General features: G+C 72.3%; 51 protein-coding genes, 1 tRNA gene and 3 pseudogenes (2 of these 55 cut by a window edge). 25 read left to right on the forward strand and 30 right to left on the reverse strand.

Going from position 1 to position 56,013, the window contains the following annotated elements:
• Positions 1 to 453: the 3' portion of an LLM class flavin-dependent oxidoreductase gene (locus tag AC4IHM_RS21175; protein ID WP_490868577.1), read on the forward strand. Its footprint begins 648 nt before the window's first position; the window shows 453 of its 1,101 coding nt (coding positions 649-1,101); its start codon lies beyond the left edge, outside the window; it ends in the stop codon at positions 451 to 453.
• Here the strand turns inward: AC4IHM_RS21175 and AC4IHM_RS21180 are convergent.
• Positions 429 to 2,339: a putative bifunctional diguanylate cyclase/phosphodiesterase gene (locus tag AC4IHM_RS21180; RefSeq protein ID WP_490870891.1), complete on the reverse strand. Its 1,911-nt coding sequence runs from the start codon at positions 2,337 to 2,339 to the stop codon at positions 429 to 431. The two genes, AC4IHM_RS21175 and AC4IHM_RS21180, sit on opposite strands and share 25 nt — an antisense overlap.
• Positions 2,340 to 2,623: 284 nt before the next feature.
• On the opposite strand from AC4IHM_RS21180, the gene AC4IHM_RS21185 reads away from it, so the two are divergent.
• Positions 2,624 to 4,000, forward strand: coding sequence for a M6 family metalloprotease domain-containing protein (locus AC4IHM_RS21185; RefSeq protein ID WP_490868578.1), 1,377 nt, complete (start codon positions 2,624 to 2,626; stop codon positions 3,998 to 4,000).
• A gap of 127 nt (positions 4,001 to 4,127) precedes the next feature.
• Here AC4IHM_RS21185 and AC4IHM_RS21190 read toward each other — a convergent pair whose 3' ends face one another.
• The 9 genes from AC4IHM_RS21190 to AC4IHM_RS21230 form a co-directional block, all read right to left on the reverse strand.
• Positions 4,128 to 4,613 (reverse strand): hypothetical protein, encoded by a 486-nt coding sequence (locus tag AC4IHM_RS21190; protein ID WP_490868579.1) that lies wholly within the window; start codon positions 4,611 to 4,613, stop codon positions 4,128 to 4,130.
• Positions 4,614 to 4,706: 93 nt separating this feature from the next.
• Complete coding sequence (locus AC4IHM_RS21195; RefSeq protein ID WP_490868580.1) at positions 4,707 to 4,925, reverse strand: DUF397 domain-containing protein; 219 nt, start codon at positions 4,923 to 4,925, stop codon at positions 4,707 to 4,709.
• A 421-nt stretch (positions 4,926 to 5,346) separates the two neighbouring features.
• Positions 5,347 to 6,204: a helix-turn-helix domain-containing protein gene (locus AC4IHM_RS21200; RefSeq protein WP_490868581.1), complete on the reverse strand. Its 858-nt coding sequence runs from the start codon at positions 6,202 to 6,204 to the stop codon at positions 5,347 to 5,349.
• Positions 6,188 to 6,700 carry a DUF6879 family protein gene (locus AC4IHM_RS21205; protein ID WP_490868582.1) on the reverse strand — a complete coding sequence of 171 codons (513 nt, stop codon included), beginning with the start codon at positions 6,698 to 6,700 and terminating at the stop codon, positions 6,188 to 6,190. Before AC4IHM_RS21205 ends, AC4IHM_RS21200 begins: the two co-directional genes overlap by 17 nt.
• Before the next feature lie 4 nt (positions 6,701 to 6,704).
• The gene (locus AC4IHM_RS21210) at positions 6,705 to 6,920 is read right to left on the reverse strand and encodes a hypothetical protein (RefSeq protein WP_490868583.1); all 216 of its coding nucleotides are present in this window, start codon (positions 6,918 to 6,920) and stop codon (positions 6,705 to 6,707) included.
• Between the two features lie 192 nt (positions 6,921 to 7,112).
• Positions 7,113 to 8,480 carry a DEAD/DEAH box helicase family protein gene (locus tag AC4IHM_RS21215; protein ID WP_490868584.1) on the reverse strand — a complete coding sequence of 456 codons (1,368 nt, stop codon included), beginning with the start codon at positions 8,478 to 8,480 and terminating at the stop codon, positions 7,113 to 7,115.
• 31 nt (positions 8,481 to 8,511) lie between these two features.
• Positions 8,512 to 10,119 carry a hypothetical protein gene (locus AC4IHM_RS21220; protein WP_490868585.1) on the reverse strand — a complete coding sequence of 536 codons (1,608 nt, stop codon included), beginning with the start codon at positions 10,117 to 10,119 and terminating at the stop codon, positions 8,512 to 8,514.
• Positions 10,110 to 11,465, reverse strand: coding sequence for a hypothetical protein (locus tag AC4IHM_RS21225; RefSeq protein ID WP_490868586.1), 1,356 nt, complete (start codon positions 11,463 to 11,465; stop codon positions 10,110 to 10,112). Before AC4IHM_RS21225 ends, AC4IHM_RS21220 begins: the two co-directional genes overlap by 10 nt.
• The gene (locus AC4IHM_RS21230; protein ID WP_490868587.1) at positions 11,362 to 12,315 is read right to left on the reverse strand and encodes a phosphatase PAP2 family protein; all 954 of its coding nucleotides are present in this window, start codon (positions 12,313 to 12,315) and stop codon (positions 11,362 to 11,364) included. Before AC4IHM_RS21230 ends, AC4IHM_RS21225 begins: the two co-directional genes overlap by 104 nt.
• 194 nt (positions 12,316 to 12,509) lie before the next feature.
• Here AC4IHM_RS21230 and AC4IHM_RS21235 point away from each other — a divergent pair, with 194 nt between their 5' ends.
• From AC4IHM_RS21235 to AC4IHM_RS21245, 3 genes are all read left to right on the forward strand, one after another.
• Positions 12,510 to 13,115, forward strand: coding sequence for a histidine phosphatase family protein (locus AC4IHM_RS21235; RefSeq protein WP_490868588.1), 606 nt, complete (start codon positions 12,510 to 12,512; stop codon positions 13,113 to 13,115).
• Positions 13,116 to 13,413: 298 nt separating this feature from the next.
• Positions 13,414 to 13,797 carry a hypothetical protein gene (locus AC4IHM_RS21240; protein ID WP_490868589.1) on the forward strand — a complete coding sequence of 128 codons (384 nt, stop codon included), beginning with the start codon at positions 13,414 to 13,416 and terminating at the stop codon, positions 13,795 to 13,797.
• 65 nt (positions 13,798 to 13,862) lie between these two features.
• Positions 13,863 to 14,732 (forward strand): spermidine synthase, encoded by an 870-nt coding sequence (locus AC4IHM_RS21245; RefSeq protein ID WP_490868590.1) that lies wholly within the window; start codon positions 13,863 to 13,865, stop codon positions 14,730 to 14,732.
• 25 nt (positions 14,733 to 14,757) lie between these two features.
• On the opposite strand, the gene AC4IHM_RS21250 is transcribed toward AC4IHM_RS21245, so the two are convergent.
• The gene (locus AC4IHM_RS21250) at positions 14,758 to 15,315 is read right to left on the reverse strand and encodes a hypothetical protein (RefSeq protein ID WP_490868591.1); all 558 of its coding nucleotides are present in this window, start codon (positions 15,313 to 15,315) and stop codon (positions 14,758 to 14,760) included.
• A gap of 130 nt (positions 15,316 to 15,445) precedes the next feature.
• On the opposite strand from AC4IHM_RS21250, the gene AC4IHM_RS21255 reads away from it, so the two are divergent.
• The 3 genes from AC4IHM_RS21255 (at position 15,446) to AC4IHM_RS21265 (ending at position 19,163) form a co-directional block, all read left to right on the forward strand.
• Positions 15,446 to 16,174, forward strand: coding sequence for a response regulator transcription factor (locus AC4IHM_RS21255; RefSeq protein ID WP_490868592.1), 729 nt, complete (start codon positions 15,446 to 15,448; stop codon positions 16,172 to 16,174).
• On the forward strand, positions 16,171 to 17,583 hold the full coding sequence (locus AC4IHM_RS21260) for a sensor histidine kinase (RefSeq protein WP_490868593.1): 1,413 nt from the start codon (positions 16,171 to 16,173) through the stop codon (positions 17,581 to 17,583). Before AC4IHM_RS21255 ends, AC4IHM_RS21260 begins: the two co-directional genes overlap by 4 nt.
• Positions 17,584 to 17,714: 131 nt before the next feature.
• Positions 17,715 to 19,163, forward strand: a complete 1,449-nt coding sequence (locus tag AC4IHM_RS21265) for a glycoside hydrolase family 18 protein (RefSeq protein ID WP_490868594.1) — start codon at positions 17,715 to 17,717, stop codon at positions 19,161 to 19,163.
• A gap of 100 nt (positions 19,164 to 19,263) precedes the next feature.
• Here AC4IHM_RS21265 and AC4IHM_RS21270 read toward each other — a convergent pair whose 3' ends face one another.
• The 4 genes from AC4IHM_RS21270 to AC4IHM_RS21285 form a co-directional block, all read right to left on the reverse strand.
• Positions 19,264 to 20,706, reverse strand: coding sequence for a GH1 family beta-glucosidase (locus AC4IHM_RS21270; protein WP_490868595.1), 1,443 nt, complete (start codon positions 20,704 to 20,706; stop codon positions 19,264 to 19,266).
• 170 nt (positions 20,707 to 20,876) lie between these two features.
• A complete protein-coding gene (locus tag AC4IHM_RS21275; RefSeq protein ID WP_490868596.1) occupies positions 20,877 to 21,788 on the reverse strand; it encodes a carbohydrate ABC transporter permease in 912 nt (303 codons plus the stop codon).
• Between the two features lie 12 nt (positions 21,789 to 21,800).
• Complete coding sequence (locus AC4IHM_RS21280) at positions 21,801 to 22,814, reverse strand: carbohydrate ABC transporter permease (protein ID WP_490870892.1); 1,014 nt, start codon at positions 22,812 to 22,814, stop codon at positions 21,801 to 21,803.
• A 5-nt stretch (positions 22,815 to 22,819) separates the two neighbouring features.
• Positions 22,820 to 24,145: an ABC transporter substrate-binding protein gene (locus AC4IHM_RS21285; protein WP_490868597.1), complete on the reverse strand. Its 1,326-nt coding sequence runs from the start codon at positions 24,143 to 24,145 to the stop codon at positions 22,820 to 22,822.
• Between the two features lie 363 nt (positions 24,146 to 24,508).
• Here AC4IHM_RS21285 and AC4IHM_RS21290 point away from each other — a divergent pair, with 363 nt between their 5' ends.
• A complete protein-coding gene (locus tag AC4IHM_RS21290) occupies positions 24,509 to 25,564 on the forward strand; it encodes a LacI family DNA-binding transcriptional regulator (protein WP_490868598.1) in 1,056 nt (351 codons plus the stop codon).
• A 293-nt stretch (positions 25,565 to 25,857) separates the two neighbouring features.
• On the opposite strand, the pseudogene AC4IHM_RS21295 reads toward AC4IHM_RS21290, so the two are convergent.
• Positions 25,858 to 26,559: pseudogene (locus AC4IHM_RS21295) on the reverse strand (siderophore-interacting protein); the annotation flags it as partial.
• Between AC4IHM_RS21295 and AC4IHM_RS21300 the strand changes: the two are divergent.
• From AC4IHM_RS21300 to AC4IHM_RS21310, 3 genes and pseudogenes are all read left to right on the forward strand, one after another.
• Positions 26,542 to 26,700 (forward strand): annotated as a pseudogene (locus AC4IHM_RS21300) (AraC family transcriptional regulator); the annotation flags it as partial. The pseudogenes AC4IHM_RS21295 and AC4IHM_RS21300 overlap by 18 nt on opposite strands.
• A 108-nt stretch (positions 26,701 to 26,808) precedes the next feature.
• Entirely contained in the window at positions 26,809 to 27,858 is a 1,050-nt protein-coding gene (locus AC4IHM_RS21305) for a FecCD family ABC transporter permease (protein WP_490868599.1), read from the forward strand.
• Positions 27,855 to 28,880: pseudogene (locus AC4IHM_RS21310) on the forward strand (FecCD family ABC transporter permease); the annotation flags it as partial. The gene AC4IHM_RS21305 and the pseudogene AC4IHM_RS21310, both read left to right, overlap by 4 nt.
• 203 nt (positions 28,881 to 29,083) lie before the next feature.
• Here AC4IHM_RS21310 and AC4IHM_RS21315 read toward each other — a convergent pair.
• A complete protein-coding gene (locus AC4IHM_RS21315) occupies positions 29,084 to 30,301 on the reverse strand; it encodes a helix-turn-helix domain-containing protein (RefSeq protein WP_490868600.1) in 1,218 nt (405 codons plus the stop codon).
• A gap of 286 nt (positions 30,302 to 30,587) precedes the next feature.
• On the opposite strand from AC4IHM_RS21315, the gene AC4IHM_RS21320 reads away from it, so the two are divergent.
• From AC4IHM_RS21320 to AC4IHM_RS21355, 8 genes are all read left to right on the forward strand, one after another.
• Positions 30,588 to 31,145, forward strand: coding sequence for a hypothetical protein (locus AC4IHM_RS21320; protein WP_490868601.1), 558 nt, complete (start codon positions 30,588 to 30,590; stop codon positions 31,143 to 31,145).
• Entirely contained in the window at positions 31,142 to 31,666 is a 525-nt protein-coding gene (locus tag AC4IHM_RS21325; protein WP_490868602.1) for a dCTP deaminase, read from the forward strand. The genes AC4IHM_RS21320 and AC4IHM_RS21325 overlap by 4 nt, the downstream gene beginning before the upstream one ends.
• 40 nt (positions 31,667 to 31,706) lie before the next feature.
• Entirely contained in the window at positions 31,707 to 32,240 is a 534-nt protein-coding gene (locus tag AC4IHM_RS21330; protein ID WP_490868603.1) for a dCTP deaminase, read from the forward strand.
• On the forward strand, positions 32,237 to 32,707 hold the full coding sequence (locus tag AC4IHM_RS21335; RefSeq protein WP_490868604.1) for a cytidine/deoxycytidylate deaminase family protein: 471 nt from the start codon (positions 32,237 to 32,239) through the stop codon (positions 32,705 to 32,707). Before AC4IHM_RS21330 ends, AC4IHM_RS21335 begins: the two co-directional genes overlap by 4 nt.
• Positions 32,708 to 32,724: 17 nt before the next feature.
• Entirely contained in the window at positions 32,725 to 33,633 is a 909-nt protein-coding gene (locus AC4IHM_RS21340; protein ID WP_490868605.1) for a class I SAM-dependent methyltransferase, read from the forward strand.
• A 114-nt stretch (positions 33,634 to 33,747) separates the two neighbouring features.
• Positions 33,748 to 34,680 carry a UTP--glucose-1-phosphate uridylyltransferase gene (locus AC4IHM_RS21345; RefSeq protein WP_490868606.1) on the forward strand — a complete coding sequence of 311 codons (933 nt, stop codon included), beginning with the start codon at positions 33,748 to 33,750 and terminating at the stop codon, positions 34,678 to 34,680.
• Positions 34,681 to 34,738: 58 nt separating this feature from the next.
• The gene (locus tag AC4IHM_RS21350; protein ID WP_490868607.1) at positions 34,739 to 35,881 is read left to right on the forward strand and encodes a radical SAM family protein; all 1,143 of its coding nucleotides are present in this window, start codon (positions 34,739 to 34,741) and stop codon (positions 35,879 to 35,881) included.
• A gap of 37 nt (positions 35,882 to 35,918) precedes the next feature.
• Entirely contained in the window at positions 35,919 to 37,469 is a 1,551-nt protein-coding gene (locus AC4IHM_RS21355) for a glycosyltransferase family 4 protein (RefSeq protein ID WP_490868608.1), read from the forward strand.
• A 139-nt stretch (positions 37,470 to 37,608) separates the two neighbouring features.
• On the opposite strand, the gene AC4IHM_RS21360 is transcribed toward AC4IHM_RS21355, so the two are convergent.
• From AC4IHM_RS21360 to AC4IHM_RS21375, 4 genes are all read right to left on the reverse strand, one after another.
• A tRNA-His gene (locus AC4IHM_RS21360) sits at positions 37,609 to 37,681 on the reverse strand.
• 122 nt (positions 37,682 to 37,803) lie between these two features.
• Positions 37,804 to 38,406, reverse strand: a complete 603-nt coding sequence (orn, locus tag AC4IHM_RS21365; protein WP_490868609.1) for an oligoribonuclease — start codon at positions 38,404 to 38,406, stop codon at positions 37,804 to 37,806.
• Between the two features lie 142 nt (positions 38,407 to 38,548).
• Positions 38,549 to 39,757, reverse strand: a complete 1,209-nt coding sequence (locus tag AC4IHM_RS21370) for a helix-turn-helix domain-containing protein (RefSeq protein ID WP_490868610.1) — start codon at positions 39,755 to 39,757, stop codon at positions 38,549 to 38,551.
• 386 nt (positions 39,758 to 40,143) lie between these two features.
• Positions 40,144 to 40,437: a hypothetical protein gene (locus AC4IHM_RS21375; protein WP_490868611.1), complete on the reverse strand. Its 294-nt coding sequence runs from the start codon at positions 40,435 to 40,437 to the stop codon at positions 40,144 to 40,146.
• A 303-nt stretch (positions 40,438 to 40,740) separates the two neighbouring features.
• Between AC4IHM_RS21375 and AC4IHM_RS21380 the strand changes: the two genes are divergently transcribed.
• The gene (locus AC4IHM_RS21380) at positions 40,741 to 41,268 is read left to right on the forward strand and encodes a universal stress protein (RefSeq protein WP_490868612.1); all 528 of its coding nucleotides are present in this window, start codon (positions 40,741 to 40,743) and stop codon (positions 41,266 to 41,268) included.
• A 31-nt stretch (positions 41,269 to 41,299) separates the two neighbouring features.
• Here AC4IHM_RS21380 and glmS read toward each other — a convergent pair whose 3' ends face one another.
• The 3 genes from glmS to AC4IHM_RS21395 form a co-directional block, all read right to left on the reverse strand.
• The gene (glmS, locus tag AC4IHM_RS21385; protein WP_490868613.1) at positions 41,300 to 43,117 is read right to left on the reverse strand and encodes a glutamine--fructose-6-phosphate transaminase (isomerizing); all 1,818 of its coding nucleotides are present in this window, start codon (positions 43,115 to 43,117) and stop codon (positions 41,300 to 41,302) included.
• A gap of 34 nt (positions 43,118 to 43,151) precedes the next feature.
• Positions 43,152 to 43,409, reverse strand: a complete 258-nt coding sequence (locus tag AC4IHM_RS21390) for a hypothetical protein (protein ID WP_490868614.1) — start codon at positions 43,407 to 43,409, stop codon at positions 43,152 to 43,154.
• A 76-nt stretch (positions 43,410 to 43,485) separates the two neighbouring features.
• Positions 43,486 to 44,367 carry a DUF4429 domain-containing protein gene (locus AC4IHM_RS21395; RefSeq protein ID WP_490868615.1) on the reverse strand — a complete coding sequence of 294 codons (882 nt, stop codon included), beginning with the start codon at positions 44,365 to 44,367 and terminating at the stop codon, positions 43,486 to 43,488.
• Between the two features lie 89 nt (positions 44,368 to 44,456).
• Between AC4IHM_RS21395 and AC4IHM_RS21400 the strand changes: the two genes are divergently transcribed.
• Entirely contained in the window at positions 44,457 to 46,073 is a 1,617-nt protein-coding gene (locus AC4IHM_RS21400; RefSeq protein WP_490868616.1) for a beta-N-acetylhexosaminidase, read from the forward strand.
• Between the two features lie 58 nt (positions 46,074 to 46,131).
• Here the strand turns inward: AC4IHM_RS21400 and AC4IHM_RS21405 are convergent, their stop codons facing one another.
• From AC4IHM_RS21405 to AC4IHM_RS21430, 6 genes are all read right to left on the reverse strand, one after another.
• Positions 46,132 to 46,722 carry a GNAT family N-acetyltransferase gene (locus tag AC4IHM_RS21405; RefSeq protein WP_490868617.1) on the reverse strand — a complete coding sequence of 197 codons (591 nt, stop codon included), beginning with the start codon at positions 46,720 to 46,722 and terminating at the stop codon, positions 46,132 to 46,134.
• Between the two features lie 60 nt (positions 46,723 to 46,782).
• Positions 46,783 to 47,829 (reverse strand): ABC transporter substrate-binding protein, encoded by a 1,047-nt coding sequence (locus AC4IHM_RS21410; protein WP_490868618.1) that lies wholly within the window; start codon positions 47,827 to 47,829, stop codon positions 46,783 to 46,785.
• A gap of 119 nt (positions 47,830 to 47,948) precedes the next feature.
• Positions 47,949 to 49,109 carry an acyl-CoA dehydrogenase family protein gene (locus tag AC4IHM_RS21415; protein ID WP_490868619.1) on the reverse strand — a complete coding sequence of 387 codons (1,161 nt, stop codon included), beginning with the start codon at positions 49,107 to 49,109 and terminating at the stop codon, positions 47,949 to 47,951.
• A 5-nt stretch (positions 49,110 to 49,114) separates the two neighbouring features.
• Positions 49,115 to 50,062 carry a hydroxymethylglutaryl-CoA lyase gene (locus AC4IHM_RS21420; RefSeq protein ID WP_490868620.1) on the reverse strand — a complete coding sequence of 316 codons (948 nt, stop codon included), beginning with the start codon at positions 50,060 to 50,062 and terminating at the stop codon, positions 49,115 to 49,117.
• Positions 50,059 to 51,999: an acetyl/propionyl/methylcrotonyl-CoA carboxylase subunit alpha gene (locus AC4IHM_RS21425; RefSeq protein ID WP_490868621.1), complete on the reverse strand. Its 1,941-nt coding sequence runs from the start codon at positions 51,997 to 51,999 to the stop codon at positions 50,059 to 50,061. The genes AC4IHM_RS21420 and AC4IHM_RS21425 overlap by 4 nt, the downstream gene beginning before the upstream one ends.
• A 12-nt stretch (positions 52,000 to 52,011) precedes the next feature.
• Positions 52,012 to 53,628, reverse strand: coding sequence for a carboxyl transferase domain-containing protein (locus AC4IHM_RS21430; protein WP_490868622.1), 1,617 nt, complete (start codon positions 53,626 to 53,628; stop codon positions 52,012 to 52,014).
• 97 nt (positions 53,629 to 53,725) lie between these two features.
• On the opposite strand from AC4IHM_RS21430, the gene AC4IHM_RS21435 reads away from it, so the two are divergent.
• From AC4IHM_RS21435 to AC4IHM_RS21445, 3 genes are all read left to right on the forward strand, one after another.
• On the forward strand, positions 53,726 to 54,349 hold the full coding sequence (locus tag AC4IHM_RS21435) for an SACE_7040 family transcriptional regulator (protein ID WP_490868623.1): 624 nt from the start codon (positions 53,726 to 53,728) through the stop codon (positions 54,347 to 54,349).
• A 97-nt stretch (positions 54,350 to 54,446) separates the two neighbouring features.
• Positions 54,447 to 55,604, forward strand: coding sequence for an acyl-CoA dehydrogenase family protein (locus AC4IHM_RS21440; RefSeq protein WP_490868624.1), 1,158 nt, complete (start codon positions 54,447 to 54,449; stop codon positions 55,602 to 55,604).
• A gap of 10 nt (positions 55,605 to 55,614) precedes the next feature.
• Positions 55,615 to 56,013, forward strand: the start of a protein-coding gene (locus AC4IHM_RS21445; protein WP_490868625.1) for an acyl-CoA thioesterase. 483 nt of this gene lie beyond the right edge of the window; the window shows 399 of its 882 coding nt (coding positions 1-399); the start codon lies at positions 55,615 to 55,617; the stop codon falls past the right edge of the window.

Genomic DNA, 56,013 nt, shown 5'->3' on the forward strand with positions numbered 1-56,013 from the left:
TTCGCCTTCGCGCACCACTTCTCGGCACAGAACACCGTGCCGGCCCTCGATCTGTACCGGGAGTCCTTCGAGCCGTCCGCGGTCCTGGACGCGCCCTACGCCCTCATCGGAGTCTCCGCCCTCGCGGCCGACGACGAGAAGGAGGCCCGCCGGCAGGTGCTGGCCGCCGCCCTGAACATGGTGCGGCTGCGCACCGGGCGCCCCGGGCTCGTGCCGACGCCGCAGGAGGCGGAGGCCTACGACTTCAGCCCGACGGAGCTGGAGTTCGTGCGGTCCTGGAACTCCAACGTCATCCACGGGACCGCCGACGAGGTCCGCGCCGGCCTGGACGACCTGCACAAGCGCACCGGCGCCGACGAGCTGATGCTCACCGCCAACGCCCACGGCGGCGACGTACGCCTGCGCTCCTACGAGCTGATCGCCGACGCCTACGGGCTGCCCGCACCGGCCTGAACCCCGGCCGCCCCGGGCCCGGCGGCGTCCAGCAGCGCGGAGATGCGGTCCGGCGCCACCGGCCGGGAGTACAGCCAGCCCTGACCGGTGTCGCAGCCGATGCGGCGCAGGCGGGTCGCCTGGTCGGAGGTCTCCACGCACTCGGCGGTGACGGTCAGCCCGAGCCGGTGGGCAAGCTGGACCATCGCCTCGACGATGACCTCGTCGGCCGGGTTGGCGGCGGACGCGTCGGGTACGGCGCCGGGGCCGTCCGGGACGGTGTCGTACTGGAAGCCCCGCACGAACGCGCCGTCCAGCTTGAGGACCGAGACCGGCAGCCGGCTGAGGTAGGCCAGGTTCGAGTAGCCCGTGCCGAAGTCGTCGATGGCGATGTGCACGCCCATGCGGCTGAGCGCCTTGAGAACCTGGAGCGGGCGGCCCGCCGAGCCCATCACGGCCGACTCCGTCAGCTCCAGTTGCAGCAGCCGCGGCGGGAGGCCGGTCTCCTCCAGGGTCCGGGCCACGTCGGAGACCAGGTCGGAGTCCCAGACCTGGCGGACCGCCACATTGACGCTGACGAAGATCGGCGGCTCGTCCGGGTGGGCCAGCTGCCAGCGGCGGGCCTGGTGGCAGGCCGTGCGCAGGATCCAGCGGCCGAGCGGAACGATTGATCCATCCTCCTCCGCCAGTGCGATGAACCGATTCGGCGCCAGTACGCCGAACTGAGGATGATTCCAGCGGATGAGCGCCTCGACGCCCCGCACCCGGCCGTCCTCCATGCCGACCAGCGGCTGGTACTCCAGGGCGAACTCGCCGCGGTCGATGGCCGGGCGGAGCGTGGCGGCCAGCGCCTGGCGGGTCATGCGGTTCGCGTTGCGCTCGGGGTCGAAGAGGGTCCAGCGGGCCCGGCCGTCGGCCTTGGCCCAGTACAGGGTCGTGTCGGCCGCCTGCATCAGGGCGGTGGGGGTGGTGCCGACGGTGTGGCGTTCGACGACGCCGACGGACGCGGTGACCGAGAGGCGGCGGTCGGACAGCTCGAAGGGCGGCTGGAGCGCCGTCAGTACGGATTCGGCCAGGTCGGCGAGCTGGTCGGTGCCCGTGGAGTCCTCCACGAGGAGGGCGAACTCGTCGCCGCCGAGCCGGGCCACCAGCGGTGCCCGGGACCGGCCGTGGGCGGCTTCCTCCGCGCACCGCGTCAGGCGTTCGGCCACGGCGGCCAGCAGCCGGTCCCCGACGCGGTGGCCGTGGGTGTCGTTGACGGCCTTGAAGCCGTCCAGGTCCAGGTAGCACACGCCGATCCGGCCGGTGCCGCCGTGCTCGTACGTCTCCGCCTCCAGGGCGGCCGTCAGACGTTCGAAGAACAGGGCGCGGTTGGGCAGCCGGGTCACCGGGTCGTGCATCTGGAGGTGGCGCAGCCGGGCCTGGAGTTCGCGCCGGGCGCTGATGTCGACGACGGACAGCAGCAGGCCCGGGGCGTCGCCGGAGCCGGAGCCGGAGCCTGACCCGGAGTCGGCCAGGGGTTCGACCGTCACCTGCGCCCACAGGGAGTGCCCGTCGGCCCGTTTCAGCCGCCGGGTGCAGCGCAGCCGGGGCTGCACGCCCCGCAGCACCTCGCGGTACGCGTGCCAGGTGCCGGCGTCGGAGGCGAGGTCGACGAGGTCGGCCGCCGCGCAGCCGGCCAGCGCGGCCGGGTCGGTGCCGAGCAGGGTGCCCAGGGTGTCGTTGGCGCTGACGACCAGGCCCTCGGCGTCGACGACGGCCATGGCAAGGGGGGCGGCGGTGAACGCCGAGCGGTAGGTCGGGGGTCCCGTACGCGGAGTACGAGGAGCCAGGTTATTGTCACTCTCTGTGACGGCCGACCGGTCGAGGTCTGCCGCGGGCGCCGGCCCTTCGGAGGTTCCGTTCACCGCTCGCTCCCGCAGTGCCTCGATCTCTGTTCGTGCTCTGTTCGCGCAGGAAAGTGTGCCGATCATAGAGGCTGACACCCGGGCCTTCCAGCCGCCGTTCCGTGTTCTGGACCGGGCGACCGCTCCGAGCGATCGTTTCTGCTCACACCTGGACCGGTTCTTTACGCCTCCGACCAGTTGTGACGTTCCGTGAATGCGCCCGGAGCGTCGGCCCGGAGACCTCCGCCGCCGCTCCCGACAGCTCACCCGTCCGGTGCAGGCGAACAGGGCGTAGTACGACAATCATGCACAAGCTGGGTGCGGTGTCCCGTCGACCGCGTCCGGAGGTTCATGTGCCGCGCCAGCTCCCGCTGAGGAGACTTCCCCGGGAGGCCCTCAAGGGGTTCGGCGCGGGCCGCCGGGCGCCGGGGGCGGCCCGGCCGAGGCTGCGCAGTACGGCGGCGGTGTGCACCACGTTGTCGGCGCTCGCCGCGACCTCCCTGATCACCGCCCCCTCCGTCGCCGAGCCCTTCTCCCCGGAGCCCTGCGCCCTCCAGCGCACCGGGGTGCACCACTCCGAGGGCCTGGACACCTGGGACACCGCCTATCCGCGGCCGGTGCGCACCCTGGACGCGGTGATGGTGTTCCTGTCCTTCCCCGACTCCCGGCCGCTGACGGCACCGGCCGAACTGGCCGCCGACCACTTCCCGGCCACCGGCGACTTCTTCCGGCGGGCCTCGTACGGCGCGTTCACGCTGCGCCCGCACCCGCTGCGGCACTGGATCCCGATGCCGAGCGCGTCGACCGAGTACGCCATACGGCGCGACTGGAGCCCCGAGCACCGGGCCGCCTATCTGCGCGACGCGCTCGCCGCCGCCGACCGGTACGTCGACTTCTCCCGCTACAACGTCGTCTACTTCGTCGCGGACCCGGACGCGCCCGGCGTGGACTCCGACGCCACGAAGGTCGTCAACATGGACACCCCGATGCGGGCCGACGGCACGGACATCCGGCGGGTCGTCACCGTCTTCGAGAACCATCCGCCGGACCGGCTGGTCCTGGCCCACGAGACCGGGCACGTCTTCGACCTGCCCGACCTCTACCACCGGCCCGTCGACGGCAAGGGCGACTGGGACACCCATGTCGGCGACTGGGACCTGATGGGCAGCCAGTTCGGACTCGCCCCCGACCTGTTCGGCTGGCACAAGTGGAAGCTGGGCTGGCTGGGGCCCCGGCAGGTGGCGTGCGTACGGGGCAGGGGGCCGACGCGGCTGACCCTGGAACCGCTGGCCGCGGGGCCCGGGGTGGAGGTGACCGGCGCCGCCGGGGCGCCGGCCTTCGGTCTCGGGCAGGGCACGAAGCTGGCCGTGGTGCGCACCGGCGCAGACAGCGTGCTCGCCCTGGAGGTCCGCACGCCGGTCGGCAACGACGCCTCCGCGTGCCGGGCGGGGGTGCTGGTGTACCGGGTGCGCAGCGGGGCGGAGTCCGGGGAGGGGCCGGTCGAGGTGGTCGACGCCCACCCGGACACCGCGGCCTGCTGGTCCGACTCGGTCCACCCCCCGCTCGCCGACGCCCCGGTGGGCCTCGGCGAGAGCTTCACGGTGCCGGGCGAGGGCGTACGGGTGGAGGTGGAGGGGCGTACGGCGTCCGGGGCGTGGACGGTGCAGATCACGCCGGGGTGAGCGCTGTCACGAGGATCGCGCCGACCAGGGCGGTGTGACGCCGCGGTGCGACTGCCCGGGTGGAGTCCGTACCTCTCGGGATCACCGGGGGGGGAGAGAGCGTCCGGGGCTTCGTTGCTGAGTGGGCCTACTGAGCCGGGCAGCCCAATTCCGGAGCCGAGCGGTTCGGGGAACAGCACACCAGAGCCAGGGACAGGAACGAGGGGCGTTCCAGGTAGCAGCCGTGCGACACATCCCCGCCCCAACGGAGGCGTTCGGCAGCGGAGTTGACCAGTATCGCCAGATGAGTGCTGTCACGGTCGGCGTCGGACATGAACCGGGGCGCGTACTCGGCGAGCCGTTCCCCGAGCCATTCGGCAGCTTCCTTTGGCTCGTCCCACGTCGCTTGGATCAGGGCGGGGGGCTTCATGAGCCAGAAGGCCGTTTCCATCGGAGGCAGATTGCCCGAGCGGAACTCGGCCGCGGCTTCTCGGTAGCGCTGATTGAGCCTGTGCCCGTCCCTGTCGTCCTCACCTGCTGGCGGGGGAGGCGGATTGGGGTGCGGGGGCCGCCGGTCTCCTTCGTGGTCGAGCCGTTCTCTGGAACCGGTCCACAGATACCCATGGTGGTGCACCGCTGGTTCCCCTTCGGGGTGCGCAAGGGAGTGGAGTCCGGCCGGTCTCCTCCTGTTGGAGGGGGCGGAGACCGGTCGGAGATGGGGTGGCCGTCAGGCGGAGACGGTGAAGCGGGCCGGGTCGATACCGGCCGCGTCCAGTTCCTCAGTGGTGAAACGCAGGGGCGTCAGGTCGGGCTTCTTGCTGTCGCCCAGCGCCCAGGCGCCCTCACCGATCTTGGTGAGGGTGACGCATCCTTCGGTGCAGGGGCCGCCGCACGCCTTGTTGAACACGGCGGTCTCGGAGATGGGGAGTTCGTACAGGTCGGTCATCGTGTGCCTTCCTGAGTAGACGACAGTCCAAGGGCGGGACTGTCCCCCGCCCGTGCCGGGCGGAAGTCATGGAGGAGAGAGGCCGTCTCAGGCCGTGTGGGAGAGCTTGGAAACCACCGCGACACCGGGGCGTGCGCGGAGGTCGCCCGTCCTCGGAAGGGTTATTGAAGGATCGAGCGGGAGCCGCCCACCGCGTCGGTAAGTCGTTCGCTCAAGAGTTCCGCTTCGGAAGGCAGGAGAACCATTTCCGTGTCGGCCACGTGCTTCCCGTTACGGGTGATCCACATGGGGACCCGAACGTTTCCGTCGTCATCCCGATACGCCTTCCGGCTCGGGATCGGGTCAAGTCGCCAGCCTCGCGGGGTCTTCGCTTCGCTCGCCATGAATCCATGGTCAGGCTCCAATGAGGCCCGAGGAAGAGCTAGTCGCGTTGATGCATAAATGCCTCGGATGCTTCGAGGAGAAACACTGAAGCGGCTTCACCCGTCAGGGCGTGCGACCAGAACAAATCAAACAGATTCAGGTGCTGGGTGATATCGCGAGGGTCACGCAGGATCACTTCCCCGGAGAACAGTTCGACCGTCACCAGGCGGTCGTCATAGGCGACGAAAATATTCATCGGGGTACCCGGAACCTGTACGCCCTGCGGAACTATCCCAATCTCCACATTGGGCTTCCGGTTGACCTCCGCCATATGCGCACACTGCGCCGCCATGGCTCCGAGGCTCGCCCGCTGCCACTTCACGGCCTGCTCCGTCAGCAGGAACCAGAAGGAGCGAGACGAGTCGTCCAGGATGGCTTGTCGGTCCATGCGGGCCTGCACGGCCCTGGCGACGTCCCTGGCCGGATCGCTGGGCACCATGGGCGTCAGCGTCTCAACGGCGTATTCGCGGACGTGCAGGAGACCGGTCGGGATGGCCGGCAGGAAGTGCCGCATCACGCGCGAGGACGACTCGAGCGCCTTCAACTCAGCTTGCTTGTGGTAGAGCCCGACGCGGGCGTACGCGCGCCAGGATGCGTAGTCCACGTTCGCCCGACGCGCCAACCGTAGAAGCTCGTCGGCAACTTCATCAGGGACCGCGAGAGCTTTGAGGATGCGCTCCACATCGATCACTGTGGGCAGCGCTCGGCCGGTTTCAATCCGGCTGATTTTCGTCTGACTCATGTTGCAGCGCAGCGCCAAGCGCTCGCCGCTCAGGCCGGAAGCGCGACGGAGACCCCGAAGGGCCTCCGCCAAATCCTTCCGCTCCCGTGCTTGTGCTTCAGGTTCGATAGGCACTGAATGGCACGGCACTTTCTAGGGCGAGATCCCGCCAGGCGAGATACTTACCGGTGTCCGGGTCTTGGATCAGCTCCCGATTGATCTGTGTTCCATCGGGGCGGTAGTTGAGGTGAACGACCGTCGATTCGTCGAACAACCAGAAGTCTTGTTCCGGCAGTCCTGGGTTCGGGCGGTCGGTCAAATCAACTATTTGATAGTCCTCCCCGGCCTCGACGTTGCCGGGGATGCACCACTCAAACAGGTACCGGCTGTACGGGGTGAGCGGACGGCGCACGATCTTGGCACGGGTCATCGTCCGACCGGCCGCCGCATGGCCCCGGATCGTCTGGTGCCACGCTGCGTTGAACCCCTCCGGCCGCCCGGCTCCCGCAAGGAAGTCGCGGACCGACTCGGCCTCGGCGGGCATGGTGTACGTCTGGTGCACTTCGAGCCGGAAGGCGGAACGCTTGAAGTCGCGGAAGTACGCCTGCCACGCGTCGCCGTCGAGCAGCACGGGGCTAGAGCCATCCACGGGCACGGGCCGCCTCCTTCAGGATCTCCTCCGGGATCAACACGACCGATTCGCCATCGGGCGTCGGGTGGGTCACGTCGTAGCCTTGGATCGCCAACATCCCGGGCTCCGGCGCCTCGTACACGGTCGGGCAGTCGCCGTTCCCGCACTTGTCGTCGTCGCTCGTGCACGGGCCGCCCGCGATCATGCGTAGTTCGTCCACTGAGACCCTCTCCGGTCTGGTGTGGTCAGCAAGCTACGGATGGCTTTCCCACGACACAAGGTGGGCCCGCCCTTCAGTCACGTACCCGCATAACTTGGTGGGCGCGAGTCAGGGCACTTGCCTGCTGACCAGCGGTGGGGGAGGGCTTGCAGCCCAGGCGCGCATGACCGGTGGCAGGCGACGCCGGGTGGCTCAGGGGCGCCAAGACACTCGATGGGATTGAAGGTGATCCCATGTGGTGGCCATGGCGTCCCAGCCGTCCGGGAACTTCACCAGCGTTCCCAGTTGGACCGGTTCCGTGGACGGATAGTCGTCCAGCAGCCCGTCCACCCCCTCGCGGCAGACCACGACGCACGCGTGCCGGTGGCGGGAGGTCAGGACGCACAGGCGGCCGGTCTCCAGGTGGAAGGCCGTGGCGTCGGGGCGGCCGGAGAGGGGGTGGAGGACGACCGTCACGTCGTACTCGCGTCCCTGGAGGCGGTTCGCCGTGTCCACGGTCACCTCGTGCACCCCGAGGTCGGCCAGCGCGGAGCGCACCGCCGCCGCCTGGTCCCGGTGCGCGGTGCCGACGGCGACGCGGGCGGCGGTCAGGGGGACCGGGGAGGGGGAGCGTTCGGAGGTCGCCGCGCCCTTACGGTCCAGGAGGCGCCGGACCACCGCCGCCACCGCCCGCACCGCCTCCGGGTCGGTGCGCGGCGTGTGCCGGGCGGGCAGCTCCAGCAGGCCCCAGCCCGAGACGGCGGCCTCGTCGATCACCCGGTCGGGGCCCGAGCCGTCCGACGGCACCGCGAAGGCCAGACTCCGGTCGCCGTGGTCCGTGCCGCTGCGGAACGGCGTGTACGGGTAGAACGCGTCGGAGACCAGGCGCGCCGCCGACGCCGGGAGCCGCCAGGACACCGGCAGCCGGTGCTGGGGCAGGTCCGGGTTGTGGGCGAGGAGCGTCGTCACGGCGGACGCCGACGGGTCGTACGACAGGCCCGCCCACTGCTCGCTGCCCACCGTCGCGAACGGGTCCAGCTGGCCCGGGTCACCCACGAACAGCGCCCGCTCGAACAGCCCGGCGACCGCCAGCAGCGAGTCGGAGCGCATCTGGTACGCCTCGTCCACGATCGCGTGCCGCCACGGCTCGTCCACCGTGACGTGCGCCCACTTCGCGGCGGTCGACAGGACGACCGCCTGCCCGGCGAGGTCGGCGGCCTTCGCCGACTTGCGTACGTTCTCCAGCGCGTCGAGCGCCCTGTCGTACGGGTCGGCGTCACTGCTGTGCAGGCGGCCCACCGGCAGCTCGGGGTTCTTCTCGGCGAGGCGCAGGACCAGGTCGTCGACCTGGGCGTTGGTCTGCGCCACGACCATCAGGGGCCGGCCCGCCTCCGCCAGCTCCAGCGCCGCCCGGACGACGAGCGTGGACTTGCCGGCCCCGGGCGGGGAGTCCACCACCACACCCCGCCGGGTGCCGTGCAGGGTGTCGTGGAGGATCGCGGCGGTGGCGCGGGCTGCCTCGGCGCCCGGGTCGAAGGGGCCGGCAGGGGCGGCGGACGCCGAGGGGGCGTCGGCGGTCACAGGAGGTCCTCCTCGGTCTGGGCGTCGGCGGTCACAGGAGGTCCTCCTCGGTCTGGGCGTCGGCGGCCTCCGGCACGGCGGCCGTCTCACCCGGCGGGCCGCCGTGCGTCCACGGCGTCCGCTCCGGGTCGGGCAGCTTCGCGCCGCCCCGCTGCTCGTGCTCGAAGAGCGTGAAGCAGACCAGGTCCCCCTTCTCGGGCACCGAACCCGCCTCGGGCTCCTTGCCGCGGCCCATCTTGTCCACGATCCGCACGACGAACAGCCCGTCGTCCAGGTCGCCCCCCGGCCCGACGTACTCCGCCGTCTGCGGCCTGCCGCCCAGCGACCGGTAGACCTTGACCCGCTCGCCCAGATGCGGCCGGTCGTCCGTGCGGACCGTAACCAGCGGGCGCGGACTCGGCCGCCTGCTCTCGCTGTACGCCATCACGACATCGGTGACCTCCCCCGCGAACGCCTCCCCGGACAGCCGCCGCCCGGCCATCACCAGCGGGTCGTCCAGCGCCTCCTGGGCCTCCAGCCGGGCCTGCTCGCGCTCGCGCGTGGCCAGCTTGTTCGCCGCCGTCACCGCGTCGTCGCGGCGCGGCTGCGGGGGCTCGCCGGCCAGGATGCGGTCCCGGTGGGAGGTGAACGACCAGCGGTCGCGGGTCCGGCGCTCCTCGACATGCGCCCCGGCGGGCAGCTCCCGCAGCAGGTCGAGGCCGCGCCACACGGCGTCCCAGGTGGGGCGGGTCCGGCTGGCGACCAGGTCGCGGACATCCCGCTCGGCGGCGGTGAGCGCGCCGAGCCGCTCGTCGGCCGCCACGCCGTCCTCGGCGGCGGCGAGGGCGGTACGCGCGCGGTCGTAGCGCTCGATGGCGGGGGCGAGCAGCTTGTTGTCGAAGGCCGGGTCGGTCGCCGGTCCCGCCGGCGGGCACAGCAACTGTCCGTCGGCGTCGCGCGCGAGTTCGGCCAGGCGCGCGGCCTGGGCGCCGGTCCCTTCGCCCTCGCGCGGGGCGATCCACGCGAGCAGCGCCCCCAGGTGCTGGTCCTCCAGCGTGGACTGCCCGGTCGCCCAGTGCCGGCCCAGCAGGTCGGTCATGGCGAGGAGCAGGGAGGAACCGGGCACCCGGTACCGCTCGCCGTAGTGGGTCAGCCACCGCCCCAGCAGCGGCACCCTCGGCGGCGCGGGATACGGCGTCTCGGGGTCCTGCTCCGCCGTGCGCCGAAACCGCATGGACCGCCCCAGCAGCCGTACGAAGTCGACGCCCGCGCGGCTCGGCACGATCAGCTGCGCGGCGTCCGCGCACAGGTCGACCTCGACCTTGACCCGCTTGCCCGTCTCCGGGTCGGTCTCGGTGCGCTCGGCGGCCTCCACCCGGTCGGCGTACGCCTCGATGTGCGGCAGCACGATGTCGGCCAGCTCGGCCAGGAACGCGAAGCGCAGGTCGCGGTCGCGGGGCTGCGGGACGACCAGCAGCCGCGGCGCGTCCCGGTCGGTGCCGGCCAGCGCGCCCAGCGGGGCACCGGCCTCACCGGCGGTGATCAGCGGCACGAAGACCAGCGGCCGGTCGGACAGATGCCGGTGCCGGACGGTGGCGGCGGGCTGCGCACGCCCGGCGCGCACGGCCTCCAGCCGGGCGAGCGTGGTGATCAGCGACATCCGTCCACCCCACCGACCCCGCCACCGCCGATGGCGGACCCCACCCCACCGGCAACGCCCACCGCACGGGCCGGGCCGCCGGCCACGGCGTCGCCCCGGTCGCCGCCCGTGGCGCGGGTGCCGGCAACGCCCGTCGCAGCGGTCCCCCCGACGGGCGTCCCGGGGGCGAGCCTGTCGGCGGCCGTCGCGAGGGCCTCCGTGCGCAGCCGCGCCGCGCGGCGCAGGGCCGCCACCGCCGGGTCGTCCGGGTCGCCGGCCTCGCCGCGGGCCGCGGCCAGTACCTCCTCGACCGTCGACAGGCCGCCGAGTTCGGCCCGCACCGGGCGGCCGAGCGAGGTCACCGCGCCCTCCTCGCGGGACCGGGCACGGCAGTGGAAGGCCAGCTCGCAGGCGGACAGGCACTCGGGCGCGTACGTCGCCGGAACCGACTCGACCGCCGCCGTCAGCTCCTCGGCCGGCAGCCCGGGGGAGAAGCAGACCCCCTCGGGAAGCGCGTCGGCGATGTCCTCGATGCGGGTGAGACGGGCGAGCTGGCGGTCGGTGACCGCGCACTGCTTGCGCACGTCGACCGCGGACGCGGTGGGCAGGTTGGAGAAGTCCCTGGGGCAGACGAGCAGCACCCGGCGGCGTACGCGCGGAGCGGGGTCCAGGCGGGCGGCGACCCGGTCCAGGGCCAGTACGTACACCGCGGCCTGTCGCGCGGCGGCGCCGACCTTCGCCGGGTCGGCGGAACCGTCCAGCATGGGGAAGGACTTGATCTCGACGACCGTCCAACTGCCGTCCGGATGCACCACCACCGCGTCCGGCTCCAGGAAGGCGGGGGAACCGGCGACATCGAGGGCGAGCATCGGATGGCCGAGCAGCGTCCAGGCGCCGGGAGTGCTGGTGGCCTCGCGCAGTGCCAGCGAAGTACGCGCCGCGCGCCCCTCGGGGCCGGTCGCGGACAGGTCGGGCACGTGCGCTTCGGCGGGCGGCTCGGCGCCCCGGTCCAGCTTCTCGTGCGCGAGCCTCAGCAGTTCGGCGCCGCCGTCCGCCTTGACCCGCGCCTCGAAGGCGTTGCCCCGCGTGAGGGCGAACTGCGACTGCCCGAAGGCCGAGGGCGAGCCCAGCGCGCTCGCGAGCGAGGCCTTGTCCACCCCGGCGCCGTCGAGGATCGCGCGCCGGCGGCACCCGGGGTTGGCGGCGAGGGCGGCCAGGGCGCGCGCGTCGAGTGCCTTGGCCGGTACGTCGGGACCGCGCAGCTCAGCGAGCCGGTGCCGGAGTCTCGTCCCCCGCGTCCGAGGGGGCGGGGTCCGGCTCGGCTCCCGGTCCGAACCGCTGCTCGCGCTGCCGTGGGAATCGCTCACCCGCGGAAGTCTGGCATCCACCACTGACAATCGTGGAACCCGCGCCGCCCGGGCCCCTCGTGGCCGGTGTGAAACGGGCCGCGATCCCCGTCCGCACCCGGCCCGCGGTCCGCAGCACGAACGGCGTCAGCAGCAGCCCCACGCCCATCACGGCCGCGCCGGCGACGGCGTCCAGGAAGTAGTGGTTGGCGGTGCCCATCACCACGACGACGGTCACCAGCGGGTAGACGACGCCGGCCGCCTTCGTCGCGCGCGTGCCGCCGTAGCGCCACAGCATCACCCCGCACCACAGCGCCCAGCCCACGTGCAGGCTCGGCATGGCCGCGTACTGGTTGGTCATGCCGCCCAGACCGCGCGGCGCGCTCGCCTCGTCGCCCCACCAGCCGTACGAGCTGTACTGGGCCATCGTGTCGACGAAGCCGTGACTCGCGTCCAGCAGCCGGGGCGGGCAGGTCGGCAGGAGCGTGAAGCCGATGAGGCCGATGAACGTGGACGTCATCAGCCAGGTGCGGGCGGCCCGGTAGCGCACGGCGCGGGAGCGGAAGATCCAGATCAGGACCGCCGGGGTGACCAGGTAGTGCAGCGACGCGTACCAGAAGTCGGCCGGCACGCCGAGCCAGGGCTCGCGGGTGAAGAGGCGGTTGAGCGGGTGCTCCGCGTTGAGGAACACCGCCTGCTCGACGCGCAGGATGGCCAGGCCGTGGTCCACCGCGTCGGAGACGTTGCCGCGCACGAGGAGGCGGCCGGCCGAGTAGCAGGCGTACACGAGGACGATGAGCGGCAGCTCGGTCCACCAGCGCAGCCGAGTCTGCGGGGCTGCCTCGGTGCCCGGTGTCTCGGTGTGCGGCAATCCGATCGCCCTCCCCCTTCGTGTTTCTCGCGCGCCTGGACGGACACGGGCGTGCCACTCTACGGCCTCCGTGCGCCCGCCTCACGGAGCGCCTTCGGACCGGATAGACGCCGGGATCGCCCCCCGGGTTGCCCGTGCGGGGGGTGCGGGATGATGGGGGCGACCCCGCGACATTTCTCCGGAAAGGCCTCTTCATGGCACCGCGCATCCTGCTGGCCCGGCATGGACAGACGCAGTGGTCGCTGTCCGGCAGACACACCGGCAGGACCGACGTACCGCTCCTGGGGGAGGGCCGGCGCGGCGCCGGACTGCTCGGCGAGCGGCTGCACCGGGCGCCGCTGAAGGGGCTGCCCGACGCGGAGGTGCGGACCAGCCCGCTGGTCCGCGCGCGGGAGACCTGCGAACTCGCGGGCTTCGGCGAGCGCGCCCGGGTGTGGGACACGCTGATGGAGTGGGACTACGGCGCGTACGAGGGCATGACGCCGGACGAGATCCGGGCGGTGCGGCCCGGCTGGCTGATCTGGCGGGACGGGGTTCCCGAGGGGGAGAGCCTCGCGGAGGTCACCGCGCGCGCGGACGAGGTGGTGGCGTGGGCGCGGGAGGCCGACCGGGACGTCCTCGTCTTCGCCCACGGGCACATCCTGCGCTCGATCGGGGCGCGCTGGCTGGGACAGCCGCTGGAGTTCGCGGCACGGATCCGCCTCAACCCGACATCGCTCTCGGTGCTGGGCTGGGCCTACGGGGAACCGGCCCTGGAGAGCTGGAACGACCTGGGACACCTGGTCGGCTGTGGCAGCTGACCCCGCGACCGCCTGAAGGCGGGGTTCGGCCGCGGCGGCCGTTCGGGCCGGGCGGAGGCCACCGTCAACGTCGCCATGGCCAGGTCCTCTCGTGCGGACCGTCGAACCGTGCCGGATTCACCACGCACCGTTTGGTCACAAACCGGATGTATCACCCACGATCTGCCATGAACTGCCATCCTTTGCGGCTGATTTGCGCCGTAGCCGTTGACGGTCTCGCGCGTTGAACCGGGTGGACCGGGAGGCTCCCGACTCCCGACCCGCTCGTCCGAGGAGGAGTTCCGTGGTGGAGGCCGGGATGGAAACCAGCCCAATCAGCTTTGTCCCCTGCGACGCCTGTGATGTCGTCACCGTGCCGACCCGGCAGGGTCTTGAGGCGGTCGACATTCTCAGGCGGGGAGCCGGTGAGGGGGTGGGCTCCGTGATCCACGACGACGGCTGCGACACGCTGGGATTCCTCGTGCCGCCGGGCACGGCCGCCGCCTGGGACGTGCCGGGGAGCACCTGCGTGGAGACGGACGGCCGGGGACTGAGCCTCAACGTCGAGTCCGAGCCGCCCGTGGAGGGCTCGGACTGGCTGCTGCCGCCGGGCGAGGCGGACCCGGCGACCGACCCCGCCGTACTGCGGGCCGCGCTGGGCGAGGCGGCCCGGCTGATCAGGGCCGCGGACAGCTGTCGCTGATCCCGCTGCCGCCGGTCCCCGGTCCCCGGGGCACGGCGGGGTCCGGCGCCGCCGATAATGGCCCGATGGGAAAGTCCGGGAAGGCCCGCCGCGGGCGCGCCGCCGCCGAAACCGTCGTCGAGCACGTCGACGGCGGCCTCGCCGAGCTGGTCCCCGACCGGGACCGGCCCCGGGCCCGCACGCTGCTGATCGACGGCGCCCCGCAGTCCCACGTCGACCCGGACGACCCGACGTACCTGTCCTTCGGGTACCAGCGCCGGATCGGGCACGTCATCGACCTGGCCGCCCCGCCCGGCAGGCCCGTCCGGGCCGTGCACCTCGGCGGGGGCGCCCTCACCCTCGCCCGCTACGTCGCCGCCACCCGGCCCCGCTCCACCCAGCAGGTCGTCGAGCGGGACGCCGGCCTCGTCCGACTGGTCCGCCGGGAGCTGCCCCTCGATCCCGGCGCGCGGATACGGGTGCGCTCCGCCGACGCCCGCGCGGGACTGGCCAAGGTGCCCGACGGCTGGGCGCACCTGATCGTCGCGGACGTCTTCGGCGGGGCCCGTACGCCGGCCCACCTCACGTCCGCCGAGTTCCTCGACGAGGTCCGGCGCGCGCTCGCGCCCGGCGGGGTCTACGCCGCCAACCTCGCCGACGGCCCGCCGCTCGCCCATCTGCGCGGCCAGATCGCCACCGCCGCCCACCGCTTCGCGGAACTCGCCCTCGTCGCCGACCCCGCCGTGCTGCGCGGCAGACGCTTCGGCAACGCGGTCCTCGTCGCCTGCGACCACCCGCTGCCGGTCGCCGAACTCACCCGCCGCGCCGCCTGCGACCCGCACCCGGCGCGCGTGGAACACGGCCGGGGGCTGACCGACTTCACCGGCGGCGCCGTACCCGTGACGGACGCGTCGGCGGTGGACTCGCCCGCACCGCCGGCCTCCGCCTTCGGGTGACCCGGCGGCCGGCTCGGCGGTGGATTCAGTAGTTGCCGATCTCCACCCGCGGCGGCCCGTCGTGCCAGGTGCAGAACACCGACACCCGGTCGGCGCCCGAGGTGAACTCCACCCGGATCCACGACTCCGTCTTCCACACCTGCATCGACCAGCCCGCGTCCGGCGTCGCCGACACCAGGGACGCCGACGACGTACCGAGGTCGAACACCGCACGGCCGCCGTCCGTGTCGTAACTCCTGACCTCTCCCGAGGTGCTGGGGGAGGGGCTCGGGCCCGCGGGCGCCGGGGGCGTGGTGGAGGGCGCGGTCGGTGACGGCGCGGGGTCCGGCTCGCGGGGCGTGCGGCTCGGGGTCGGCGACGGGCTGCCCGACGGCGAGGGGCGCCGGGTGGAGGAGGCCGGCGTCTGAGAGTCCTCGGCGTCCCGCGGGTCCCGCCTGTCGGCGTCGGCCGCCGTGATGGGCAGCGCGCGGGGGGCGTCGTAGGCCGTGCCCGCCATCACCGTGCGGACGCCCCACCACGACAGCGTGACCGCCGCGCCGGTGGCGAGCAGCCAGGCGAGTACGTGTACGAGTCCTCTGCGCATCGCGGCCATACTGCCTCACCCGTCGCACAGGTGTCGCCCCAACGGAGTGGGAACGAGGCGGGAATCGGGGCCGACCGGAGTTGTCCACAGGCCCGCACCGGGTCGGTCCGCATGGCGTACGGTGCCGCCCATGGCAAGTGTGCTCGTCGTCGAGGACGACCAGTTCGTACGCTCGGCGCTCATCCGGCATCTGACCGACGCCTCGCACCTGGTGCGCAGCGTCGGTACGGCCCTGGAGGCGCTGCGCGAGGTCGCCCATTTCCGCTTCGACGTGGTCGTCCTCGATCTCGGACTGCCCGACCTGGACGGCTCCGAGGCGCTGAAGATGCTGCGCGGCATCACCGACGTACCGGTGATCGTCGCCACCGCCCGGGACGACGAGACGGAGATCGTACGGCTGTTGAACGCGGGCGCGGACGACTACCTCACCAAGCCGTTCTCCGTCGAGCACCTCTCGGCCCGCATGGCGGCCGTACTGCGCCGGGCCCGCACCGACCCCGCCCAGGCGGCGCCGTCGACCGTCATCCGGGTCGGCGGCCTCACCGTCGACCCGCTGCGCCGCCAGGCCGAACTGGACGGTGTGCGGCTCGACCTGACCCGCCGCGAGTTCGACCTGCTCGCCTTCCTGGCCGGCCGGCCGGGCGTCGTCGTCCCCCGCAAGGAGCTGCTCGCCGAGGTCTGGCAGCAGTCCTACGGCGACGACCAGACCATCAACGTCCACCTGTCCTGGCTGCGGCGCAAGCTGGGCGAGACCGCGGCCCGGCCGCGCTATCTGCACACCCTGCGCGGGGTCGGAGTGAAGCTGGAGCCGCCCGCCGAGCCGGCCGCGGGGCTGCCCGGAGCGGAGCCGCCACGATGAGATGGGCCCTGGTCAAGGTGTCGTTGGCGGTCACCGCAATGGTCGTGGTCGCCTTCGCGGTCCCGCTCGGACTCGTCATCCGCGAGATGGCCCGGGACCGCGCCTTCTCCAACGCGGAACGGGAGGCCGCCGCCGTCGCCCCGGCGCTGTCCATCACCACCGACCGCGACCAGTTGGAGCGCGTGGTCGCCTCCGCCGGCTCGGACACCGGGATGGCCGTGCACATACCGGCGTCCGCCTCGGGGGCCGGCGGCGCCACCGACATCGGGCGGCAGCGCGCCACCGACGAGGACATCGCCGCCGTACGCGAGATGGGGCGGGCCTCCACCGCCGAGGTGGCCGGCGGCTCCACCCTGCTCCAGCCGGTCGCGCTCAGCTCCGGCGAGATCGCGGTCGTCGAGGTGTACGTCCCCGAGTCCGCCGTCACCAACGGCGTCGGCACGGCCTGGGCGGTGCTCGCCGCGGTCGGCACCGCCCTGATCGTCGGCTCGGTCGCGGTCGCCGACCGGCTGGGCGTACGGATGGTGCAGCCCGCGCGGCGCCTGGTCGAGGGCGCGCACGAACTGGGGGAGGGCAAGCTGGGCGCGCGGGTGCCCGTGGAGGGGCCGAACGAACTGCGGCTCGCGGCGGTCGCGTTCAACTCCATGGCCGACCAGGTCGTGCAACTCCTCGCCAACGAGCGGGAGCTGGCCGCGGACCTGTCCCACCGGCTGCGTACCCCGCTGACCGTGCTGCGGCTCAACGCGGCCTCCCTCGGCGACGGACCGGCCGCGGAGCAGACCCGGGCCGCCGTCGAGCAGTTGGAGCGCGAGGTCGACACGATCATCCGCACCGCCCGGGACGCCAAACCGCAGACGGCCGCGGCCGGTCCCGGCGCCGGGTGCGACGCGGCCGAGGTGGTCCGGGAGCGGATGGGGTTCTGGTCCGCGCTCGCCGAGGACGAGGGCCGCAAGTGGCGGGTGGCCGGCGCCGACCGGCCGGTGCGCATACCCGTGGCCCGCACCGATCTGGCCGCCTCCCTCGACGCCCTGCTCGGCAACGTCTTCCGGCACACCCCCGAGGGCACGGCCTTCGCGGTCGACCTGCACAACGGCGAGGACGCGGTGATCGTGCTCGTGTCGGACGCGGGCCCCGGCATACCCGACCCCGAGGCGGCGATGGCCCGCGGCCGGGGTTCGGGCAGCGACGGCTCGACCGGGCTCGGCCTGGACATCGTGCGCCGGCTGGCGGAGTCGACGGGCGGCGACGTACGGATCGGCTCGTCCGTGCTCGGCGGCACCGAGGTGCGGATCTGGATCCAGCTGGACGGGCGGACGGCGCCGGTGCGGCGCGGGCACCGGGGGGCGGTGCGGCGGCGCCGGCACCTGCGGCCGGCCGCGACCTTTAATCGGTCCCGATCCCTTCCTTAAGCCCACCCTAAGAACCCCAACCCCCGTCCGGTACAGGCTCTTTGCCCGGTTCCGGCCCGCTAGCGTGCTGTCGCACCCCCTCCCCCCACGCAGCCCCCGGCGGGGGCACCGTGAACAGTGAAGGCAGGCACGTGATGACGCACCGACGCAAGGTCAGCGGCAGGAACAAGGCGATCGGCGCACTCGTCGCGGCGGCCGTGGCCGGCGGTGGCGCGCTGATGTTCACCGGCGCGGCCCAGGCGGCCGGAGCCGACGCCGTCTACACGAAGACCAGCGAGTGGTCGACCGGCTACACCGGCCAGTACGTCGTCACCAACAACAGCGGGCAGACGAAGCAGGACTGGACGCTGGAGTTCGACCTGCCCGAGGGCACGAAGCTCGGCTCGCTGTGGAACGCCGAGTCGAAGGTCGCCGGGCAGCACGTCACCGTGACCCCGCCCAAGTGGGACACGGACGGTCTGCGGGCCGGCGAAGCCGTCACGATCGGCTTCGTCGTCAACGGCACCGCGGACCCGGCCGGCTGTCTCATCGACGACGCCACGTGCTCCACGGACGACGGCGCCGTCCCCGAGCCCGGTGGCCGCCCCACCGAGCCCCCGGCCCCCACGGCCACCCCGGCCCCCACGCCGACCGACACCGACACCGCCGAACCGGCACCCACCGGGACCCCCGGCAGCGGCACCGCCACCGGGGCCGGCTTCGCCCCGTACGTCGACACCTCCCTCTACCCGGCCTTCGACCTGGTGGCGGGCGCCGAGGCGACCGGTGTGAACGACTACACCCTCGCCTTCGTCACCGACGGCGGCGGCTGCACCCCCAAGTGGGGCGGCGTCACCGACCTCGCGAGCGACGCCGTGGCGAACCAGATAGGCGCCCTGCGCGCCAGGGGCGGCAACGTCCGCGTCTCCTTCGGCGGCGCGAGCGGCTCAGAGCTGGCCACGGCCTGCACATCGGCGGACGCGCTGGCCGCGGCGTACGGCGAGGTCGTGGACACCTACGGGCTCACCAAGGTCGACTTCGACGTGGAGGGCGGCGCGCTGCCCGACACGGCCGCCAACACCCGGCGTTCCCAGGCCATCGCCGCGCTGCAGAAGCAGCACCCGGACCTGAACGTCTCCTTCACCCTCCCCGTCATGCCCGAGGGCCTGACCCAGGCGGGCGTCGACCTCCTCGCCGACGCCAAGGACAACGGAGTGCGCACCGACACCGTCAACATCATGGCGATGGACTACGGCCCCGCCTACAGCGACGACATGGGCACCTACGCCGAGCAGGCGGCCACCGCCACCCAGGCCCAGATCAAGGGCGTCCTCGGCCTGTCCGACGACGACGCCTGGAACACGGTCGCCGTCACCCCGATGATCGGCGTCAACGACGTGGCCACCGAGGTCTTCCAGGTCGAGGACGCCACCCAGCTGGTGGAGTTCGCGAAGTCCAGGGGCCTCGGCGGGCTGTCGATGTGGTCCGCGACCCGCGACAAGGTTTGCCCCGGCGGTCCGAAGCCCTCGGCCGACGCCACGTGCAGTTCCATCGACCAGGAGGAGAACGCCTTTTCGAAGGCTTTCGCCGCCTACCAGTAGGACCGGGCTCCCCCCACACCGGTCCTGCGAGCGGGGCGCGGCATCCCACCCCGGGACGCCGCGCCCCGCGTCTTCCCGGCCCCGCCGTCCGGGCGGCCGGCTACTCGCCGGCCCACTCCACCGGCGGGAGCGTCCCCGTGCCGGCCGCCCGCCCGTACCACAGGGCGCTCGACTTCGGGGTGCGCTGCTGGGAGGCGTAGTCGACGTACACCGCGCCGAACCGCTTCTCGTAGCCGTAGGCCCACTCGAAGTTGTCCATCAGGGACCACAGGTAGTAGCCGCGCACGTCGGCGCCGTCGGTGATGGCCCGGCGGACCGCCTTGAGGTGGCCGTCCAGGTAGGCGACCCGCTCGGGGTCGTGCACCGTGCCGTCGGCCCCGGGCTTGTCGTCGTAGGCGGCGCCGTTCTCGCTGATGTACAGGGGCAGGCCGGGGGCCTCCCGGTGGTAGCGCATGATCAGCTCGTGCAGGCCGGTCGGGTCGACGCTCCAGCCCATCTCCGTACGCTCGCCCGGCGGCTGGTGGAAGGCCACGTCGTCCGCGCCGGGCCACGGCGAGTGGTCGCTTGAGCCGTGACCGTCGGCGCGCGGGGCGAGGGAGTCGGCGTCGGCCGCCGAGACCACGGTGGGCGTGTAGTAGTTGAGGCAGATCGCGTCCAGCGGCTGGCGGATCAGGCCCAGGTCGCCGTCCTGGACGTGCGACCAGTCGGTGACCGGCGCCGTCGCCTCCAGCAAGGACTGCGGGTAGGCGCCGTGCAGGATCGGGCCGTGGAAGACGCCGCCGGACAGGTCGTCGATCTTCCGGGCCGCCGCCAGGTCCGCCGGGCTCTGCGACAGCGGCCGGACCACGGAGGTGTTGAGGCTGATCGCCACCGAGTTGCGGGCCGGCATCACCGAACGCAGCGCCACGGTGCCCAGGCCGTGCGCCAGGTTCAGGTGGTGCGCGGCGCGCAGCGAGGCCGCCGGGTCGGTGCGGCCGGGGGCGTGCACACCGGAGGCGTAGCCCAGGAAGGCCGCGCACCACGGCTCATTGAGGGTGATCCACTGCTCCACACGGTCGCCGAGCGCCTCGCCGACGATCTGCGCGTACTCGGCGAACCGGTACGCGGTGTCCCGCTCCGGCCAGCCGCCCGCGTCCTCCAGCTCTTGCGGCAGGTCCCAGTGGTAGAGGGTGACGGCCGGCTTGATCCCGGCGGCCAGCAGCTCGTCCACCAGGCGGCGGTAGAAGTCCAGGCCGCGCTGGACGGCGGGGCCGCGGCCGGTCGGCTGCACCCGGGGCCAGGAGATGGAGAAGCGGTAGCCGCCCAGGCCCAGGTCCTTCATCAGCGCCACGTCGTCGCGGTAGCGGTGGTAGTGGTCGACGGCGATGTCACCGGTCTCCCCGCCGGCCGTCTTCCCCGGCGTATGGCTGAAGGTGTCCCAGATCGAGGGGGTGCGGCCGTCCTCCCGCACCGCGCCCTCGATCTGGTACGCCGAGGTGGCGGCGCCCCAGAGGAAGGCAGGGGGGAAGGTGACCGGGGTCACCTGCGTTGCGGACTCAAGCATGGAAGCGCTCCCATTAACGGCGATTCGTGACGGGTCGTGGAAGACCGGCGGGTGAGAAGGACGAGGGGGGAAGAGGGAGAAAGAGGAGAAGAGGGGACGAGGAGAAGAGGGGAAGGGAAGGGAAGACCCGGGGGCCGGGGCGGCGGCGGCCCGGTCCCCGGGGTGAGAGGTCAGCCCTTGACGGCGCCCTGCATGATGCCGCCCACGATCTGCTTGCCGAAGATCGCGAAGACCAGCAGCAGCGGCAGCGTGCCGAGCAGCGCGCCGGCCATGATCAGGGACTGGTCCGGGGTGTAGCCGCGGCCCAGTCCCGCGATCGCCACCTGCACGGTCGGACTGCCGTTCTGCGTGAGCACCAGGAACGGCCACAGGAAGTCGTTCCAGGACTGCACGAACATCAGCATGCCGAGCACGGCCATCGCGGGCCGCGCCGCCGGGAACACCACGTGCCAGATCACCCGCCAACTGCTCGCGCCGTCCACGCGCGCCGCCTCGATGATCTCGTCAGGCAGCGCCTGGAGGAGGTACTGCCGCATGAAGAACACGCCGAACGCGTTCACCAGGGACGGCAGGATCACCGCCTGGAGCTGGTCGGACCAGTCCAGCTTGGCGACCATCATGTACAGCGGGATGATGCTGAGCTGCGGCGGCACCATCATCGTGCCGATCACGATCAGCATCAGCGCGTTGCGCCCCCGGAACCGCAGCTTGGCGAAGGCGAACCCGGCGATCGTCGACAGGAAGACGATGGTGAAGGCCGAGATCCCGGCCACGATGGTGGTGTTGAGGAACGCCTCGCCGAGGTTGGCGTCCCGCCAGGCGACCTCCAGCTTGTCGAACAGGTTGGCGCCGAACCAGAAGGGCGGCGGCGTCTGCGCGAGCCGCTGGTTGTCGCGCGAGGCGGCGATCGCCGTCCACACCAGGGGGAACAGCGAGCCGATGGTGAACACGGCGAGGATGAGGTAGGCGATCGGCCCGGCGTGCAACTGCCCGCCGGCCCGGGACGCCTTGGAGCCTCGCCGGCCCCGCCGGGGCGGCTCGGGTGCCGCGTCGGCCGGGGGTTTCGTCAGGGTCGTCGTCACGGCCGGTTCTCCTTAACTACTGGCGCGCAGCCGGCGCGAGATGACGGAGTTGAGGATCCCGATCAGGATGAGGATCAGGAACATCGCCCAGGCGATCGCGGAGGCGCGGCCCAGGTGCTGGTTGACCCAGCCCTGCTCGTACAGGTAGAGGCCGAGCGTCTGGAACTGGTGCTGGGAGCCGCCCGAGGCGCCCTTGTTGGCGTCGAACAGCAGCGGCTCGCCGAAGACCTGCGAGGCGCCGATGGTCGACACGACGACCGTGAACAGGATGGTCGGCCGCAGCGAGGGCAGCGTGACGTGGAGGAACTGCCGCCAGCGGCTCGCGCCGTCCAGCGCCGCCGACTCGTAGAGGTCCTGCGGGATCGCCTGCATCGCGGCCAGGTAGATCAGCGCGTTGTACCCGGTCCAGCGCCAGATGACGATCGAGGAGACGGCGAACTGGGAGGGCCACTTCTCGTTCTGCCAGTCGACCTTGTCGAGGCCGACCGAGTCCAGTATCCAGTTGATCATGCCGTAGTCGCGGCCGAAGAGCAGCACGAAGACCAGCGAGGCCGCGGCGATCAACGTCGCGTACGGCGCCAGCATGACGACCCGGTAGAACGTCGAGGCACGCAGCCGGTAGTTGAGGATGTGTGCCAGGCCCATCGCCATCAGCAACTGCGGCACCGTCGAGATGATGCCGATGGTCAGCGTGTTCCGCGCGGCGTTCCAGAAGAACTCGTCGTCGAAGATCCGGGTGTAGTTGTTCAGCCCCGCCCACTTCATGTCGGTGGGCGCGGTCAGCTCCACCGTGTGCAGCGAGGCCCAGCCGGTGTAGATCAGCGGGAACAGGCCGAAGGCGAGGAAGAGAAGGAAGAACGGTGAGACGAACGCGTACGGGCTCCAGCGCATGTCCCGCTGCCAGCGGCGGGAGAGCCGGGCCCTCTTGCGCTGCTCCGCCTCCTGCGACGCCCCGGAGCCCGGCGGGCGGCCCGGGGCCGCGCCCCCCTTGACGGGGGACGCGGCGGTGTCGTGCCGGGTGGCCATTCCGGTCACTTCTCCAGGTTGTTGTCGATGGTCTTCACGGCGTTGTTCCACGCGTCCTTGGGCGACTTGCCCTGGGCGACGAGGATGACGCCGTTGTCGGTCAGACCCTGCTGGATGATCTGGTCCTTCGGGCCGATGACCTGGGTCGGGATCGCCTCGGCGGCCTTGGCGAACAGCTCGCCGATCGGGGCGTCACCGGTCATGTCGTTCTTGGCGCCGGTCACCTCGGACGACTGGTACGCCCCCGGGGCGCTCGGGAAGCTGCCCTGCACGGCGAACAGCTTGGCCTGCTGCTCCGGCGCGGTCAGCCAGGTGATCAGCTTCTGGGCCTCCTTCACGTGCTTGCCGCTCTTGGGCACGCCCAGGAAGGTGCCGCCCCAGTTGCCGGACTTCGGGGCCACGGCCACGTCCCACTTGCCGGCCGCGTCGGGCTGCGACTTGCCCTTGATGTAGCCGAGCATCCACGGCGGACAGGCGACGGTGGCGAACAGGCTGTTGGAGATGGTCTGGTCCCAGGCCGGCTGGAACTGGGTCTGCGACTGGACCAGTCCCTTCTCGGCCGCGTCCGCGGTCAGGTCGAAGGCGTCCTTGACGGCCGGGTTGGTCTTGTAGACGACCTTGCCGGAGGCGTCGTAGAACCTCTCCTCCTCACTGCTGAGGACGGCGTTGATCAGACCGCCGGGGGAGTCCATGAAGTAGGTGCCCTTGCCGGCGCCCTTCTTGTACTTCTCGCCGACCGCTATGAACTTCTTCCAGTCGCCGGCCCACAGCTTGCCGACCTCCTCGCGGTCGGTCGGCAGGCCCGCCTTCTCGAAGAGGTCCTTGCGGTAGCAGACCGCCATGGGGCCGATGTCGGTGCCCAGGCCGATCGTGGCGCCGTCCTTGGTGGTGGCCTGCTGCCACTTCCAGTCCAGCCAGTTCTCCGGCTTGACGCCCTCGGCCCTGCTCATGTCCTCGAACTTGCCGGCCTGGGTGGCGACGACCTCGGCGATGTTGCCGACCTCGATGGCCTGCACGTCCTGGAGGCCGCTGTTGGTGGTGAGGTGGTTCACCAGGGCGGGGTAGTAGTTCTCGTTCCGCTCGGTGACGTTCTCCTGGATCTTGATGTCCGGGTTGAGCTTCTCGTACTCCTTGTAGAGGCCGGCCTCCTTGAAGCCCATCGTGCCGAACAGACCGAGGGTGATCGTCGTCTTGCCGCTGCTGCCGCCCGACGAGGAGCCGTCCTCGTCGCTCCCGTCGTCGGCACAGCCGGCCAGCAGCCCGGCGCCCAGCGACGCGATGGCCGCCATGACCACCACCTTGCGGGCGGATCGTGTACGTGCTGCTCGCATTGCGTCCTCCTGTTGCCCTGACGTGCCGACCCCCCGGCCAACTCCGTGGTTGGACCCGCTGCTTCATGTCGTTCGTTCGTCGCTGCGGCTCGGGCGGGGAACGTGCGGGATGTGTATGTGCCAGGTAGTGTGGGAGCGCTCCCACAAGTGATGTGTTGAAGAGTCGTCGGTCCGGGCGGGGGTGTCAAGGGAGCGGACACGACCAATTGCGTTCAGTTATCGGCCTGTTAACCGGACGTTGCGAGCGGCCCGGAGGCACCCCGCAGGACCGTGGGACCCCGGAGCCGGTCATTACACCCGACCGGCCTGTTAAATTCCAGGCCAGCCGCAGAGTGCGGGGGTGTTGGACGGGAGGCGGAGCCGATGGCAGGCCACGGAGCGCGTGGGCGGAGCGGTGGCCGGCCCACCCTCGAAGAGGTGGCGGCACGGGCGGGCGTCGGCCGAGGCACGGTCTCCCGGGTGATCAACGGCTCGCCCCGGGTCAGCGACGCCACCCGGGCGGCCGTCGAGGCGGCGGTCGCGGAACTCGGTTACGTCCCGAACACGGCGGCCCGCGCCCTGGCCGCCAACCGCACGGACGCGATCGCCCTGGTGGTGCCCGAGCCGGAGACCCGCTTCTTCGCGGAACCGTACTTCTCGGACATGCTCAAGGGTGTCGGCTCCGAGCTGTCCGACACCGAGATGCAACTGCTGCTGATCTTCGCGGGCAGCGACCGGGAGCGCGAACGGCTCGCCCAGTATTTGGCCGCACACCGGGTGGACGGCGTGCTGCTGGTCTCGGTGCACGCCGACGATCCGCTGCCCGACCTGCTGAGCCAGCTGGAGATCCCGGCGGTGATCAGCGGCCCGCGCTCGGCCGGGGAGTCGCTGGCCTCGGTGGACTCGGACAACTACGGCGGCGCCCGCTCGGCCGTCGAGCACCTGCTGTCCCGGGGGCGCCGGACCATCGCCCACATCACCGGCCGCCTCGATGTCTACGGCGCCCAGCGACGCGTCGACGGCTACCGCGAGGCCCTGCGCGACGCGGGCCACGAACCGGACGAACGGCTGATCGAGGCGGGCGACTTCACCGAGGAGGGCGGGCGCCGCGCGATGGCGGAGCTGCTGCGCCGCCGTCCCGGCGTCGACGCGGTCTTCGCCGCCTCGGACGTCACGGCGGCGGGCGCCCGCCAGGCCCTGCGCGAGGCGGGCCGGCGCATCCCGGACGACGTGGCGCTGGTCGGCTACGACGACTCGGCCATCGCCCGCCACATGGATCCGCCGCTGACGAGCGTGCGGCAGCCCATCGAGGAGATGGGCCGCGCGATGATAGACCTGCTGCTGGCCGAGATCGCGGACCGCCGGCCGGCGGCCGCGCGGGGCCTGGAACGCCACCAGGTGGTACTGGCGACGGAACTGGTGGAACGCGCGTCGTCCTGACCCTCCGGCGAGCACGGGACGCGGCGCCTCGTGCGCCGGGCCCTGTCCTTACGGTGGTGCCGCGCCCTGCCTTCCCGGCCTTGCCGGGGCCGCCCTCACGTGTGCCATGCCGTCCGGGGCGCGGGTGTTGCGGGTGCCGTAGGTGCGGTGGGTTCGGGCGGGGCGTCCGCGTCGCGGCGGGTGCGGCGGGTGTGGCTCCGTTCGCCGGAGTGCTGCCCGCGAGCCGGTCCGGGGTGGTGGTGCCCGGCCCTCTGCCGGGCGGTGGGCCGGGGCGGGACGGTGCGCGGGGCGTGTCAGGGACGGTGCAGGAGGGTGGCCTCCGTGCCCCAGCCGAGGGGGACGACGCGGGTGACGTGCCAGCCGGTCCGCCGTGCCAGGGCCGCGACGGCGGCGGAGTCGCGCAGCGGGCTGCCGGTGGCGGCGTAGGCGTGCAGTGCCGCCTCGGCCGCGCGCGGGCTCAGGCCGTCGGGGCGGGAGGCCTCGACGACGATCGCCGTGGAGGTCCAGGCGGCCAGCTCGGTGAGCAGGCGCGCGGCCTCGTCGTCGGTCCGGTACGCGAGGGCCTTCGCGGTGACGGCGACATCCGCGGGCCCCGCCGACCAGTCGAAGCGCTCCGGCGCCCGCACCGACCCGCGCAGCACCGCGGCGGGCACCTCGCCCTCCGCGACGCGCAGCCGCGGCCGGCGCCCGGCGTCGTCGAGGGCGGCGGCCACGGAGGCGCTGCCCGGCCCGGTGAGCAGACAGCTCTCGACGCCGTCCCAGAGCGGGTCGGCCGTCAGACCGGCAAGCAGGAACACCAACTGCTCGCATTCCTCGACCAGTTCGCCGTACCGTTCGGCGTCGCAGGACACCGTGTCGTGCAGGGTCGTCCGGGTGGCCTCCTGCCGGGGCGGGACACCGTTTCGCAGCGCGGGAGCGAACCCGGCGAGCGCGAGCAGCAACTCGGCCTCCTGGCCCACGTACTCCTCCCGCTCGTGGCCGTCGAGCACATCCTCGGCGGCGGCGAGCTGACGGCGGCGGCCAGGGCGGCAGGCTACGCGACCCGGGCCGGACTGCTGCGCGCGCTGAGCCGGGAGTCCGGCATCCCGGCCGACGCGCTCACGGCGGACGCGGTGGGCGCGCTCGGCGGCCGCTGAAGCGGGTCCGGGGGCTCGGGCGGAAGCACGTCTGTTCATGGGGTTCGGCCGGTGTGCGCAAGCCGTCGGCCGGTCCGCCCGTACGGGCGGACAGCTCAAGGAGATTGGATGGCACAGGCGCTCGCGGCGACGGCCGCGCGCCCACCGGCCCGGTCGCCGCGCCCCGCGGCGCGCCGGCTGCTCGGCCTCGGCGCCGCCGTCGGCGTGCTCCTCGTGGCGGTGCTGCTCAGCATCGCGGTCGGCTCGGCGATGCTCTCGCCCGGCGTGGTGTGGCAGGCGCTCACCGCCCCCGACGGCTCCGCGTCCCACGCCACCGTCGGCGAGGCCCGCGTCGACCGCACCGTGCTCGGCATCCTCGTCGGGGTGTCCCTGGGCGTGGCGGGCGCCCTCATCCAGGCGCTCACCCGCAACCCGCTCGCCGACCCCGGGGTCCTCGGGGTCAACGCCGGCGCCGGTTTCGCCGTCACCCTGGGCGTGGCCGTCCTCGGGGTCACCCGCATCGAGCAGTACCTGCCCTTCGCGTTCGCCGGGGCGATCGCCGGCTCGGCCGTGGTCCACCTCGCCGCGAGCGGCGGACGGGGCGGACCCTCGCCCCTGCGGCTCACGCTCGTCGGAGTCGCGTTCACGGCGGTGCTCTCCGGCATCTCCCAGACACTCGCACTGATCGACACGGAGAACTTCGACCGCATGAGGTTCTGGGGCGCGGGCTCCATCGCCGACCGGCCGGGAGGCACCGCGGCGGCGATCGCCCCCTTCGTCCTGGCCGGTCTCCTGGTCGCCGTCTGCTGCGCGCGCCCGCTCAACGCGGTCGCGCTCGGCGACGACGCCGCGCGAGCCGTCGGGCTGCGCATCGGCGCGACCCGGTTCGCCGTCGTGATCGCGGTGACGCTGCTGTGCGGCGCGGCGACGGCCGCGGCGGGCCCGCTGATGTTCGTCGGGCTCATGGTGCCGCACGCGGTGCGATGGCTCACCGGGCCCGACTGGCGCTGGATCCTCGCCTACTCGGCCGTCCTCGCCCCGGCGATCGTGCTGGCCGCCGACGTCCTGGGCCGGGTCGTCGTGATCCCCTCGGAGCTGCCGGTCGGCGTGATGATGCCGCTCATCGGCGCGCCCATGCTCATCGTGCTGGTGCGCGGCCGACGGGCGAGGGCGCTGTGAGCGGCACGCTCGTCCTGCGGGCCGGACCGGTGAGCCTGCGGGTGGCGCGGCGCTCCGCCGTCGTATGCGCGGTACTGGGGCTGCTGCTGACCGGGCTGGCCCTGTGGGCCTTCACCCTGGGCAGCTTCCCGCTGAGCCTCGGCGACCTGTCCTCCGCGCTCACGGGCACCGCGCGCGGCAGTGTCCGCAGGGTGGTCCTGGAGTGGCGGGCGCCGCGCATCGTCGCCGCCGTGCTGTTCGGCGCGGCCCTCGCGGTGGGCGGCGCGATCTTCCAGTCCCTCACCCGCAACCCGCTCGGCAGCCCCGACGTGATCGGCTTCACGACCGGCTCGTACACCGGTGTCGTACTGACCCTGCTGGCGGGGGCGACCAGCTACTCGGCGCTCGCGGCCGGGGCGCCGGCCGGGGGCCTGGCGACCGCGTTCGGCGTGTATCTGCTGGCGTTCCGGCGCGGGGTGCAGGGCTTCCGGCTGATCGTCGTGGGCATCGCGGTCGGGGCGCTGCTCGCCTCGGTCAACACCTGGTCCTCGGTGAAGGCCGACGTGGACACCGCGCTGCGCGCCGCGGTGTGGAACGCCGGCTCGCTGAGCGCCGTCGACTGGCACGCCGTCGGTATGGCCGCCGTGCTCGCGGTGGTCGCGGCGGCGGCGCCGGTGGCGCAGCGCAGGATGCGGCGGCTCGAACTCGGCGACGACACGGCGGCGATGCTGGGGGTGCCGGTCGAGCGGACGAAGCTGCTGCTGGTCGTCCTCGGGGTGGTCGCGACGGCCGCGGTGACTGCCGCGGCGGGCCCCATCGTGTTCGTGGCGCTGGCGGCACCGCAGATCGCCCGCCGCCTCACCGGCCACGGAACGTCCGTCGACCTCGCCGGCTCGGCACTCGTCGGCGCGGTGCTGCTGCTCGGCGCGGACATCGCGGCACAGCACGCGATCCCGGGCGTGATCCTGCCGACCGGCGAGGTCACGGTGTGCGCCGGCGGCGCGTATCTGCTGGTGCTGCTGGCACGGGAGAGCCGACGCGGCTTCTGGCGCTCCCGGCGCGGGGCGGCCCGCTCGGCCGGTGACGCGGTCAGGGCTCGCGCGGGACCACGAACCCCCGCACCGGCCGCCGCCCCTGCGACTCCCGCGCCGCCGACCGCAGCGCACGCTTCCACGCCGCGACGGGGTCCGCGTAACGGGGGTCGATCCATTCGGACACGGTGCCTTCCTTCGCACGCGGGCTGTACTCATCCACTCACGGCGGTCAGGGCGCCGCGCAGGTTACGTGCCGATCCGGTTGCGGTGGCGATGGCCACCGCTTGTGAGGCGAGGTCGGCGGCGGTGTCCCGGTCGCCGCAGGCCGCGTGGACACGGGCACTCGCGGTCAGCACCTCGGCCGAGCCGCGCACACTGGTGGCGGGCCAGGCTGCGAGAGCTTCGGCGAGAGCGGTCCGGCCGGTGCGCAGGAAGGACGGGGTCCTCTCGCCGAGGCGGATCATGGCGTGGCCGGTCCACTTGTGCAGTTCGGCGGCGTCCAGGTAGCCGATGTACGTGGGTTTCTCGCCGTCGTCCGCTCTCTCCAGCAGTGTCCAGGCGGCGGCGAGATCGGTCTGGGCGGGGCGCGCGTCGCCGAGGCAGGCACGGTGGTGCGCGCGGACCGCGTGCAGCCAGGACCGTACGGCGGGGTGGGCTTTGGTGCCGGCCAGGTGAAGGGCGCCGTCGGCGAGGGCGAGCGCGCGGCGGTAGTGCCCCTGGTCGGTGAGGATCCGGCTCATCTGGCCGATGAGGTTGATGCAGGAGGAGAGGTCGCCCGCCTGCCGGGCGTGGGCGGCGGCGTCACGGTAGTGCGTGGCGGCGTTCTCGGCCATGCCCAGGTCGTAGGTGAGGAAGCCGACGAAGCCGCCGGTGTCGGCGGCGAGCGCCGCGACCTGCCGCCGTTCGGCAGGGCCGGCCACGCCGGCGTGCCAGGCGAGGATCTGCTGGTGGTGGCCGACGGCGTGGGTGTACACGGCGGACGCTCCGCGTAAGTTGTCCAGCCGGCCGTGGGCGGCGCGCAGGGCGAGATGGGCATCCATCAGGTCACGGCCGCCCGCGGCTGCCGCGCCGGCCGTGCCCGGATTGGTGGCCAGGGCGGCACCGGCGGCGCCCGCACCCTTGAGGAAGTCTCTGCGCCACACGTCGTCCCATTCCCGCAGGAGACCGTCCACGGCATGGTCCGGAGCCGTTGCGGTTGTCTGCTCGCTCAAGCGTCGTTGGGCTTTGGCCAGGGAGACCAGTCTGCCGCCTGCCCCAAGGGCCTTGTCCAGACCCAACGCGATGGGGAGCGTCGGCGATCTGCGTTCGTGTTCGAGGTCGCTGATGATGCTCTTGCTGCATGCGGCCCGGCGCCCGAGTTCCCGCAGTGTCAGGGTCCCCCGCAGCCGCCGCAGCGCCGCGGCAAAGGTCTCCTCGTCGGACTCCGGCATGCCTACCTCCACGTCCTTGTGGTGATCCGGCTGTCCGCACGGCCTGCGGACAGCCGGTCGCGCTGCTGTGACCAGCACACACCCGCTTGCCGCCGTACAGGCGGGCCTTGGGCGGGCTGCGGACAAGTGCGGACAGCCGGACCCTGCCCACGGACGGGGCGGGCGGCCACCATGGTCGTCACGGGCCCTGAGCGTAGGGACGCACCGCAGGCCGGCCAAGGCGCCGGGCTGCGGGAAATCGCGGGGCCGCCTGACTTCATCCGCAGCCGTTGAGAGGAGCCCCGTCATGCGCAGGATCGCCCTGTACGGCAGACCCGGGGTCGGGAAAAGCACGTTCGCCGGTCTGCTCTCGCGGGAGCTGGCCCACGTCGGCGCGGACGTGCTGACGTTGAAGGTGGGGGCGCCGCTGTACGAACTCCAGGCGGTCGTGCACACGATGGCAGGGCGTCCGCTGCTCGACGGCAGCGAGCAGGACGGCCGGCTGCTGAATTCTCTCGGCACCCACCTGCGGCGCATCAACCCGCGGGCGCTGACCGAGACATTCGCAGAGCGCGTGCGGCAGGCCGAGCAGACGAGACCGCGGGCCGTGCTGCTCTGCGACGATCTGCGGGCCCCGGACGTCGAGGCGGTCACCGGTCTCGGGTTCGTCCTGGTGGAGGTCACCGCACCCGACACGGTCCGGCTCGCACGCAAGCGGCGGAGGGCCGACCTGTCCGCGGGCGACGAGCACCACCCCACCGAGGCACCCGTCGAAGCGACGCCGTGGCGGCGGGTGGACAACACCGGCAGTCTCAAGGGCCTGCGCGAGCGGGCCGCGGAGCTGGCCGGCCAGGTGCTGCGGTGATCCTGACCGGCCGCGAGATCGTACGGCAGCGCGAGCGCGGCGGGTTGACCATCGAGCCGTTCACCGCAGGCCAGTTGAACCCGGTCTCCTACAACTACCGGCTCGGCCCGCTCCTGCGGACCCACCGCGCCCAGGTGATCGACACGCATGCCGCCAACGAACTGGAGGACCGCGCGATCCCGGACGGCGGCATGGTTCTTCAGCCCGGCACGGTGTACCTGGGCACCACGGTGGAGGAGATCGGCAGTTCGGTGTTCGTGCCGTCGCTGATCGGCCGCTCCTCCCTGGGGCGGCTGGGGGTGTTCCTCCAGTACAGCGCCGACCTGGGCAACGTCGGATCGTGCCACCGCTGGACGCTGGAGATCAAGGTTGTCCAGCCCACCCGCGTCTACGCGGGCATGACCGCGGGCCAGGTGACCTTCTGGGCCACCGTCGGCGCCGCCCTCGCCTACTCCGGGCCCTTCGGGCGGACCGACGAGGCCACCCTCCCGCCGCCGGGCCTGCCGGCCGCCGCCCGCTGACCCCGACCCCTCAACGCTCTGACATGAGAGAGGAGTTGCCGTGATCCTTACCGGACCGGAGATCACCCGCGAACGCGAGCGGCGCCGTCTCGTCCTGGACCCGTTCGACCCCGCACAGGTCCAGCCGAACTCCTACAACCTCGCGCTCGGGCCCACCCTGGCGTCCTACACCGGCACAGTGCTGGACACCCGCCGCGAGAACCCGTTCACGGTGGTGCGGATACCCGACGAAGGGTTCGTGCTGGAGCCGGACCGCATCTACCTCGGCTCCAGCGTCGAGGTCCTGGGCAGCGACCACCTGGTGCCGGTCATCCGCTCCCGTTCGGGGGCGGCGAGGCTGGGCCTGTTCGTCCACGTCACCGCGGACCTGATCGACATCGGCTCGATCGGGCAGTCGACGTTCCAGCTGCACGCGGTCCAGCCCGTGCGGGTGCACGCCGGCGACCGGCTGGCCCAGGTGACGTTCTGGCGTCCCCGGGGCGAGATCACGCTCTATGACGGCAAGTACCAGGGCTCGCGCGGGCCGCAGCCCTCGCAGATCCACCGCGACACCGCCGAGGCGGCCCCCCGGTGACCGCCCGCAGCGTGGAGGACCCGGCGCACGGCTGCCCCGACCCCGCCGCCCGCGCCCTGGTCGCCGCGGCGTTCGCCGCCATCAGCAGCCGCTACGTGCCCGCCCGCCACCAGATCGCGGCCGCGATCCTTGACGCCGACGGCCACATCCACCTCGGCCTCCACCTGGACGCCATGGTCGGCCGGGCCGCGGTCTGCGCCGAGGCCGGCGCGCTGTCCGCGGCCAGGCTGGCCACCCGCACCGAGCTGGTCGCGGTGACCGCCGTCCGCCACCCCAAACCCGGCGAAGCAGCCGTGGCCCGCGTCGTCCCGCCGTGCGGACTGTGCCGCGAACTCCTCCTCGACCACGCCCCCGGCCTGCACGCCGTCGTCCACGACGGCACCCACGCCGTACTGACACCCCTGGACGGCCTGCTGCCCCACAAATACGTGGGCACCAAGTGGTCCGCAGCCCTCAACCGCCCCTGAACAAGGAGACGCCGGCAATGAACACCGACTTCCGCACTCCGGCCCTGGACGCCCTGGCGAAGAAGATCATCCCCGACCAGCACTTCGAGTTCTCCGCCGCCACCGCCCGCGACCGCTTCTTCAACGACACCCGCATGCTGGACGTCAAGCAGTGGGTTCACAACGCCTTCCGCACCAACCCGACATCGATGCTCGGCCACATGCTCGGCAACCTCGCCCTCACCGGCACCGAGGACCTGCTCGACCTCGGCTGCGGCAACGGCTTCGTCCTGGAGCACCTGCGCCCCCACCTCGCCGAGGGCTCCATCACCGGACTCGACATCGCCCCGGCCGTCCTGGAAGCCGCCCGGCGGCGCCTGCACGGCACCGCCACCCCGAGCACGTGGATCGAGGGCAGCGCGGACGACCTGTCCATGCTCGACGACGACACCTTCGACCGCGTCATGGCCAACTACATGATCCACTACGTGCCGGACCTCGATCGCTGCTTCGCCCAGGTCCGCCGCGTGCTGCGCCCCGGCGGCATCTTCCAGCTCACCACCGACCGCACCGACAGCATGCTGGAGATGTACGACGTCCACTTCACCGCCCTGCAGGCGATGGGCGCACCGCAGCACCTGTTCAAGGCGAGCCCCAAGGGGCGGCTGTCGCTGGCCAACGGTGCCCGCCTGCTCAGCGAGCACTTCGAGCGGGTGGACACCGTGACGTGGCAGGACCAGCTGCGCTTCACCGACCCCGAGCCGTTCATGCGGTTCTACGAGGTCGGACACAACCACTGCTGTGCCTCCTCCGAGGAGGACGAGCGCCTCACCGAGGACTTCTTCGCGGAACTGCGCGAGAGGGTACGGGCCCAGGTCGGCCGGGCGATCGACACCAGCGGGTACTTCGCGGTGACGAAGTACACCGGCTCCTTCCTGTGCCGGTGACCGCCGGGCCGTGCCGGATCGGCGGATGCCGCCCGGACGGAGACGGCGGCGTTGATAGCGTCGGAGGACGCCGCGCCGGCCGGCATGGTGTGCCGTTCGACCGAGAGAGACCTGATGCCCCCGACGATCCGCAGGGCTGTGATCCCCGCCGCCGGACTCGGCTCCCGCCTCCTGCCCCTGACCAAGGCCACCCCGAAGGAAATGCTGCCGGTCGGCGACAAACCGGTGATCGAGCACACCGTGCGCGAACTGGTGGCGTCCGGCATCACGGACATCACCATCGTCGTCTCCGGCGGCAAATCGCTGATCCAGGACCACTTCCGGCCCAACCCCGCCCTGGTCGAGCAACTGCGTGCCGACGGCAAGAACGCCTACGCGGACGCGGTGGAGGAAGTCGCCGAACTGGCCCGCCAGGGCCACATCACCTACCTCGACCAGCACGGTCCGTACGGCAACGGCACCCCCGTCCTCAACGCCGCCCGCAACTTCGGCGACGAGCCCATGCTCGTGCTCTGGCCCGACGACGTGTTCGTGGCCAACGTCCCGCGCGCCCAGCAGCTGATCCGCGCGTACGAGGCGACGAACTGCCCGGTCCTGGCCCTGCTGCCCATGGACCCGGACGACTCCCAGCGCTACGGCGTACCCGTGGTCAAGGAGGACCTGGACGACGGCCTGCTGCGCATCACCGGCCTGGTCGAGAAACCCAAGCCCGCCGACGCCCCCTCCGCCTACGCGGCCATCGGCGGCTACGTCATCACCCCCGGCATCATCGACGAACTGCGCGAGCAGACCAACCGCTGGTACGAGCACCGCAACGGCGAGATCTACCTGACCGACGCCATCAACGCCTACGCCGCCGGACGCGCCGTGTACGGGCAGGTCATCCAGGGCCGCTGGTACGACACCGGCAACCCGGCCGACTACCTCGTCGCCCAGATGGCCTCCGCCCTCGCCCACCCCGAGTACGGACCGATCCTGCGCCGCCTCGCCCGCGAACTCGGCGACGGGCAGCACTCCGCACCCGGCACGGAGAACACCACCACCTGATCCGCCGCTCCCTCGGGGCCACCGGCCACGGTGAGCGGCCGGCCCCGAGGGAGCACTCATGGCACCCCCGCCTGCCTTCGAACCCGTCATCGACCAGCACGACACCTGGCTGGCGGTCAACCCCGTCCAGGGCTGCCCCAAGGGCTGCACCTACTGCTACCTCAAGGACCTGGGACTGACCCGCGCCAAGCCCACCGTCCTCGCCACGCCCGAGGACACGCTCAACCAGCTCCTCGCCCACCGCTACTACCACCCCGAGCTGGTACTGGCCCTCTACACCTGCACCGATGCCCTGGCCACGCCCGCCACCCGCGCCCACCTCACCGCCCTCCTCGACGTACTGGGCGCCTCCACCCTCCACAACCCGGTCTGCCTGATCACCAAGTGCGCGATCGGGGACGACGTCATCGCCTGCATCACCCGCAACCGGGACGCCGGACTGCCCATCCTCGTCTACCTCAGCTACTCCGGCCTCGGCCCCGACATCGAACGCGGCATCGACCACACCGCGCTGCGCGCCAACTTCCCCCGCCTGCACGCCGCCGCCATCCCCGTCATCCACTACTGGCGGCCCGCCCTCCCGCAGAACAGCACCCCCAACGTCATCGAGCACGTCATGGACTGGACCACCCGGTACGCCGCATGCACCGTCGCGGTGGGCACCAAGGTCAAGCCCACCGCCCTCGACCAGATCACCGGGCTGTGGCCGGAGCTGGCCGACCCCCACCTGGACCCGCAGGCAGCCGACTCCGTCTGGCCCCGCACCACCTGGGACTGGCTCCACCACCTGCCCGACCGCTACGCGGGCCATCCCCTCTTCCAGACCAACAGCTGCGCCCTCGCCCACGTCCTGGGCCGCGCCGACCGCGCCGGCGTCCTCAACACCCCGACCTGCCTGAGCGCCAACCGCTGCCCCGCCGCCCAGCGCGAGACCTGTCGGCACAGCGTCCCCGGGCGGCATGCGGTGACCAGGACGGACGTCGACCGGCACCTCACGAAGATCGGGCACTCCGGCCTGCCCTACACCCTCACCCCGGCCACCCGCACCCTGGTCCTCGGCGAACCGGTCCCGCTGCGCGACCGCCACAACCTCGCCCAGGTCCTCGACCTCACCGTCCGCTCCCGCCAGGACCCCGGCGAGCGGTACTGGCCCGGCCGCCTGTCCGGCGGACAGCCGCTGATCATCGACACCCGCCCGTAGAACTCCGCTTCTCCAGCGCCGACTCCAGGGGACCACCATGCCTTCCGACACCATGGACACCGCCGTCCTGTTCTGGCCCCGCGGCGGCAGTGCCCAGGTCATCCGCTACCTCCTGCGCGAACTCGACACCCGGGGCTTCGCCACCCGCCTGCACGCCGGATCCCTCGGAAACCCCGGCGATCCCTCCCACGCGCCGAGCTTCTACCAGGGCCTGGACCTGCACCCCTACGACCACAACGACGCGCTCGCGGCGTTCACCCGGGGCGAGGACCCCCAGCGCGCCGACCCGCCCTTCCACCCCTCCTACGAGGACCGGGGCATCTGCCCCGACCCGCTGTTCAGCGCCGTACCGCCCCAGGCCGCCCACCACCTCACGCGCGCCTGGACCCGGCACCTGGCCGCCCACCGCAGCCCTCACACCCGTCTGCTGCACCTCCACCACCTCAGCCACCTCCAGACGGCCGCCCGTGCCGCATACCCCGGCGTGCCCCGCGTCACCACCCTCCACGGCACTGAACTCAAACTCATCGACGCCATGGAGCAGCGCATCCGCCTCGCCGAGCGCACCGGCTCCTGCCCCGGCGACCTCGCCCGTCTTCTCCACAGCGACAACCCCCACCGCACCACCGAAGCGGCCCGCCTGGCCAAGGCCGCCGGACTCAATGACGACGACACCGAACTGCTCACCACCACCGCCTGGCAGAAGTGGGCCCACTCCGCCCACTGGCTCACCCGCCTGCGCCGGGCCACCGCCCACGCCGGGCAGCCGGTCGTCGTCTCCGACCACGACCGGCACCTCGCCACCCGCCTGCTCCGCCTGCGCGCCGCGCCGCCCGTCATCCCCAACGGCGTCGACACCCACACCTTCCGGCCCCAGCACCTCGACGAGGCCCAGCGCCTCGAGCACCTGCGCCGCTGGCTCGTCACCGACCCGCGCGGCTGGACCACCGGCGGCGCCCCGGGCAGCATCCGCTACACCGAGACCGACCTGCGCCGCCTCCACGACCAGCACGGCCGGCTCCGCCCGCTGCTGCTGTGGGTCGGCCGCTTCCTTCACTTCAAACGTGTCCCCGTGCTGCTGCGGGCCTTCGCCGCGGCCCGCGCCCGCCTCGACCCCGCGCCCGTCCTGCTGATGTGGGGCGGCTACCCCGGTGAGTGCGAAGGCGACCATCCCGCCCACCTCGCCACCGAACTCGGCATCGAGCGCGACGTGTTCTTCATCGGCTGGCGCGGTCACGACGAACTGCCTGCCGGACTGAACTGCGCCGACCTCATGGTCGCCCCGGCCGTGGACGAACCCTTCGGCATGGTCTACCTCGAAGCGATGGCCTGCGGCACCCCGCCCATCGCCACCGCCACCGGCGGCCCTGCCCGCACCATCACCCCGGACGGCCGCGACGCAACCGGCTGGCTCGTCGCCCCCGACGACGCCGACCACCTCGCCGACACCCTGACCGCCGCACTCCTCGACACACGTGAACGCAAGCGCCGCGGCACCGGCGGCCGTGCCCACGTCGAGAACACCTACAGCTGGACCCGCACCACCGACCGCTACCTCGCCGTCTACGACCGGGCTGAGCGGCACTGACCCGCCCCACGCCATCGCCGCACACCGAGATGAGTCTGGCGCGGGTCAACTGCGGTCCGCCGGTTCCCAACAGTTCCCGAGGTGCCCGAACACGATCAAGGGCCGACCCGTTTCCGCAGGTCGGCCCTTGATCGATCAGGGTGAGTGACGGGACTTGAACCCGCGGCATCCTGGACCACAACCAGGTGCTCTACCAGCTGAGCTACACCCACCAAGGCCGGTGCTCGCATCCCGCATGGCGCGGGTTCCCGACCGGCTGAGAAAAGTGTACAGGGTCCGAAGGGGTGCTCGCGCCCGGCTTTTCCGGTGTCGTTCACGGCCCCGGCGGACGGTTCTACCGGGCGGTCACGACGTGCTTCGCGGCGATCGCCCTGGCCGTCTCCGCGTCGGGGCCCGGCCGCGGGACGAAGATCGCCTCCCGGTAGTAGCGCAGTTCGGCGATGGACTCGCGGATGTCGGCGAGCGCGCGGTGGTTGCCGTTCTTCTCGGGGCTGTTGAAGTACGCCCGCGGGTACCAGCGGCGGGCCAGCTCCTTGATCGAGGAGACGTTGACGATCCGGTAGTGGAGGTATCCCTCCAGCGTCGGCATGTCCCGCAGCAGGAAGCCGCGGTCGGTGCCGACCGAGTTTCCGCACAGGGGCGCCTTGCCGGGTTCCTTCACGTGCTCCCGCACATACGCCATGACCTGCGCCTCGGCGTCCGCCAGTGTGGTGCCGCCGGACAGCTCGTCGAGGAGGCCGGACGCGGTGTGCATCTGACGTACGACCTCCGGCATCGTCTCCAGGGCCCGCTCCGGCGGGCGGACGACGATGTCGACGCCCTCGCCGAGGACGTTCAGCTCGGAGTCGGTGACGAGGGCGGCAACCTCGATGAGCGCGTCGTCCGACAGCGAGAGGCCGGTCATCTCGCAGTCGATCCACACCATGCGATCGTTCATGCGGACACCTTACGGTGGACGCCTGTTTTCCGGACCCCCGGCGTTGGTGCGGGCCCACCGCGGGCCGGGCGGCCCCGTCCTCAAACGCCGGACGGGCCGACCCACTCAGCCCGCCCGGCGTCTCACGTCACCTCACGTCACCTCACGGCGCCGCGCTGCGCTGGCCCGGGACCGTCGCCGCCGTGGCCGGCAGTGGCCCGGCGGTGCGGCGGGTCTGGAACGGGACCGCGTTCTCCGGGGGCAGCCCCGACGGCGGCGGGCCGCTCTCGGGCACCGCGAGGGCCCGGGAGGCTCCCGCGACGCCGGACTCCGGGTCCACCGGCCGGTCGCCCTGGGGGCGGCGCGCCCGGTAGGCGGCCCGGTAGGCGGCCGGCGACGAACCCAGCTGGCGGCGGAAGTGCCCGCGCAGCGCCACCGGCGAGCGGAAGCCGCAACGGCCCGCGACCTCGTCCACCGAGTAGTCCGAGGTCTCCAGGAGCCGCTGCGCCTGGAGGACCCGCTGGGTGATCAGCCACTGGAGCGGGGCGCTGCCCGTCAGCGAGCGGAACCGGCGGTCGAAGGTGCGGCGGCTCATGTACGCGCGGGCCGCCAGCGTCTCCACGTCGAACTGCTCGTGGAGGTGCTCCAGCGCCCAGGCGACGACCTCGGCGAGCGGGTCGGCGCCGATCTCCTCCGGTAAAGACCTGTCGAGGTAGCGCTCCTGGCCGCCCGAGCGGCGCGGCGGGACCACCAGGCGGCGGGCGAGCGCGCCGGCCGCCTCGTTGCCGTGGTCCGTGCGCACTATGTGCAGGCACAGGTCGATGCCGGCCGCGGTGCCCGCGGACGTGAGCACGTCGCCGTCGTCCACGAACAGCTCACGCGGATCCACGTGCACCGACGGATAGCGCTTGGCCAGCGTCGGCGCGTACATCCAGTGCGTGGTGGCGGGACGGCCGTCCAGCAGTCCGGCCGCCGCGAGGACGAAGGCCCCGGTGCACAGTCCGACTATGCGGGCACCCTCCTCGTGCGCCCGGCGCAGCGCGTCGAGCGCGTCCTCCGGCGGCGGCGAGGTGATCGACCGCCAGGCGGGCACCACGACGGTGCCGGCCCTGGAGATCGCCTCCAGCCCCTGCGGCGCGGTGAGTTCCAGGCCCCCCGTGGTCCGCAGCGGGCCTTCCTCGCCGGCACACACCAGCAGCCGGTAGCGCGGCACGCCGGCGTCCTGGCGGTCGATCCCGAACACCGACAAAGGTATGGAACTCTCGAAGATGGGGCCGCCGCTGAACAGCAGCACCGCGACGATCTCCTTGCGGCGTCGCCCGGAGAGCTTCCGGGTCGCGGCTTCAGGCGCGGCAGCGGAGTCGTGGCTCATACTGCTAAGCCCCCCTCGGTGGCCGCGGCGCCCTGATCCTTTCGGGTCTGTCGCTCCAACACGTTTCCCCTCGGTCCTGCACGAGTCCCCCGCCGTAGACAGTCAAGATCGAATCTACTGTGTCCCGTAGCGCCGAGGTGGCCGGTTCGGCACTTGGGGCATTGTCGACATGGCAACTTGGCGTGAAGCAGTCGATCACGAAGCGTTGCACTCTGGGGCGCCGCAGGGAAGTGCGCCTTGTGTCAGTGGCCAATCCCCATAGGGTGCGGAGGGTCCCGGATCCCCTTTTCGTGCAGGTGGAACGGGGGTTGGGGGGTGGTGGGGGGCAAGGATGAGACACCCGTGGAAGTTGGCTGAAAAGAAGCGGAACGAGGCGCGGAAACCGGTCAGTCGACCGGTGTGTTTTTCTCTGTGACCCGTCCGACCCGTCCGACCCGTCCGACCCGTTCGGAGCGCCGCAGCAGCAGACGGCAGACGCCGGTGACGGCGGCCAGGCCCAGGGCCGTACCGGCGGCGCCGGCGAACGAGGTGCCGTACCAAAGGAGTGCGACCGGTACGAGGAAGCAGCTGAACGCCGCCCAGCGGACGAGGTCGGTGACGCCGTCCCGGGGCGGTGCGGCCGGCCGGGCGCGGTCGGGGGCGGTGGGCGACGGCTGGGCGGGCTGGTGCGGTCCGGACACGGGTGCTCCCTGAAGCTTGCGGCACGGGGATCAACGCCCGTGCGGCGCGTCGGTCACGACCGGTCGCGGCCGGTCACGGACCGTTGAATCCCGTGCAAACCGCCTGTACAGCGCAGCAACCATTGCGTTGCGGGCGCCCCTCGGGCATGCTCCGGTGAACCCCGCGGCGGACCCTGCGCGGGATCTGGGAGAAGGAGGCGTGCCGCCGTACCCTTGAGGGTATGGGGTGGGGAAGAGCATTCCCGGACACAGCTCCGCCGCCCACTGTTGTCCCCCATAGAGGATAAAAACGCCGAGACAGCCATGGCCGGTCACGAATTCTTCGAACCCGCGGACCGCAAGCGGCCCGTCGCCGAACCTACGGCGGCCGAGCCCCTGGCGGCCGGAGAGCCACGCCAGTCGTGCGATCCAGCCTTCAAGCACGGCGTCGTCGTCGGCTTCGACGGCTCCACCTCCAGCGAGCGTGCCCTCGCGTACGCCATCGGCATGGCGTCCCGGCTGAGTTCCGGCCTGGTCATCGTGCATGTCGCCAACCGGCTGCCCACCACGGTGTGGGCGGGCTGCGAACCCCCGGTCTTCGTCGACGTGCCGGACCACCGCACCGAGGTGCTGGGTCTCGAGCTGGCGTGCGCGGACTACCTCGCCGAGGTGCCCTGGATCCTGGTCGAGCGCGGCGGCGACATCTGCCACGAACTTGAGGAGGTGGGCCGGGAGTACGAGGCGGACGCCATCGTCGTCGGCTCCAGCCACGGCCTGGTGGGCCGCCTCTTCGGCTCCGTCGCCGGCCGCCTCGCCAAGCGGGCGAAGCGGCCCGTGGTGGTCATTCCGTAACGGGCGGCGCTCGTGCCGTGGCCTGCTCCGCCTACTCCACGGTCACCGACTTCGCGAGGTTCCTCGGCTTGTCGATGTCCCTGCCCAGCGCCAGGGCCGTGTGGTAGGCGAGGAGTTGGAGGGGGATGCCCATGAGGATGGGGTCGAGTTCGTCCTCGTTCTTCGGGACGACGACGGTGTGGTCGGCCTTCTCCTGCTCCTGGTGCGCGACGGCGAGGATCTGGCCGCTGCGGGCCTTGATCTCCTCCATGGCCGCGCGGTTCTTCTCCAGCAGGTCGTCGTCCGGCACGATCGCGACCGTCGGCAGGGCGGGCTCGATCAGGGCGAGCGGGCCGTGCTTCAACTCGGAGGCCGGGTAGGCCTCGGCGTGGATGTAGGAGACCTCCTTGAGCTTCAGGGAGGCCTCGCGGGCGACCGGATAGCCGCGGACGCGGCCGATGAAGAGCATCGAGCGGGCCTGCGCGTACTGCTCGGCCAGCTTCTTGATGTCCTCCTCCTGCTTCAGCATCTCGGAGATCTGCGCGGGCAGCCTGCGCAGCCCCTCGATGATCCGCCTGCCGTCGCGCACGGACAGGTCGCGGGTGCGGCCCAGGTGCAGGGCGAGCAGCGCGAAGGCGACGCAGGTGTTGGTGAAGCACTTGGTGGAGACGACGCAGACCTCGGGCCCGGCGTGCACGTACATGCCGCCGTCGGCCTCGCGGGCGATCGCCGAGCCGACCACGTTGACCACGCCGAGGACGCGGGCGCCCTTGCGCTTGAGTTCCTGCACGGCGGCCAGCACGTCGTACGTCTCACCGGACTGGGAGACGGCGACGTACAGGGTGTCGGGGTCCACGACCGCGTTGCGGTAGCGGAACTCGGAGGCGGGCTCGGCGTCCGCGGGGATGCGGGCCAGCTCCTCGATCATCTGGGCGCCGATCTGGCCGGCGTGGTACGAGGTCCCGCAGCCGAGGATCTTCACCCGGCGCACGGCACGCGCGTCGCGGGCGTCCAGGTTCAGGCCGCCGAGGTGCACGGTGGAGAAGCGGTCGTCGATCCGGCCGCGCAGCACACGGTCCACGGCCTCGGCCTGCTCGTGGATCTCCTTGTGCATGTAGGTGTCGTGGCCGCCCATGTCGTAGGAGGCGGCCTCCCACTCCACGGTGGTGGGCTCGGACGTGGTCCGGGTGCCCTCGGTGGTGTAGGTGCGGAAGTCGTCGGCCGTGAGGGTGGCCATCTCGCCGTCGTCGAGGGTGACTATCTGCCGGGTGTGGGCGACCAGCGCGGCGATGTCCGAGGCGACGAACATCTCCTTCTCGCCGATGCCGAGGACGACCGGCGAGCCGTTGCGGGCGACGACGATGCGCTCGGGGAAGCCCGCGTGCATCACGGCGATGCCGTACGTGCCCTCGATCACCCGGAGGGTCTCGCGGACCTTGTCCTCGAGCTTCTCGGCCTCGGAGCGGGCGATGAGGTGGACGAGGACCTCGGTGTCGGTCTCGGAGAGGAATTCGACACCGTCCGCCTCCAGCTTGCGGCGCAGGTCGGCGGCGTTGTCGATGATGCCGTTGTGGACGACGGCGACCTTGTTGTCGGCCGACATGTGCGGGTGGGCGTTCACGTCGGAGGGGGCGCCGTGGGTGGCCCAGCGGGTGTGGGCGATGCCGGTGGTGCCCTTGAAGCGCGCCGGGACCTTGGCCTCCAGGTCGCGCACCCGGCCCTTGGCCTTGACCATCCGCAGACCGGCCGCCTTCGGCGAGGTGACGACGATGCCCGCCGAGTCGTAGCCCCGGTACTCCAGGCGCTGGAGGCCCTCCAGGAGCAGGGGCGCGACGTCACGCTTGCCGATGTATCCGACGATTCCGCACATGTATACGTATCCCTCGTGTCCCTCTTCGGCCCGCTCAGCCGTAGACGATGCGGCGCAACTGGCGGAGCGACAGCTCCGGCGGTGCCACCGCGCGGTATTTCAGTTCCGCCGCGATCCGCTCGAAGATCGTCGCGTTCACCAGGCCCTGGGCCTGCAGCTCGCGGTGGCGGCGACGGACGTACTCCTCGGTCGTCTCGTCGAAGTAGGCGAGCACGTCCTGGACCACCCGCAGCGCCTCGCCCCGGTTCAGCGGGGTGGACCGCGTCAGATGATCAACGAGTTCGTCGTGCACCCGGTAGATCCTGGGGTAAGGGAGACGCTTACGCAAGAATCCTGCCCGATTCCGGGCAGACCTGTTGGGCGGGTGCCTACATCCGCCTCAGCACCGCCTGCTTGGCCAGCGCGAACTCCGCGTCCGTCAGCACCCCGGAGCGGTGCAGTTCGCCCAGCTCCCGCAGCCGCCGCAGCAGCGCGTCGTGGTCGTCCTCGGCGGCGGGCGCCGGGGCGGGCGCGTCCTCGGCCGGGCGGGCCTCCTCCGCGGCGGCCTGGGCCGCGGGGTGCGGGAGGCGGGCCTGCACGGCCGCTGCCACCAGAGCCATCAGCGGGTCCTTCTTGAAGCCCCACAGCTCCACGGCGTTGGGGTCGTACTTGGGCGGCATCTTGGCCGGCGCCGCCCGCACGGTGAACCGCAGGTGGCCGTTCTCCAGGCCGACCGTCGGCTGCCACTCCACCCCGGCGATGTCGGCCAGCGGGATGGTGCGCGGGCCCACGGCCGACTTGACGTCCTCCGCCTGCCACCGCCACTCCAGCCGGACACGCTCGCCGTCGAAGTTCGCGGTGCCGTCCCCGGCCGACACCGACAGCGGCACGGAGGGGCCGGGCAGCAGATAGGCGTCCACCGGGCCGGAGGGAACCTGGTCGAGCAGCAGTCCGTTGCGCACCTCGTCCACGAAGTACTCGGCCACGCCGTACCGGTCGGACTCCACGACGAGCTGGTACGGGTCGTGCGGCTCGGTCAGTCTGCCGCCCGTCGCGTGCAGCAGCGGGTCGGCGCCGTCGCGCAGCCGCAGCCGCAGCCGTCCGGACTTCCTGCCCTGCTCCAGCGATATGCCCGCCAACGCGGCCAGGGGGACGACCAGTTCACCCAGTTCTCTGCGCAGCAGACTGACGTTCTTGTCCCTGCCGGGAGTCAGCCGCAGCGTGTCGCCGTCGAAGACCCACGTTCCGTCCTTCTGGATGATTTCCGCCATGCGCGGATTGTTTCACCGCTTCTGCGTGCGGCGGTTGTACGGGAGAGTGGTCTACACCCATTTCCGCACCCCTCGCGAAGGGAGCGCACGTGAGACCTCATCGACGGCACCACAGCACGACTCCCCGCACGACCCGGCTGCTGGGATCACTGCTGCTGGTGGCGGCGGCCTGCGCCGTCACCACCGGCGCGGCACCGGACCGCAAGGAGGCCGGCCCGACCCCCCTGGACCAGGTGATCCCGGCCCCCGCCGCGGTCGACCCGGGCGGCGCCCCGTACCGCGTCACCGGCGGCACCCGCATCCGCGTCGACGGCTCGCCGGAGGCCCGCCGCGTCGGCGACTACCTCGCCGGCCTCCTGCGGCCCGCCACCGGCCACCGACTGCCCGTCACCTCCGACGGGCCCGGCGGCATCCGGCTGCGCCTGGCGAAGGGCCCCTACGGCGACGAGGGTTACCGGCTCGACAGCGGGCGCTTTGGCGTCACCATCACCGCCCGCGAGGCGGCCGGCCTCTTCCACGGCGTCCAGACGCTGCGTCAACTGCTGCCCGCCGCCGTCGAGAAGGACTCCGCGCAGCCGGGACCCTGGCTGGTCGCGGGCGGCACCGTCGAGGACAGCCCGCGCTTCGAGTGGCGCGGCGCCATGCTCAACGTCTCCCGGCACTTCTTCACCGTCGACGAGGTCAAGCGGTACATCGACCGGCTCGCCCTCTACAAGCTCAACAAGCTGCACCTGCACCTCAGCGACGACCAGGGCTGGCGCATCGCCGTCGACTCCTGGCCCCGCCTGGCCACCCACGGCGGCTCCACCGAGGTCGGCGGCGGACCCGGCGGCCACTACACCAAGGCCGACTACCGGGAGATCGTCCGCTACGCCGCCTCGCGCCACTTGGAGGTCGTCCCCGAGATCGACATGCCGGGCCACACCAACGCGGCCCTCGCCTCCTACGCCGAGCTGAACTGCGACGGCGTGGCACCCCCGCTCTACACCGGTACCGGCGTCGGCTTCAGCTCGCTGTGCGTGGACAAGGACATCACGTACGACTTCGTGGACGACGTGGTGCGCGAACTGGCCGCGCTCACCCCCGGCCGCTACCTGCACATCGGCGGCGACGAGGCGCACTCCACCCCGCACGAGGACTTCGTGGCCTTCATGGAGCGCGTGCAGCCCGTCGTCGCGGAATACGGCAAGACGGTCGTCGGCTGGCACCAGTTGGCCGGCGCCGCCCCCGCCGAGGGCGCGCTCGTCCAGTACTGGGGCCTGGACGGTACCAGCGCCGCGGAGAAGGCCCAGGTCGCCGAGGCGGCACGGAACGGCACCGGGCTGATCGTCTCCCCGGCCGACCGGACGTACCTGGACATGAAGTACACCGAGGACACCCCGCTGGGCCTGTCCTGGGCCGGTTACGTCGAGGTGCGGCGCTCCTACGACTGGGACCCGGCCGCCTATCTGCCGGGCGCCCCGGCCTCCGCGGTCCGCGGGGTCGAGGCGCCGCTGTGGACGGAGACCCTGGAGAACCCTGACCAGTTGGAGTACATGGCGTTCCCGAGGCTGCCGGGCGTCGCCGAGCTGGGCTGGTCACCGGCGTCCACGCACGACTGGGACGCCTACAGGGTGCGGCTCGCCGGGCAGGCGCCGCGCTGGGAGGCGCTGGGGATCGGGTACTACCCCTCGCCGCAGGTGCCCTGGACCGGCACCGGTTCGTAGTCCGACGGGCACCCCGGAGGACCGTCTCCGGGGTGCCCGCCCGCTTTTCGGGGGCCGCTCACGGGCCCGCCGCCGATCGCCGCCGCGGCGTGGGCGAGGCTCGGCCGGACACCGCCCGCTCGAACCCCTCGCGGGTGCAGAAGCTCAGCAGCGCCCGCTTGTCCGGCGCGCCGATCTCGCCCTCGGGCACGAAGCCGACGGCCGCGTTGAGGGCGTGGGCGGCGGTGTCGGCGATGTCCGGTGCGGCGACGACCCGCCGGGTCGCCGGGTCCGCGAACAGCTCGGTCAGCACGGTGGTGAGCACCGCCCGGGTGAAGCCGTGCACCGGCCGGCCCGTGCACGGCTTCACCAGGAGGCGCAGGCCGGCATCGCCCGGCTCCGGCTCGTACAGGCCGACCAGTTCGCGGTGGGCCGGGTCGTACCGCTCCATCAGGAAGGCGGGGACGCCGTCGCGCAGGCCGAGGCGGGCCTCCCGGTGCGCATCGGCGGCCAGTCCCATGCAGGCTCGCTCGACCTCCACGAGTTTCGCGTCCCGCATCGTCCAGTACGCCGACCGGGAGCGGGTGAGCCAGCCGTGCAGCAGCTCGGCGTCGGTCAGCGGGTCGAGGGGGCGCAGGCTCAGCGTCCCGACGGCGGTGGTGGTGCTCATGGGGCGGACTCCTGGAGCGCGACTTTGCTTAGGTTAGCCTAACCTAAGTCACTCTGCGGGTCAGCCGACCTTCTTGGCGTTCTCGATCGCCTCGGCCAGGTTGTTCAGCAGCGGCGTGCACTTGTCGTAGGACAGGATCGGCTCGGGGGAGCGGGGGATGACCTGGCCGGCCTTGACCGCGGGGAGCTGCTTCCAGGTGCCCTCGGTGATGTCGGCCGGCTGGATGGTCGAGGACCGGTCGTCCATGATGATCACGTCGGCCGGGTACTTGTCGACGTTCTCCCAGCTCAGGCTCTCGAACCAGCCGCCGGTCGACTTCTTGGCGCTCTCGGGGGGCTCGACGAAGTTCACGCCGAGGGCCTTGAAGTACTCCAGGTCCACCGAGAGGTTGGTGCCGGAGACGTAGAACAGCTCGGCGCTCGCGGAGCCGGCCAGCACCCTGATCTGCGGCTTGGCCCTGGCGGCGGCCCGCAGCCGGGCGGCGGCCTTCTCGAAGCCCTTCTTGGCGTCGGCGGCCTTCGCGGACCTCATGTCCGCGCCGAGCGACTCGGCAAGCTCCCACATGCGCTGGAGCGGCTGGGTGAGCTGGCGGTCGAAGACCGAGATCGCCACGCTCGGGGCAAGCTTCGCGATCTTGTCCTTGGAGTCCTCCGGCACCGACCAGAGGGTGCCCGCGGTGTCGAAGGTCGTGGTGATGAGGACCTCGGGGGCCAGCGAGGCGTACTTCTCGACGTTGAGCCTGCCCCACTCGTTGCCGAGCACGGTGACCTTGCTGACGTCCATGTCGCCGGCCTGGACGTCCGGCTTGCCGTCCTTGGTCGTGGTGGGCCCGAACACGCCCTTGACCTGGACGCCGTAGTCGTACAGGGCGGCGGCGACACCGGTGAAGGCGACGATGGCCGTCGGCACCCGGTCCAGCTTCACGGTCGTGCCGCGGTCGTCCTTGAAGGACCAGGGGCCGGACTTGGCGGCGGCCGGCCCGTCGTTCGAGTCACCGCTCTTCGCGTCGTCGTCCCCGCAGGCCGCGAGCGCGGCACCGAGGCCGAGGGCGCCGCCGGCGGCCAGGATGCCGCGACGGGTCGGGTGGGTGGCTCTGGCGTTGGACATGGTGTGACTGCTTTCGAACGGTGCGGAGCGCCCGCAGGACAATTCGAAGGCAGGTTAGCCTAACCTCGCCTGCTGTCCGGGGGTGGGGCCCCGCGCCCCGCCCCCGGACCGCCGGTGCCTCAGCTCACCAGCCCCAGCTCCCGTGCGATCAGCATCCGCTGGACCTCGCTGGTGCCCTCGCCGATCTCCAGGATCTTCGCGTCCCGCCACATGCGGGCCACCGGATACTCGTTCATGAAGCCGTAGCCGCCGTGGATCTGCGTCGCGTCCCGGGCGTTGTCCACCGCGACCGTCGAGGAGTACAGCTTCGCCAGCGCCGCCTCCTTCTTGAAGGGGTCCCCCGCCACCAGACGGGAGGCCGCGTCGCGCCAGGCCAGACGGGCCGTGTGGGCCTTCATCTCCATGTCGGCGATCTTGAACTGGATGGCCTGGTTGGCGCCGATGGGCCGGCCGAAGGCGTGCCGCTGCTTCGCGTAGGCCACCGACTCGTCCACACAGCCCTGCGCGAGCCCCGTGCCCAGCGCGGCGATGGCGACCCGGCCCTCGTCCAGGATGCGCAGGAACTGGGCGTAGCCGCGCCCCAGTTCGCCCAGCAGGTTCGCCGCCGGGACCCGGACCTCGCAGAAGGACAGCTCACGGGTGTCCGAGGCGTTCCAGCCGACCTTCGAGTACGGGGCGGCCACCGTGAAGCCCGGGGTGCCGGACGGGACGATGATCGCCGAGATCAGCGGGCGGCCGTCCGGCCTGCGGCCGGTGACCGCCGTGACCGTCACCAGGCCCGTGATGTCCGTGCCGGAGTTGGTGATGAAGCACTTGGTGCCGTTGATCACCCACTCGTCCGTGGCCTCGTCCAGACGGGCGGTGGTGCGGGTCGCGCCCGCGTCGCTGCCGCCGTCCGGCTCGGTCAGCCCGAAGGCGCCCAGGATCTCGCCCGAGCAGAGCCGGGGCAGCCACTCGCGCTTTTGCTCCTCGGTGCCGAACAGGTGGATCGGCATCGCGCCCAGCGAGACACCCGCCTCCAGCGTGATGGCCACCGACGAGTCCACCCGCGCCAGTTCCTCCAGGGCCACGCCCAGCGCGAAGTAGTCGCCGCCCATGCCGCCGTACTCCTCGGGGAACGGCAGCCCGAACAGGCCCATGCGGCCCATCTCGCGGACGATCTCGTACGGGAACTCGTGCCGCTCGTAGAGGTCGCCGATCTTCGGCGCCACCACGTCGTGCGCGAACTGTTCGACCGTGCGGCGCAGTTCTTCCAGTTCGGGGGAGAGCTTGTGGTCCATGGCGTTCACTGCTCCTGGTGGGAGAGGGCTCGTACGGTGCGGGACGGGCTCGGTCGGCCCAGGTGCGCGGCCATCCAGACGCTTGTGGCGACGAGACGGCCGAGGTCGACCCCGGTGTCGATGCCGAGGCCCCGCAGCATCCACACGAGGTCCTCGGTGGCGAGATTGCCGGTGGCGGACTTCGCGTACGGGCAGCCGCCCAGCCCGCCGGCGGAGGCGTCGACCGTGGTGACGCCCTGCCGCAGCGCGGCCAGCGTGTTGGCCAGCGCCTGGCCGTAGGTGTCGTGGAAGTGGACGCCCAGCGCGGACACCGGCACGTCCGCCCCGGTCAGCGCGGTGAGCAGCGCCGTGACATGGCCCGGGGTGGCCACTCCGACGGTGTCGCCCAGGCTCAGTTCGTCGCAGCCCATGTCCAGCAGGGCCCGGCAGACCTTCACCACCTGCCCGACGGGGACCGCGCCCTCCCACGGATCGCCGAAGCACATCGACAGATAGCCCCGGACATGGACGTCCGCCGCCTTCGCCCGCGCCACCACCGGCTCGAACATGGCCAGCGCCCCGTCCACCGTGCGGTTGAGGTTGGCCCTGGCGAAGGACTCGGTGGCGCTGGCGAACACCGCCACCCGCCGGGCGCCCAGCGCCAGCGCACGGTCCAGGCCGCGCTCGTTGGGCACCAGGACCGGCAGCGACACCGGCAGGCCGGACACCGCCGGATACAGCTCCTCGGCATCCGCCAACTGGGGGACCCACCGGGGGTGCACGAAGCTCGTCGCCTCGATGGTGGTCAGGCCCGTGTCGGCCAGGCGGCGGATGAACTCCGCCTTGACGACCGTGGGAACGGTCGCCTTCTCGTTCTGCAGTCCGTCGCGCGCGCCGACCTCGTGGATCTTGACGCGGGCGGGCAGGCCCTCGGCCGGTACGACCATGGGCAGGCCGAGTTCCGGGGCGTTCATGCCGTCTCCTTCTCGTCGGCGGGTGCGACGACCGCCAGTACCTGGTCCATGGCGACCGTCGTGCCCGGCGTCACGTCCAGCTCGGCGACCGTGCCGGCCTGCGGGGCGCGGACGAGGTGCTCCATCTTCATCGCCTCCACGACCAGCAGGCCCTGCCCCGCGCTCACCTCGTCCCCGACGGCGACCTTCACCACTGTCACCGTGCCCGGCATGGGCGCGGTCAGCGAGTCGGCGCCCGCGTGGGCGGCGCGGGTGAGCGAGGCGGCGACCGGGTCGTGGTCGAGCACCTGCCAGGCGTCGCCGTCGCGGCCCAGCCAGTCGGCGGCGCGGTGGAAGGTGTGCCGGACCCCGTCCAGGGTCACCGACACCCGGTCCTTGGTGACGGTGTGGGTGCCGCGCGGGGTGTGCGTGACGGGTTCGAGTCCCGGCACCCGCATCGGGAAGGCGACGGGCTTCGGCTCGCCCCCGGCGCGCCAGCCGCTCGGCACCGAGAACGGGTCCGTCCAGCCGCCGCCGCGCGGACGCAGCGCGTCCAGCCGTACGGCCGCCGCCGCCTCGTAGACCTCCTCCGGCACGTCCGTGCGGACCAGCCCGTCGACCTCGCGCTCCACCAGCCCCGTGTCCAGCTCGCCCGCCACCACCGCCGGGTGGGCGAGCAGCCGGCGCAGGAACCCGGCGTTGGTCTGCACGCCCAGCGTCACCGTCCCGGCGAGGGCGGCCCGCAGCCTGCGCAGCGCGGTCTCCCGGTCGGGGCCGTGGGCGATCACCTTGGACAGCATCGGGTCGTAGAGGCTGCCCACCCCGGTGCCCTCGCCGAGCCCCGAGTCGGTGCGCACGCCCTCGCCCTGCGGCTCGCGCAGCCGCAGCACGGTGCCGCCGGACGGCAGGAAGCCGCGCGCCGGGTCCTCCGCGCACAGGCGGGCCTCGATCGCGTGCCCGGTCAGCCGGACGTCCTCCTGCGCGAACCCCAGCGGCTCGCCCGCCGCCACCCGCAACTGCCACTCCACCAGGTCCAGGCCCGTGACCAGCTCGGTCACCGGGTGCTCGACCTGGAGGCGGGTGTTCATCTCCATGAAGTAGTACGAGGAGGGGTCGTCGCCCGGCACGATGAACTCCACCGTGCCCGCGCCCCGGTAGCCGCACGAGCGGGCCGCCTGCACGGCCGCCTCGCCCATCGCGGCGCGGGTCGCCTCGTCCAGGAGCACGCTCGGCGCCTCCTCGACGACCTTCTGGTGCCGGCGCTGGAGCGAGCACTCGCGCTCGCCCAGGTGCACCACGGTGCCGTGGCCGTCGGCCAGGACCTGGATCTCGATGTGCCGGGGCCGCTCGATCCACCGCTCCACGAGCAGCGTGTCGTCGCCGAAGGAGGCGCGGGCCTCGCGGCGGGCGGCGGCGATCTCGTCGGCGAGCACGGCGGCGTCCCGCACCAGCCGCATGCCCTTGCCGCCCCCGCCGGCCGACGGCTTCAGCAGCACCGGCATCCCGATCCCGCGGGCCGCCTCGGCCAACTGCCCGTCGCTGAGCCCGCCGCCGCTGGAGCCGGGCACCACCGGCACCCCGGCCGCCCGCACCGTCTCCTTGGCGCGGATCTTGTCGCCCATCAGCGCGATGGCGTCGGCGGGCGGCCCGACGAAGACCAGCCCCGCCTCCTGGCAGGCCCGCGCGAAACCGGCGTTCTCGGCGAGGAAGCCGTACCCCGGGTGGACGGCCCGCGCCCCCGTGCGGGCCGCCGCCGCCAGCAGCCGCTCGACGCTCAGATAGCTCTGTGCCGCGGGCGCCGGTCCGATCCGCACCGCCTCGTCGGCCTCGCGCACATGCCGGGCGTCCGCGTCGGCGTCGGAGAAGACCGCCACCGAGCGCACGCCCGCCGAGCGCAGTGTGCGGATGACGCGCACCGCGATCTCACCGCGGTTGGCCACCAGTACCGTGTCGAACATCAAGTCCCCTCCTCACATCCGGAAGACGCCGAACCGGGGCTCGCCCAGTGGCGCGTTGGCACACGCGGTCAGGGCCAGCCCCAGCACCTGCCGGGTCTCGGCGGGCTCGATGACCCCGTCGTCCCACAGGCGGGCGGTCGCGTAGTAGGCGTTGCCCTGGCGCTCGTACTGCGCGCGGATCGGCGCCTTGAAGGTCTCCTCCTCCTCGGCGGGCCAGTCCTGCCCGCGCCCCTCCAACTGGTCCCGCTTGACCGTGGCGAGCACCGAAGCGGCCTGCTCGCCGCCCATGACGGAGATCTTGGCGTTGGGCCACATCCACAGGAAGCGCGGCGAGTAGGCCCGCCCGCACATCGAGTAGTTCCCCGCGCCGTACGAGCCGCCGACGACGACCGTCAGCTTGGGCACGCGCGTGCACGCCACCGCCGTCACCATCTTGGCGCCGTGCTTGGCGATGCCGCCGGCCTCGTAGTCGCGGCCGACCATGAAGCCGGAGATGTTCTGCAGGAACACCAGCGGGATGCCGCGCTGGTCGCACAGCTCGACGAAGTGGGCGCCCTTCTGGGCCGACTCGGAGAACAGGATGCCGTTGTTGGCGACGATCCCCACCGGGTGGCCGTGGACGCGGGCGAAGCCGGTGACCAGGGTCTGCCCGAACTCGGACTTGAACTCGGCGAACCGCGAGCCGTCCACCACGCGCGCGATGACCTCGCGCACGTCGTAGGGGGTGCGGGAGTCGACCGGGACCGCGCCGTACAGCCCCTGCGGGTCGACCTTCGGCTCGATGCCGGGCCGCACGGTCCAGGGCAGCGGGCCGCGCGTGGGCAGCGTGGAGACGATCTGCCGCACGATCCGCAGGGCGTGCGCGTCGTCCTCGGCCAGGTGGTCGGTCACCCCCGAGATCCGGGAGTGGACCTCGCCGCCGCCCAGCTCCTCCGCCGTGACCACCTCGCCGGTGGCCGCCTTCACCAGCGGCGGGCCGCCCAGGAAGATCGTCCCCTGCCCGCGGACGATCACGGCCTCGTCGCTCATCGCCGGGACGTACGCGCCGCCGGCCGTGCAGGAGCCGAGGACGGCGGCGATCTGCGGGATGCCGGCGCCCGACATCCGGGCCTGGTTGTAGAAGATCCGCCCGAAGTGCTCGCGGTCCGGGAAGACCTCGTCCTGCATCGGCAGGAACGCGCCCCCCGAGTCCACGAGATACAGGCACGGCAGCCGGTTCTCCAGCGCCACCTCCTGCGCCCGCAGGTGCTTCTTCACGGTCATCGGGTAGTACGTGCCGCCCTTGACGGTGGCGTCGTTGGCGACGATCACGCACTCCCGGCCGCCCACCCGGCCGATTCCGGCGATGACACCGGCGGCCGGGGCCTGTCCGTCGTACAGCCCGTCGGCCGCCAGCGGTGCCAGCTCCAGAAACGGCGAGCCCGGATCGAGCAGCGTGTCCACCCGGTCGCGCGGCAGCAGCTTGCCGCGCGCGGTGTGCCGGGCCCGCGCCCGCTCGCCGCCGCCCAGCCGGGCCGCCGCGAGCTTGGCGCGCAGCTCCCGAACGAGGACGCGGTGCGCCTCCTCGTTGGCCCGAAAGGCCTCGGAGGCGGGATCTGCCGCCGTCGTCAGCTCCGGTGCCTCGTGCATCCTGCGGTCCCCTCACCCAGTGGTCCACCAGTTAATGAGCGTTAACGCGTTTCGCTCAGGTTAACGACCGCTAACCTCCCTGTCTAGAATCGTCTCCATGGCCACCAGAACCGACGCCCCCACCCGCCGCGAGCAGATCCTCAAGGAGGCCGCCCGGCTCTTCGCCGAGCGCGGCTTCCACGGGGTCGGCGTCGACGAGATAGGCGCCGCGGTCGGCATCAGCGGACCCGGCCTCTACCGGCACTTCGCCGGCAAGGACGCGATGCTCGCCGAGCTGCTGGTCGGGATCAGCGACTCGCTGCTGAGCGGCGCGAAGCGGCGGCTGGCACAGGCGGACCCGGCGACCGGTCCCGAGGCGGTCCTCGACTCGCTCATCGAGGGGCACATCGACTTCGCGCTCGACGACCGCCCGCTCATCACCCTGCACGACCGCGAGCTGGACCGCCTCCGGGACGCCGACCGCAAGCTGGTGCGGCAGTTGCAGCGGCAGTACGTCGAGCTGTGGGTCGGCGTGCTGCGCGAGGTCTACCCGGCGGTCGCCGAACCCGCCGCCCGCTCGGCGGTCCACTCGGTCTTCGGCCTGCTGAACTCCACCCCGCACCTGGGCCGCCCCGGCGCCCTGCCGGGCCGCGCGGTCACGGCCTCGCTGCTGCACCGGATGGCCCGGGGCGCGTTCGCGGCGGTGGGGACGCGGCCGCCGCGGTCCGTGGCCGCCGAGTGACGAGGGTTACCCGCCTCCCGCTCTGGACGTCTCTGGCTACCCGCCGGTACGGTGAAGTCTGAGCAAGCGCTTAGATTCGTATCCTGGAGGTGGCGCGGTGCGCCGTACGGTGTTCAACGAGGACCACGAGGCGTTCCGGGAGACCCTCCGGGCCTTCATCGAGGCCGAGGTCGTCCCCGTCTACGACGAGTGGTTCGCCGCGGGCCAGGCTCCGCGCGAGTTCTACTACAAGCTCGGCGAGCTGGGCATCTTCGGCATCAACGTGCCCGAGGAGTTCGGCGGCGCCGGCCTGGACAGCCACAAGTTCGAGGCCGTCCTCTACGAGGAGACCGCCCGCGCGGGCGTCCAGTTCGGCGGCTCCGGCGTGCACGTGCTGCTCGCCCTGCCGTACATCACGATGCTGGCCACCGACGAGCAGAAGAAGCGCTACCTGCCCAAGTTCGTCACCGGCGAGGAGATGTGGGCCATCGCGATGACCGAGCCGGGCACCGGCTCCGACCTCGCGGGCATGAAGTCCACCGCCAAGCTCTCCGAGGACGGCACCCACTACGTCCTCAACGGCGCCAAGACCTTCATCACCGGCGGCGTGCACGCCGACCGGGTCATCGTCTGCGCCCGCACCTCGGCCCCGCGCGAGGACGACCGCCGCTTCGGCATCTCCCTGTTCGCCGTGGACACCAAGTCCGAGGGCTACTCCGTCGGCCGCAAGCTCGACAAGCTGGGCCTGCGCACCTCCGACACCGCCGAGCTGGCCTTCGTCAACGTCAAGGTGCCCGTCGAGGACCTGCTCGGCGAGGAGAACAAGGGCTTCTCCTACCTCGGCCACAACCTCGCCTCCGAGCGCTGGGGCATCGCCTACGGCGCCTACGCCCAGGCCAAGGCCGCCGTCGCCTTCGCCAAGGCCTACGTCCAGGACCGCACCGTCTTCGGCAAGCCGGTCGCCCACTTCCAGAACACCAAGTTCGAGCTGGCCGCCTGCCAGGCCGAGGTGGACGCAGCCGAGGCCGTCGCCGACCGCGCCACCGAGGCCCTGGACGCCGGCGAACTGACCCCCGCCGAGGCCGCCTCCGCCAAGCTGTTCTGCACCGAGGTCGCCCACCGCGTCATCGACCGCTGCCTCCAGCTGCACGGCGGCTACGGCTACATGAACGAGTACCCGATCGCCCGCCTGTACGCGGACAACCGCGTCAACCGCATCTACGGCGGCACCAGCGAGGTCATGAAGATGATCATCGCGAAGAACATGGGTCTGTGACCCGCGGCACATGAGCGAAGCACTCCAGTCGCTCCTCGATCTGCTCGACCTGGAGCGGATCGAGGAGGACATCTACCGCGGCCACTCCCGGCCCGCCGTCATCCCCCGCGTCTTCGGCGGGCAGGTGGCGGCCCAGGCCATGGTCGCCGCCGGCCGCACCGTCCCCGGGGAGCGGCACGCGCACTCCCTGCACGCGTACTTCCTGCGCCCCGGCGACCCGGGCGCCCCCATCGTCTACAACGTCGACCGCCTGCGCGACGGCCGCTCCTTCACCACCCGCCGGGTCGTCGCCGTCCAGCACGGCAAGCCGATCTTCACCCTGTCGGCGTCCTTCCAGACCCACGAGGAGGGCCTGGACCACCAGGCCCCGATGCCGCCCGCACCCGACCCGGCGACCCTCCCCACCGGC

Source organism: Streptomyces sp. SL06, assembly GCF_058244745.1.

What these genes read in the sequence shown, in the direction of transcription:
- AC4IHM_RS21185 (WP_490868578.1), top strand. Translation starts at nt 2,624, where the DNA reads ATGCACAAGCTGGGTGCGGTGTCCCGTCGACCGCGTCCGGAGGTTCAT.
- AC4IHM_RS21195 (WP_490868580.1), bottom strand. Translation starts at nt 4,925, where the DNA reads ATGACCGACCTGTACGAACTCCCCATCTCCGAGACCGCCGTGTTCAAC.
- AC4IHM_RS21220 (WP_490868585.1), bottom strand. Translation starts at nt 10,119, where the DNA reads ATGTCGCTGATCACCACGCTCGCCCGGCTGGAGGCCGTGCGCGCCGGG.
- AC4IHM_RS21235 (WP_490868588.1), top strand. Translation starts at nt 12,510, where the DNA reads ATGGCACCGCGCATCCTGCTGGCCCGGCATGGACAGACGCAGTGGTCG.
- AC4IHM_RS21240 (WP_490868589.1), top strand. Translation starts at nt 13,414, where the DNA reads ATGGAAACCAGCCCAATCAGCTTTGTCCCCTGCGACGCCTGTGATGTC.
- AC4IHM_RS21245 (WP_490868590.1), top strand. Translation starts at nt 13,863, where the DNA reads ATGGGAAAGTCCGGGAAGGCCCGCCGCGGGCGCGCCGCCGCCGAAACC.
- AC4IHM_RS21250 (WP_490868591.1), bottom strand. Translation starts at nt 15,315, where the DNA reads ATGCGCAGAGGACTCGTACACGTACTCGCCTGGCTGCTCGCCACCGGC.
- AC4IHM_RS21255 (WP_490868592.1), top strand. Translation starts at nt 15,446, where the DNA reads ATGGCAAGTGTGCTCGTCGTCGAGGACGACCAGTTCGTACGCTCGGCG.
- AC4IHM_RS21260 (WP_490868593.1), top strand. Translation starts at nt 16,171, where the DNA reads ATGAGATGGGCCCTGGTCAAGGTGTCGTTGGCGGTCACCGCAATGGTC.
- AC4IHM_RS21270 (WP_490868595.1), bottom strand. Translation starts at nt 20,706, where the DNA reads ATGCTTGAGTCCGCAACGCAGGTGACCCCGGTCACCTTCCCCCCTGCC.
- AC4IHM_RS21280 (WP_490870892.1), bottom strand. Translation starts at nt 22,814, where the DNA reads ATGGCCACCCGGCACGACACCGCCGCGTCCCCCGTCAAGGGGGGCGCG.
- AC4IHM_RS21285 (WP_490868597.1), bottom strand. Translation starts at nt 24,145, where the DNA reads ATGCGAGCAGCACGTACACGATCCGCCCGCAAGGTGGTGGTCATGGCG.
- AC4IHM_RS21290 (WP_490868598.1), top strand. Translation starts at nt 24,509, where the DNA reads ATGGCAGGCCACGGAGCGCGTGGGCGGAGCGGTGGCCGGCCCACCCTC.
- AC4IHM_RS21305 (WP_490868599.1), top strand. Translation starts at nt 26,809, where the DNA reads ATGGCACAGGCGCTCGCGGCGACGGCCGCGCGCCCACCGGCCCGGTCG.
- AC4IHM_RS21315 (WP_490868600.1), bottom strand. Translation starts at nt 30,301, where the DNA reads ATGCCGGAGTCCGACGAGGAGACCTTTGCCGCGGCGCTGCGGCGGCTG.
- AC4IHM_RS21320 (WP_490868601.1), top strand. Translation starts at nt 30,588, where the DNA reads ATGCGCAGGATCGCCCTGTACGGCAGACCCGGGGTCGGGAAAAGCACG.
- AC4IHM_RS21340 (WP_490868605.1), top strand. Translation starts at nt 32,725, where the DNA reads ATGAACACCGACTTCCGCACTCCGGCCCTGGACGCCCTGGCGAAGAAG.
- AC4IHM_RS21345 (WP_490868606.1), top strand. Translation starts at nt 33,748, where the DNA reads ATGCCCCCGACGATCCGCAGGGCTGTGATCCCCGCCGCCGGACTCGGC.
- AC4IHM_RS21350 (WP_490868607.1), top strand. Translation starts at nt 34,739, where the DNA reads ATGGCACCCCCGCCTGCCTTCGAACCCGTCATCGACCAGCACGACACC.
- AC4IHM_RS21355 (WP_490868608.1), top strand. Translation starts at nt 35,919, where the DNA reads ATGCCTTCCGACACCATGGACACCGCCGTCCTGTTCTGGCCCCGCGGC.
- orn (WP_490868609.1), bottom strand. Translation starts at nt 38,406, where the DNA reads ATGAACGATCGCATGGTGTGGATCGACTGCGAGATGACCGGCCTCTCG.
- AC4IHM_RS21370 (WP_490868610.1), bottom strand. Translation starts at nt 39,757, where the DNA reads ATGAGCCACGACTCCGCTGCCGCGCCTGAAGCCGCGACCCGGAAGCTC.
- AC4IHM_RS21380 (WP_490868612.1), top strand. Translation starts at nt 40,741, where the DNA reads ATGGCCGGTCACGAATTCTTCGAACCCGCGGACCGCAAGCGGCCCGTC.
- glmS (WP_490868613.1), bottom strand. Translation starts at nt 43,117, where the DNA reads ATGTGCGGAATCGTCGGATACATCGGCAAGCGTGACGTCGCGCCCCTG.
- AC4IHM_RS21395 (WP_490868615.1), bottom strand. Translation starts at nt 44,367, where the DNA reads ATGGCGGAAATCATCCAGAAGGACGGAACGTGGGTCTTCGACGGCGAC.
- AC4IHM_RS21405 (WP_490868617.1), bottom strand. Translation starts at nt 46,722, where the DNA reads ATGAGCACCACCACCGCCGTCGGGACGCTGAGCCTGCGCCCCCTCGAC.
- AC4IHM_RS21410 (WP_490868618.1), bottom strand. Translation starts at nt 47,829, where the DNA reads ATGTCCAACGCCAGAGCCACCCACCCGACCCGTCGCGGCATCCTGGCC.
- AC4IHM_RS21415 (WP_490868619.1), bottom strand. Translation starts at nt 49,109, where the DNA reads ATGGACCACAAGCTCTCCCCCGAACTGGAAGAACTGCGCCGCACGGTC.
- AC4IHM_RS21420 (WP_490868620.1), bottom strand. Translation starts at nt 50,062, where the DNA reads ATGAACGCCCCGGAACTCGGCCTGCCCATGGTCGTACCGGCCGAGGGC.
- AC4IHM_RS21425 (WP_490868621.1), bottom strand. Translation starts at nt 51,999, where the DNA reads ATGTTCGACACGGTACTGGTGGCCAACCGCGGTGAGATCGCGGTGCGC.
- AC4IHM_RS21430 (WP_490868622.1), bottom strand. Translation starts at nt 53,628, where the DNA reads ATGCACGAGGCACCGGAGCTGACGACGGCGGCAGATCCCGCCTCCGAG.
- AC4IHM_RS21435 (WP_490868623.1), top strand. Translation starts at nt 53,726, where the DNA reads ATGGCCACCAGAACCGACGCCCCCACCCGCCGCGAGCAGATCCTCAAG.